This window comes from Mesorhizobium sp. M1163 (assembly GCF_040318415.1).
Classification (GTDB): domain Bacteria; phylum Pseudomonadota; class Alphaproteobacteria; order Rhizobiales; family Rhizobiaceae; genus Mesorhizobium.
On record NZ_JAMYMF010000003.1, the window covers coordinates 1 to 56,475 of the forward strand.

The following is a 56,475-nucleotide window of genomic DNA, read 5'->3' on the forward strand; positions in this document are numbered from 1 at the left end:
TTTTCGGCGCCCCGGGGGTGTGTAGCGGCGACGCCGCCGCGACACTCGGCTCCCCCCCTCGCGCGGCGCGGGGGGGGGCGGGGGTGCGCCGCCCCCCCCCGCCCCCCCCCCCCCTGCCATTCGCCCGTCTTTTGCGCTTCGGTTGAGGACAGATCGTAGCGGCCGATGCCGGCATGGGTGTCGATGACCCGAAACGCCTTGTCCTTCTGCTTCAGATATTCGATCAGCCGGCTGAGCACGGCATGCTTGACGACGTCGGCGAAGTTCCCGGCATGGTAGGCGTGGCGATAGTTCAATTGGAGCCCCTGCCCCAGCGCGGCGGTGGCGGCTGCGAGTTCGGATTTTCCGGCCGGCGGCCGCCGAAACGGAATGCCAGCGCCAGCCCGGCCAGGCCGGCCGCCATCAGGGAAAAACCGACCGGCCGCGCCCGGCGGTCGACCTCGCCGGCAGCCGAGCGCAGGACGAGGTCGACGGCCCGCATCGGAATGCCCTCGGCGTCGCCCGGACCGACGGTGAAGATGTAGGAACCGGGGGTAACGCTCGGGATCAGGCCGGCCTCGTCGCGAAAGATCCTGTCCGGCAGCTGTGGGCTGACCTGGCGCGGATTGTCGGAGTGATTGAACTGCAGCGTCGAGGCGAGCACCGTCCTGCCGCCGGTGGCGGCGGTCAGGGTCAGCACGGTGCGCTGCTGCGAGACGATGCGCTCGGCTCTTGCAGTGAGATCGACCAGCACGCGTAGCGGCCCGTCGCGTGCGCTCAGGGCCACCGTCACCGGCTTGAACCGGCCCTGGTCGTAAACCCGCCAGGTGCCGATCTCACGGCCGGAGAAATTGGTCATCGCCCAGGGATAGACGACGCCGATGCCGGTACCGATGAGCAGGATCAGAAGAAACAAAAAGCGCATGCGGACAATGCCCCGTTGATGCAACTACCTCGCATTGGCACCGTCGCGGATACGCTCCATCTCGTCCAGCAACATGTCGAGGCCTATATCGAAGGTCTTGTCAAAACCGGCTGTGCCGAAATATGCCCCGGCAGCCATGACGCCGGGGAAATCCCGCGCTAGCGCTTCATCGCTCACCGTGGTGACCGCCGAAGGCCCTTTGGCGTAGCCGGCCGTCTCGTCAAGGATCGCGCCCATCAGATAGTAGCTCGTGGCTCGGAACAACCGGGCGCTGAGTTCCAAACCGAAACCGCCGGCTTCGAACAGGCCGATCACGTCGTTCAGCTTGGCGAGACATGCCGGCGAATTCATGCGGTAGACCACAATGAACGGCGCAAAGGCCGGATGTTCGGTGGCGACCCGGCGGTATTCCTTCACGGCGACGTGGATCCGCTGGCGCCAACGCATGCCGTCGTCAGGAATCTTGATCGAGCTGATCTGTCGATCGACCAGTGCCTCGTAAAGATGCGCCTGGGAGGGGAAATGATGGTAGATGCTCATCGCTTCGCAGCCGAGTTCTGCCGCCAGCTTGCGCATCGAAAAGCCGGAAAGCCCCTCCCTCTCGATTACCTCGAAAGCCGCATCCTCGATCATCTCGCGAGACAGCCGGCCGCGCGTTCGCTTTTTTTTGACTGATATGTCCATGGTGCCGCTTGACAACTTACGCTGTAAGGTTAATTTTCGACATTACCTTACATCGTAAGGCCAACCAAAACCAGAGGAGAACGCCATGAACAGCTTCCATATCGTTTTCATTCCACGCCCTCTTCGCTTCATCATGCATCCTTGCTCGCCTCCACGGTCCACGCGCTGACCCTGACGCTGGCCTCCGCACCGGCCCGTGCCGACGACTATGACGCAACCATCAAGGACATCCAGTCGACCATGGGCGCTTGGAGCTCTATCTTCAACGGCATGCAGGTCGATTTCGATCTTCAACGGCATGCAGGTCGATTTCGATACGTTCAGGAGGGAGACGGGCGGTCAGTAATGCTTTCGTTTTTGGAGCGGGATGCGTTCAAACTGAATTCTCCATCCCGCTCTAACTGTTTGTGTGATCCGCCAGCACCTCATTGATAACCCGCCACGATTTTTCCGCCTCGCGCTGGTTGCCGTCATGTCCCGAAGCGACGATCAGCGCCTTCCAGAGCGCCCAGCCCCGAGCGCGCGCCCAGCTGTGCTCGTCAAGGGAAATGGCGTCGCGGAACGCCTGGCGGCTCTCGCCGTAAAATTCCGTCCATGCGATCACCAGGTCACAGGCAGGATCGCCGATAGCCGAACTGCCGAAATCGACGACCGCGCAGAGCTTGCCATCTTCGACGAGCAGATTGCCTGAGGCAACGTCGCCATGGACCCAGACCGGCGGCCCTTGCCATCGCGAGCCGAGCGCGGTCGCCCACACCGCCTCGGCGGTTGCCTTGTCGATGCGGCCGCCGAGCGCCGAAAGCGCGGCTCGGGTCTGGGCGTCGTAGACTGAAAGCTGGCCACCGCGGTGGAAATTATGCTGACCTGCCGGTGGTCCGCCAGCGGCGTCGATCCGGTAGAGCGCAACCAGAAAGCCGGCCAGCGAACGAGCGAATTCATTGAGATCGGCAATCAGCCCACCAGCCGCCGGCCGACCGCGAAGCCAGCGATAGACGGACCAAGGCCATGGATAGCCTTCACCGGGCGCGCCTCTGGCCAGTGGCACCGGTATCGGCAGAGGCAAGTGAGGCGCGAGGCGAGGCAGCCAGCGATGCTCCTTCTCGACCTGGGCAACATAGGCGGCAGCGCTGGGCAGCCGCACCGACATTCGATCGCCCAGCCGGAAGGTGCGGTTGTCCCAGCCGCCAGGCTCGACCGGCTCTACCGGCAGGTCCGCCCATTCAGGGAACTGCGCGGCAATCAAGCGGCGAACAAGTGCGGCATCTATCGATATGCTTGGTGTTTGATCATCAGGCGGCATCGGGCTTGCTCAGGTCTTCTAAGCCTTGCGTTCCCAGCGCCGGTCCGGTGTTTGCTGCCAGTAGGTCACGGTGTGGCCGGCCTCCTTCATTGTCTTCCAGTGCGTGCGTGCCGCCTCTAGCTGGGCTGCATCGTGGCCGTCGAACAGGAACACGGCGCGCTGGTAGCCGCCAAGCTCCGGCGGCACCGCGCCATCGACCAGGAAGCGTATCTGCGCCTGGTTCGGATTGTCAGGTCCGACGGTCAGAAGCACCGGCTGCTCGGCGGGATGGGCTTCGCGGTCCGTTGCATGGGCCAGGAACGAATCGTCCCGGAAAGTCCACAGATGCTGGTCCAGCGCGTCGCGCCGTTCCTCGGTGCCGGTCTGCACCACGGCGCGCCAGCCGCGATCGATGCTGCGCTCCAGGAGGCCGGGCAGCGCGTCCTCCAGGGTCGATTCGGTCAGGTGATAGAACAGGATTTCGGCCATGACTTCAGTCTAAATCATTTGGCGCGCCGCTCATTGCTCGTAATGATCGCGCACCAATCGGTCGAGCAATCTGACGCCGAATCCGGAAGCCCATGACTGGTTGATCTCGTTGGAGGGCGAGCCCATCGCGGTGCCGGCAATGTCGAGATGCGCCCAGGGCGTGTCCTTGACGAAGCGCTGCAGGAACTGCGCGGCGATGATGGCGCCGCCATAACGGCCGCCAATATTCTTCATGTCGGCATTCTTGGACTCGATCAGCTTGTCGTATTCGGCGCCGAGCGGCATGCGCCACAACCGCTCCTGCGTCGCCTGACCGGCCGCCGTCAGCCGGTCCGCCAGCTCGTCATTATTAGAGAACAGGCCGGCATAATGCTGGCCGAGCGCGACCATGATGGCGCCGGTCAGCGTCGCCAGATTGATCATGAATTTCGGCTGGAAGCGGTCGTTGCAGTACCACAGCGCATCGGCCAGCACGAGGCGGCCCTCGGCGTCGGTGTTGAGCACTTCGATGGTCTGGCCAGACATCGAGGTGACGATGTCGCCCGGTCGTTGAGCGTGGCCGTCGACGGCGTTTTCGACCAGCCCGACAATGCCCACGACATTGACCTTCGCCTTGCGCGCGGCCAGCGCGTGCATCAGCCCGGTGACGGCAGCAGCGCCGCCCATGTCGCCCTTCATGTCCTCCATACCGGAGGCCGGTTTGATCGAATTGCCGCCGGTGTCGAAGGTGACTCCCTTGCCGACGAAGGCGACCGGGCTTTCCTTGGCCTTGCCGCCGTCCCACCGCATGACGGCGATGCGGGCGCCACGCGGCGAGCCCTGCGCTACGCCCAGCAGCGAACCCATGCCGAGCTTCTTCATCTCCTTCTCGGCCAGGATCTCGACCGTGACGCCGAGCGCCTCCAGTTGGGCGATGCGGGCGGCGAATTCCACCGGTCCCAACACATTGGCCGGTTCATTGACCAAATCGCGCGCCAGCAAGACGCCGTCGATCACCGCCGCTTCATCGGCAAAGGCCTTCTTTGCGGCCGCCGGATCGGCCGTGTGAATGGTCACCTTTACCGGCTTTTTTGGCTCACGCTTGCCGTCACCATTGTCCTTTTTGGTCTTGTACTTGTCGAAGGAATAGCTGCGCAGCAGGATGCCCGCGGCAAGCTGAACGGCTTGCCTGCCGCTGACGGCGGCGCCGGGAAGATCGAGCACGACGGCCACTTCGGTTGCCTTGCGAAAGGATGCGGCAATCGTGCCGCCGAGCTTCAGCCAGGCGTAGTCATCGAGATTGGAGCCCTTGCCGGCGCCGACCGCCACCAGCCGCTCGAGCGACGTCCCTTCCGGTGCCAGCACTTCGACCTGGCTGGCGAATTTGCCGGTGAAGTCGGCGACGGGAAAGGCCCGCTCGAGGGTCTTTGCCGGATCGCAGGCCCTGACGGCATCACCGAGGCCGCCCTCGTCGGCCGCCAGAACGAAAACGCTGCCCTTTTTGGGCGCGGCGAATTTGGCGAAGGCGATCGAGGGTCTCGAATTCATCATGTCCTGCTTTCGGGGAAATGCGTTGGATTGTCGGGAGAGGCGTTCGATTGGGCAGATCGGACCTAAGATGCCGTGTTGTTGCGTCAGTGAGCGGCGGGTTGAAACAGCTCGATGACATTGCCGGATGGGTCTTCGAGCAGGGTCTGGGAACCGCCGACGCCCGTTATGATATCGTTGCGAAAGACAAGTCCAGCACTCTTGAGACGCGCAACCTCTTCTTTCAGGTCCGGCACCACCAGCAGGATGCGGTTCCAGCCTCCCGGCACCGGCTGCCGGCCGTCGGGCATCGCCCGTGCACCCGAACTGCCGGGTCCGCTTAGAAGGAGCCGTAACGCGCCGCGCGTGACGGAGGCAAAAGCCGGTCGCGCGTCCTGTTGGACGGTGAAGCCCAGATGTCCGCAATAAAAGTCGATCGAGGCGGCGACATCATCGACCATGTAGCGAATGCTGACTGGCGTCATGATCATTGACCTTTCGGTTCGAGAACGTTCCAACAAGGCGTATCTATTGCGGGGCGGACAGTCGGCATAGTCCTGCTCATTATCGCTGCTTGACAATCCGCGCCGCTATCGCCCTAGCCTGAATGCGGGCATTGGCGAAACAACCGCGAATGCTCGGCCGCATGCCGGTAAACCACAGACCGGGCAATCGCGGGTCGGCTTCGCCGCCGTTGAAAAGCGGAACGCCCTTGCCGTCGAGAACGCCGAGCTTGCCGACCATCTGCTCCAGCCCGGTCCGGTAGCCGGTCGCTGAGATGACGATATCGGGCGTGATAAACCTGCCGTCGTTCAATATGATGCCGTCGCGAGTAAATTCTCGCAATGGCGGCACCACCACGATCATGCCTGCCTTGATGGCGCGAACCGCGCCGTCATCGGCTGCGATCGCGGTGTAGTCGGCGCTCAGACGGCTCGCACCTCCTATGGAGGCCGGCGGAAGCCCGAATTTCGTCAGGTCGCCGAAAACCAGGCGCTGGGTTGTCGTCATCACCGCATCGGCAATCCGTACCGGCAAGCGCGCCATGAAAGGCGAAAGCCTGTGGACGGCGATCTTGCAGATGCGTTTCGGCAGCAATGACGGACCATTGCGGGCCGACAGCCAGATGCTTTCGGCGTCTGCATCCGCAAGATGATTGAGGACGTCGAAACCCGAATTGCCGGCACCGACCACCAGCACCTTTTTGCCGGCATAGTCTTTCGCCTCGCCAAAATCTGCCGAATGGACGATCCGGCCGGCAAAATCCTTCATGCCTTTCCATGCGGGAATAAACGGCTGCCGGTCGCGCCCGGTGGCGACGACGACATGGCGCGCCGGACGGGATCCGGAATTGGTCTGTACGGTCCAGTGATCGCCATCGAACGTGATCTCTTCGACGGCAACGCCGAATGTGACAGGCAGCCGGTGCACTTGGCTGAAATCGTTCAGATGGCGAATGACGGCGGTTCTGTGCGGGAAGGCCGGGGTGCCTGCGGGATAGCCGATGCCGGGCAGCGTCGAGAGATCGCGATGCGTGTTGAGGTGCAGACGTTGGTGCCGCCGATGCCAGGGCTCGGCAAGCCGGCTCTCCTTTTCCAGGACGAGCGTCGGTACGCCGGCCTTCATCAGGGCGTGGGCGGCGGCAAGGCCGGCCGCGCCGGCGCCGATCACAATCGCGCCATCAAAGACCGCTTCCCAACCGGTTTGACTGCGCAATTTTTCCGCTTCCATGCTGGGGCTCAACAGATCCTGACCCGTCTTATCACGCCGCCGCGGCGGCGATCGGCGCGACATTTGGTCGTTTTGCCGCATTTGACAAGACTTTGGCCGAAAATCGCTCCCATATGCGACATTGAACCATCCACGATTCGTCGCGGCACGGCCCCGCTTCCCGCCGCAACCTGTTGTTAACCAACAATGTTCGCCCTTTCTTATCCATTGCCGCCGACACTCCGGCCCAGCGGAATTTGCGATACGGGACAGAACCCAGATCGAACCGCCAAACTGAGCCAGTTGTGCAGCCGGCGCCGGACGACTACCTTATTCCAAGGCATGATGCCGTTCGAAACCGCCGAGAAAAGCCTTCATGAAGGTCGTTGAACGTTACATCATGCGCCGTGCTTTCGCGGTATTCGCGCTGGCGCTCGTTTGGACGCTGGCGATCGTCTGGACGACTCAGGTGCTCGCCCGCATCGACCTCGTCACCGATAGCGGTCAGTCGGCCCTCACCTTCTTCGAAGTCGCAGCGCTGATCGTCCCGTCGATCGTTCCGATCGTCGTGCCGTTCGCCCTAGTCGTCGCGGTCGCGCAGATCCTCAGCGTGATGAATTCGGATTCGGAGCTGGCCGTCATCAATGCCGCCGGCGCTTCACGCTGGACCATCGTCAGGCCGATCATGCTTCTGGCACTCGCAGCCAGCGTTTTTTCGTTTGCTGTCGACAATGGCGTCGACCCTTACGCACGCCAGAAGAACCGCGAGTTGATTGCTTCGTCGCGTGCCGATCTGTTGTCGTTGATCATCCAGGAAGGCACCTTCCGCAAGATCGATGATGGCCTGTTCCTGCAGGTTGGCGAACGGCTTCCCGACAATCGCCTCGGCGGCATCTTCGTCGCCGACTCGCGCGAAGAAGGCGTCAATCTCATCTATTATGCCAAGACCGGCAGCATCATCGAACGCGGCGACGAGAAGGTGCTGATGATGAATGACGGCGTCATCCATCGCAAAACCATGACCGGCGACCTCTCGGTAATCCGGTTCACCTCCTACGCCTTCGACTTGTCCGCTTTCTTGTCGGCGTCATCTGACATTCTGCTTTTGCCGAAGGACCGGACGACCCAGTACCTGCTCAATCCCAGTCCGAACGACAAGATGTACCAGCAAAAGCCGAACAGGTACCTGGCCGAGCTCAACCAGCGTTTTTCCGAGTGGTCCTATTCGCTCGTCTTTGCGCTGATCGCGCTTGCGGTCGCCGGAGATGCGCGCTCGCATCGCGAGGCGCGCGTGCACCCGCTGATCACGGCAATCGCGATCGCGCTGTTCGTGCGCTGGCTCGGGTTCTTTGCCGCCGGCAAGGCCGACAAGGTGCCGCAATATGCCTATATGGTCTACGGCGTCCCGATCGTGGCATCGGCGATCGCTATCTGGTTCATCGTTTCCCACCGGACGATGGAACTGCCGGTTGCTTGGGCCGATTGGATAACCAATCTTGCCGGCCGCTTCAATGACGGCTGGAGCGCCGTCAAGCTCCGCTTTGCCCGGCGTGGCGCATCCGGACAGGGAGCCGGCTGATGGGCTGGACTCTGGGTCGGTACTTCTTCTTTCGCTATGTGACGATCACCATCTGGTTCTTCATCGGCCTTTTGGCGCTGGTGTTCCTGATCGATTTCACCGAGCTTTCCGGCCGCACGACCGGCGTGCCGGGCTTCACCTACGCAACTGCGTTCGCCATTTCGGGGCTCCGGATGCCGATGATCATGCTGCAGACGGTGCCGTTCGTCGGCCTGTTCTCGGCGATGGCGACCCTGGTGTCGCTCAACCGCAAATATGAATTGGTCATCGCCCGTTCCGCCGGGGTTTCCGCATGGCAGTTCCTGCTGCCGTGCTGCATCGGGGCGCTGCTGTTTGGGGCCTTGTCGGTTGGCGTCATCAATCCGATAGCCGCGCACGCCTATTCCTGGTCCGAGCAGATCGAGACCCAGCTCCGTTCGGGCAAGTCGAACACCGTCTCGGCCGACGCCGCGCCCTGGATCAGGCAGAAAACCAGCTCCGGCGATACCATCATCGGCGCGCGCGCCATTCTCAATCAAGGCCTGGAGATGGCCGACGCGGTCTTCTTCAGTTTCAGCCCGCAAGGCGACATCATCGAGCGCAAGGATGCCGCGCACGCCTTTTTGCGGGACGGCTACTGGGAATTGCGGGACGTCAAGGTGTTCCGGGACGGCACCATCCAGTCGTTACCCAGCGATCGGCTGCCGACCGATCTCAAGCCGGAATTCGTGCAAGAGCGGTTGGCGCGCCCTGAGACCATCCCCTTCTACGATCTGCCCGGCAAGATCGAGGTGGCCCGCTCCTTCGGCCTCAAGGCAAATGCCTTCGCCATGCAGTTCGATTCCCTGATTGCGCTGCCCTTCCTGCTCGTCGCGATGACGCTGATTGCGGCAACGGTATCAATGCGATTTGCGAGGATGGGGCAGTCGGCGACGATGATTCTGGGTGGCATCGTGGCCGGCTTTCTGCTTTATGTCGTTTCGGTGCTGGTCAAGGCATTCGGCGTAGCGGGATTCGTACCCACTGCCGTAGCGGCTTGGGTCCCGGTTGTCGTGGCTATGTTCTTCGGGGTGACATTCCTGCTATACAAGGAAGACGGCTAGTGAGGGAGGCGGTTTTGCGCAGCCATAGGCACGCCGGTTTGGCACGCCTCTCTGCGGCGAGCGCCTTGGCATGCCTGCTTGCCGGCGCTGCCCCGGTTGCTCCGGTTTTCGCCCAGGACGTCAGTGAGCTGGCAACGAAGGTTCCGAGCGGCACACAGATGCTGCTGGCAGCCGATACGCTGGTCTACGACAACGACAAGCAGACTGTGACGGCCGTCGGCGGCGTCCAGATCGACTATGGCGGCAACCGTCTCGTCGCCCAGCGGGTCGAATACAACCGCAACACCAAACGCCTCGTCGCCAGCGGCAATGTCGAGCTCGTCAACAGCGACGGCACCAAAATCTATTCGCAGCATGCCGACATCACCGACGATTTCGCCGACGGCTTCGTCAACGCGCTGCGTGTCGAGACCGTCGACAAGGCGTATTTCGCCGCCGAAAGCGCGGAGCGCATGGGCGGCGTGCTGACGACGTTCCACAATGGCGTCTACACCGCCTGCGAGCCGTGCGAGGACAAGCCCGACAAAGCGCCGACCTGGCGTATCAAGGCCAGGAAGATCATCTGGAACGGCGAGAAGAAGACGGTTCGCTTCGAGAATTCGAATTTCGAGTTCTTCGGCTTTCCACTGGCCTATCTGCCGGCTTTCGAGATCGCCGACCCGACGGTCAAGCGCAAGAGCGGCTTCCTGATCCCCGGCGTCGCCTACAAGAGCGATCTCGGCGTCGGTGTTAGAGTTCCCTATTATTTCGCGCTCTCGCCGACCTACGATCTAACTGTCACCGGCAGCGGCTATACCAGACAGGGTTTCCTCGGTGAGGCCGAGTGGAGGCAGCGCTTCAACAACGGTCAGTACAGCCTGAAGATTGCGGGCATCCGTCAAGAGAATCCCGACGCCTTCATCGACGACAATGGCCACAACGTCAGTTCGGGTACCGAGGGCGATCCGAACAGGTTCCGCGGCATGATGGGCACCCAAGGCCAGTTCGCCATCAACCCGCGCTGGGACTTCGGCTGGGACATCCTGCTGCAGAGCGACAAGAGTTTCTCGCGCACCTACGATATCGACGGCTTCAACGATAGCGTACACCGCTCCGAGGTGTACCTGACGGGGCTCAACGATCGCAATTATTTCGATGTGCGCGCCATGCACTTCGACGTTCAAGAAGACACCCTCGCTAGCGATCCGACCGCCCGCGCCGCCAAGCAGCCCTGGGTGCTGCCCTCGCTCGACTACGCCTATATCCCCGACATGCCGGTGGCCGGCGGGCAGCTGTCGTTCGACGTCAACGCGCGGATCATAGACCGCGACAGGCTCGATACGGCTCTTGCAGATTCGGGCATCCCTTCGTCCGTCAACAACGTCCGCGGCATCGACGGTCAATCCGGCCGCGTTACCGCTGAGGCCGAATGGAAGCGCACCTTCACCACCGATGGCGGGCTGCTGCTGACGCCGCTGCTGGCGCTGCGCGGCGACGCCGGCTATGTCAACGCCTCCTCGGCCTCGCTCGACGCCGTCAACCAGATGGCGACCAATCTCGGCGTTGACGACGACATGCGTTCGTCGCTTGCCCGCTACATGGCGACCGCCGGCCTTGAGATGCGCTGGCCGGTACTGTTCTCGATGACCAGTTCCAGCCATGTCTTCGAACCGATGGCACAAGTGTTCATGCGTCCGAACGAGCAATATGTCGGCGGGCTGGCGGTCCCCAACGAGGACGCCCAGAGCTTCGTCTTCGACGCCACGACGCTGTTCGAGCGCGACAAATTCTCCGGCTATGACCGCATGGAAGGCGGCACGCGCGCCAATGTCGGGCTGCGCTATTCCGGCGCGTACGACAATGGCTGGAGCACCAATGCGGTGTTCGGCCAATCCTACCAACTCGGCGGCCAGAACTCGTTCGGCACGCCGGATCTGGTCAATGTCGGCGCCTATTCGGGTCTTGAAACCGCAACCTCCGACTATGTCGGCCTTGTCGGCTTCAATAGCCCCAGCGGATTTTCCGGCTCGGTCAGCGGCCGTTTCGACGAGCAAAGCTTCGAGGTCCGCCGCGCTGAGGTAAAGGCCGCCTTTTCAGGCCTGCCCGTATCGCTGAGCGCCAAATACGCCTTCATCCAGGCGCAGCCGCTCTATGGCTTCTCCACGGATCGCCATGAGATTACGCTCGGCGCCTCGACGCATCTTGCTGAGAATTGGCGCGTCTTTGGCACCGGCACGTATGATCTGGAGCAGAGCATCCTGGTCAAGGACGGGGTCGGCTTTGCCTATAGCGATTCGTGCTTTACCTATTTGATGACGTTTTCGGAAAGACGTGACCTGAACACCAAGGAAGTATCGCAGAACGTCGGCTTCAACCTGTCGTTCCGCACGCTCGGCGATTTCGGCTCGTCGCAACGCTCCATCGACACCATCCAATAACGGGAGCAGCAGTCGGCAACGGGGCGGCTGGCGGACGACATTGTTTCGCCGCATAGAGCAGGCACGAATTTCCGCGGCCTGAACTGGGACAGGTTGGGCCGAATCGAGATGGAATTGGGATGCTTTCGATGAGGAAATACCTCTTTTCGGCAGGCTTCGCGCTGCTGGTGGCGGTCTCGATCACCGCAGTGACGCGGCCGGTTTTCGCCAGCGAGATCAAATACGTCGTCAACAATATACCGATCACCACCGGCGACATCCAGCATCGCGCGGCTTTCCTGCGCCTGCAGCACAAAAAGGGCGATGCCGGCCAGGAAATGATCGACCAGACGCTGCGCATGGCCGAAGCCAGGCGGCTCGGCATCCGCATCAGCGACGCGCAGGTCGATGCCGCTTATCAGCGTTTCGCCACGAGCAACAAAATGCCGCTCAAGCAGCTTGACGGCGCCATGGCGCAATCCGGCGTCTCCAAGGAGCATTTCAAGGAGTTTATCCGGGCGCAGATGGCCTGGAACCAGGCGCTGACCGCGCGTCACCGTTCTAGCGACGGCGGCGGCGCCATAAGCGAGCAGGACCTCGTCAAGCGCATGCTCGAGAAAGGCGGTAGCAAACCGAGTGCCACCGAGTACATGCTGCAGCAGGTCATTTTCGTGGTGCCGGCCGCCGAGCGAAGCGCGACGCTGGCCAAGCGCAAACGCGAAGCCGACGCCATGCGCGCCCGCTTCAACGGCTGCAACACCACGCGCGAATTCGCCAAGGGCCTGATGGATGTCACCGTTCGCGATCTCGGCCGGGTGCTGGCGCCGCAATTGCCGCTGGACTGGGCCGAGCAGATAAAAGCTACAAAGGTTGGCGGCGCCACCACGACGCGCGAAACCGACCGCGGCGTCGAATTCATCGGCATCTGCTCGTCGCGCGAGGTGTCAGACGACAAAGTCGCGCAGATGGTGTTCCAGAATGAAGGTTCGAGCGACAAGAACGCCGACGAGCTCTCGAAGAAATATGTCGAGGAGTTGCGGAAGAAAGCCCGCATCATCGAGCGCTGAAGTCGCGATAGCCGTGCCTCACGCAGAGCTTCCGCTGGCGCTGAGCGTCGGCGATCCGTCCGGTGTGGGGCCGGACATCGCCATCGCCGCTTGGCAGGCCCGCGATACCGCCGGCGTTCCGTCTTTCTATCTTCTTGCCGATCCGGCACTGATTGCCGCGCGGGCGCACAGGCTCGGCGCCGATATTGCGATGGCCGAGACAACGCCGGCGCTAGCGCCGGAGATGTTTTCGCGCGCGCTGCCGGTGGTGGCGCTTGCCGCCCGTTTCATCGACAGTCCCGGCCGCCCTGATCCAGCCAACGCCGCCGGCATCGTCGAGGCGATCGACCGCGCCGTCGCCGACTGCCTGGCCGGCCGCGCTGCCGCGGTCGTCACCTGCCCCATTGCCAAGAAGCCGCTCTACGATGCCGGCTTTCGCTTTCCCGGCCACACCGAATATCTGGCGCATCTGGCATCGCTTCATACCGGTACCGAGGTGACGCCGGTGATGCTGCTTGCCGGACCGGACCTGCGCACCGTGCCGGTCACCATCCACATCGCGCTGGCCGAGGTGCCGAAGGCGCTGACGACCGACCTGATCGTCACCACCGGCCGCATCACCGCCGCCGACCTTGCAAACCGCTTCGGAATTGCCAAGCCGCGGCTCGCCATTACCGGCCTCAACCCGCACGCCGGCGAAGGCGGCGCGATGGGCACCGAAGATGAGCGCATCGTACGCCCGGCGGTCGACAGGCTGAGGCAGGAAGGGATCGACGCCTTCGGGCCATTGCCCGCCGACACGCTGTTTCATGCTCGCGCCCGCGCCGGCTACGACGTGGCGCTCTGCATGTATCACGACCAGGCGCTGATCCCGGCCAAGGCGCTGGCGTTTGACGAGGCTGTCAACGTCACGCTCGGCCTGCCCTTCATCCGCACCTCGCCCGACCATGGCACCGCCTTCGACATCGCCGGCAAGGGCATCGCCCGCGCCGACAGTCTGATTGGCGCACTGAAGCTCGCTCGCCTACTTGCCGATACCGGGGCAAAAACTGCAGGCCAATGAGCCCAATCCGATGATCCTAACCCAATGAGCCCAGCCCGATGAGCCCAGCCCGATGAGCATAGACGGGCTGCCGCCGCTGCGTGAGGTGATCGAGCGCCATGGGCTGCAGGCGAAAAAGGCGCTCGGCCAGAATTTTCTGCTCGACCTTAACCTGACAAGCAAGATTGCGCGGACCGCCGGCGACCTGAGCGATGTTACGGTTATCGAGGTCGGCCCCGGTCCGGGCGGGCTGACTAGGGCCCTGCTCCTCAACGGCGCCCAGCGGGTCGTCGCGATCGAGCGCGACGAGCGCTGCCTGGCGGCCTTGGCCGAGATCGCGAACCACTATCCGGGTCGGCTTGAGATCGTGGCCGGCGATGCGCTGAAAACTGATTTTGCAGCGCTTGCCAAAGGAGTGCCGGGAAGCAGCGGGTCGGCGAAAATCGTCGCCAACCTGCCTTACAATATCGGCACCGAATTGCTGATCCGTTGGCTGACCGTGACCGAGTGGCCGCCTTTCTACACATCGATGACGCTGATGTTCCAGCGCGAGGTCGCCGAACGCATTGCAGCCAGCCCCGGCAGCGAAGCCTATGGCCGGCTCGGCGTGCTGGCAGGCTGGCGGACGGAGGCGAGGATTGCCTTCGACGTGCCGCCGCAGGCGTTCACGCCGCCACCCAAGGTGACGTCCTCGGTTGTGCATCTGGTGCCACGCGCCAGCCCCTTGCCGGCAGAGGTGAAACGGCTCAGCCGCTTCACCGAAGCGGCGTTCGGCCAGCGCCGGAAAATGCTGCGGCAGAGCGTGAAAAGCCTTGGCGGCGAGGCGCTGCTCACCCGCGCCGGCATCGATCCGACCAGGCGTGCGGAGACGCTCAGCGTCGAGGAATTCGTGCGGCTGACGAATGCGGTGTGAGGCTGTAATGGAGGAACTTGGAGTGGTCGCTCGGTCTTTCCCACTTATCGAGGCAGGCGAGAAAATATCCACCATACGCTGGCGCAATATCGATTTTGCCGGGCTATATGCGCTATGTTTGTGACGGCGATGCCAGCAGGATCGCGATTGTGTGGGTCACGCGCTGCACCGATCTGCGCCTGTCCGAGGCGGCAGCGTTCCTTGGAGAGAATCGGAATGGCCCCAAGAGGTCACGGGGATGCGAGAGCACTATCCGCAGATCGGACGGACCGACATTGTACAGATCATTGAACACTTGACACCCGCCCAGACAAAGCGTCGCCCCGACTACCCGCCTGAAGTCCGATAAAAGTGTGCTATCTGGTAAACTTCGATCGCACAGAGGAATGCCAGTCGTGACGCTGCAGGAGCCGACCAACACCCGCACGCTAGGTGGATCATGCCAGTGCGGTGCAGTCACCTATAAGGTGACGGACGAGTTCATATTTGCCGTGAATTGCCATTGCTCGATCTGCCGTCGCGCAACCGGCGCAGCGTTCAAGCCACTCGCAGGCATAGAGCGTGTCAAATTGCGCATCACGAGTGGGGAGGACAAAATCCAGATCGTCGACGGCAATAGCTGGCATGACGAGCGATGCAAGCTATGCGGGTCGTTCCTTTTTGCGGTTGTTCGTGACGGCGCGTTCGCCCACATCGCTATGGGGACCCTCGTCGACGACCCAAACATTCGCCCAAGCGCGCACATTTTCGTCGGCTCCAAGGCACCTTGGTTCACCATTACAGACGACCTGCCGCAATATGACGAAAATATTGTCGAAGACAGGAGCGAATTCACGGAAGCGTCGAGCTTCATGTCGTTCCATCAGGAGAGCGATACCGCAAAGCCGCGTTGAACCCCCGGCCGTGCCATCATAGTCCCATACCAGCGCTCAACATTCGGAAATTCGGCAAGATCGACTTGATGCCGCTCGTGCCGCCATGCCCAGCCGAGAATAGCAAAATCGGCGATCGACAGCTCGCCCGAGAAATACTCGACCTCCGCCAGCCTCCGATCGGCGACTCCGTACAGGCGTCGGGTCTCTGCGCTATAGCGTGCCAGTCCGTAGCGGCGGTCCTGGTCGTCGGTCACGCCAAGAAAGTGGTGCACCTAGCCCGGCATCGGACCGAAACCACCCACCTGCCACATCAGCCATTCCAACACAGGGACTTGCGCGCTGAGTCTGGACGGCCAAAAGTGGCCGGTCTTCTGGCCTAGGTAAATTAGGATGGCACCCGACTCGAACACGCTGATCGGTCTACCGTCCGGTCCGGCGGGATCGACGATGGCGGGGATGCGATTGTTGGGGCTAATACGCAGAAACCCAGAGGCATGCTGTTCGCCCTTCGTGATGTCGACCACCTTCACCGTGTAGGGCAGCCCCATCTCCTCGAGCGCGACGCTGATCTTTCGGCCATTCGGTGTGTCAAAAGCCCCATAATTCAATCGGCATGCCAACTCTCTATCGCGTTTTATGCCGACGTTGATCGCTGGTACGAGGGCGTCTCTCTCGTCAACCAACATCGGCAAATGTCAATTATCCCGACAAGTGGACACTATCTTCGTGTGATCGCCACCGTCTCGAAAGACGCCGCAGGCCGGACGCTTACGATAAAGGTGCTCAATCCGTCTTCTCATCGAGCAGCCCCGAGACGAAATCGAACAAGCCCGGCCGGCGATCGCGTCTGAGCCGTTCGGCCGTGACGATGCCGCGCACCTCGGCGAAAGCGCGGTCAAGATCGTCGTTGACGATGACGAAATCATATTCCTTCCAGTGCTCGATCTCATTACGGGCGTTCTTGAGCCGCGTCTCGATTACCGCTTCCTGGTCCTCGGCGCGACGCTTCAGCCGCGCCTTCAATTCCTTCATCGACGGCGGCAGGATGAAGATCGAGACGATGTCGGCGCGCATCTTCTCCTTGAGCTGCTGAGCGCCTTGCCAATCGATGTCGAACAGCATGTCGCGGCCTTCTGCCAGCGCCTGTTCGGCCGGCTCGCGCGGCGTCGCGTAGCAATTGCCGTGCACCTCCGCCCATTCGAGCAGCGCATCGGAATCGCGCAGCCGCTCGAACTCGCGCATCGTGCGGAAGTGGTAATGGACACCCTCGATCTCGCTGCCGCGGCGTGGCCGCGTGGTGACCGAGACCGACAATTCCAGGCTGGAATCGCTCTCCAGCAGGTTGCGCGCGATCGTCGACTTGCCGGCGCCTGAGGGCGACGACAACACCAGCATCAGCCCGCGGCGCCGAATGCGGGAACCCACATCCCTAGTGGTCATGGGGCTTGGCAGTCATGTGGCTTGGCATCGGGATCATTCCAGATTCTGGACCTGTTCGCGAAACTGGTCGACGACCGCCTTCAGTTCCAGTCCGATGGCGGTGACCGCGGCAGCATTCGACTTGGAACACAGCGTATTCGATTCGCGGTTGAATTCCTGCGCCAGGAAATCGAGCTTGCGGCCGACGGCGCCACCGCCGGCGAGCAGCGCCCGGCCCGACGCCACGTGCGTCTTCAGCCGGTCGATCTCCTCGCGTATGTCGGCCTTGGTGGCCAGGAACGCCGCTTCCATATGCAGCCGGCTGGCATCCAGATTGGCTGATGCGTCCATCAGCAGCCGGATCTGCTCTGCAAGCCTTTCGCGGATCGTGGCCGGCTCGCGTGATGGATCGGCCTCGGCCCGCAGTGTCAGCGCCTCGATGGCATCGATATGGCCGGACAGCAGGGAACGAAGCGCCGCACCTTCGCCTTGGCGCGCCTGCTGCAGCCCGTCCAGTGCTGCTTCCAGCGCCGACAATATCGCGGTATCGAGCGCACTGCGCGCCTCTTCGGTTTCGATGGCTTCGGGAATGTCGAGCACGCCGCGCAGCGCAAGCAGTCCGTCGGCCGCCGCAGGCGCTACTCCGAACTGCTCCTGCAGCCGCTTGGCCAACCCCGCCAGATCCTTCAGGAAAGCCTCGTTGACCACGGGTTGCGCTTGCGCGCCGGCGGCGCGGCCAATGGTCAGCGTCATCTGGAAATTACCGCGCCCAAAACGCTTTTGCACCGTCTGCCTGACTGCCGGCTCCAGCCGGTCGAAACCTTGCGGCAGCCGCAGCCTGACCTCGACGCTCTTGCCGTTGACGGACTTGGCTTCCCAGGCAATCGAAGTGCCTTCGTGTTCGGCGACACTGCGCGCAAAACCGGTCATACTCTGCAAGTTCATGTTGCCGTGCGTCCCCTTGCCGAATGCCCCTCAAGCCGGAACGATTGCTCCGGACAGGATCATGTGAATTTCAATGCCATAGCAGCCCTTGCACATCCACCCGGACATGCACAGGGCCGACCTGATGGCGTCTGGCCCTACTGGGCGGCGGTAGCCCCCGCATCGTCAACGGTGGCTCCCGCCGGCGTGTCGGCTCCGGTATTGGTTGCCCCGGCCTTGGCGGCGTCCTGCGCCTGCTTTTTCAGCAGTGCCCGGTAGCGAGCGACATTCTCGTTATGCTCATCGAGCGTCGCGGCAAAGACGTGGCCGCCGCTGCCGTCGGCGACGAAGTAAAGATCGCTGGTCTTCGACGGATTGGCGACTGCCTCCAGCGCCGCACGGCCGGGATTGGCGATCGGCGTCGGCGGCAAGCCGTTGATCAGATAGGTGTTGTAGGGCGTCGGCTTCTGGATGTCCGACTGATAGATCGGGCGGTCGATGGGTTTGCCCTTGCCGCCGAACAGGCCGTAGATGATGGTCGGGTCCGACTGCAGCCGCATACCCTTGGCCAGCCGGTTGAGGAAGACGGCCGCTACCCGCGAGCGTTCATCGCCCTTACCTGTCTCCTTCTCGACGATCGAGGCCAGGGTGACAAAATCCTCAATGTTGGCGATCGGCAGATCCGGCGCTCGGCGCTGCCAGACTTCGTCGACCAGTCTTTTCTGGTCGGCCAGAAGCTTGTCGACCATCTGCTGGCGTGTTGCGCCGCGGGTGAAGCGCAGCGTGTCGGTGGCGAGGCTGCCCTCGGGTGGAGTGGTCGACGGCATATCGCCGGCCAGTGCGTCCTGCTCAGCGATCCGTTGCAGTGCCTGCTCGACCGTCAGCCCCTCGGGGATGGTCAGCGAATACATCACCGACTTGCCGCTCTTCAGCAGTTCCATGATATCGTGCATCGAAGCCTGCGGCTTGATCTCGTATTCGCCAGCCTTCAGGGCGGAATCATTGCCGAAGGCGCGTACGCCAAGGCGGAAGATGCGGGCGTCGCTGATCAGCCCTCGCCGCTCAAGCTGGTCGGCGATCTCCTGGACGCCGCTATTCGGCTTGACCAGGAAAGTGTCGCCATTGGCCGACGGGCCCGGCTCGTTGAATTCCTGCTTGCCGAAATACAGCGCAACGCCTGCCGCCAGAACCATCAGCATCACCGAAGAGATGACGAAGTTCATGAACACGACGAACTGGCTGCGCGAGGCACGCGAGCGCTTCGGCGGCGGCGTGCCGGCCTCGGGCCGCAACGCCTCGCTGGCCGTCTTCGGCACGATCGGGCCGGGGGTTGCTGCCCGTTGCCCGAATTCCCCGTTATCGGCCGGATTTGTGTTCATAGCGCCCTACCAATTGATCTTGCGACGAATCCCCTCGGGCAGAGTAGGGGCGAATATGGCAAAATTGACGGCAGACGCAAACCGGCGGAGCGGTCAGCCATTGTAGCGCTGGAAGACGAGCGAGGCGTTGGTGCCACCGAAGCCGAAGGAGTTGGACAGCGCCACGTCGATCTGCCGGGCTCGCGGCTTGTGCGGCACAAGGTCAATCGCCGTTTCGCGCTCCGGATTGTCGAGATTGATGGTCGGCGGCGCGATGTTGTCGCGAATGGCGAGGATCGAAAAGATCGCCTCGGCAGCACCAGCCGCGCCCAGCAGGTGGCCAATCGACGATTTCGTCGACGACATCGATATCTTCGAGGCGGCGTTGCCGACCAGCCGCTCGACGGCGCCGAGTTCGATGGTATCGGCCATGGTCGAGGTGCCGTGGGCGTTGATGTAGTCGACATCGGCGGGCGTCAGCTTCGCCCGGTTCAGCGCCGCCGTCATGCAACGGAAAGCGCCGTCGCCGTCCTCGGCTGGCGCGGTGATGTGATAGGCGTCACCGGTCAGGCCGTAGCCGGTGACCTCGGCATAGATCTTGGCGCCGCGGGCCTTGGCGTGTTCGAGCTCCTCGAGCACGACAACACCGGCGCCCTCGCCCATGACGAAACCGTCGCGATCGCGATCATAGGGGCGCGAGGCCGTTTGCGGCGCGTCGTTGCGGTCGGTGGAGAGCGCGCGGCAAGCCGCGAACCCAGCGATCGAAAGCCTCGTCACCGGCGCTTCGGCGCCGCCTGCGACCATAACGTCGGCATCGCCCCATATGATCAGCCGGGCGGCATCGCCGATGGCGTGCGCACCGGTCGAGCAAGCGGTGACGACGGCATGGTTGGGGCCTTTCAGCCCATGCCGGATCGAGACCTGGCCGGACACGAGGTTGATGATTTGGCCGGGGATGAAGAACGGGCTGATGCGGCGCGGACCGCGTTCCTTGAGGATCATCGCATTCTCGGCGATGCCTTCGATGCCGCCGATGCCGGAACCGATCAGCACGCCGGTGGCGCACTGTTCCTCATGCGTCTTCGGCTGCCAGCCGGAATCCTTGAGCGCCTCGTCGGCGGCCGCGATCCCGTACAGGATGAAGTCGCCGATCTTGCGCAGTTCCTTCGGCTCGAGAACGGCTTCAGGATTGAAAGTGGCATTGGAGCCGTCACCGCGCGGAATGACGTGGGCGACCTTGCAGGCAAGGTCTTCCACCTCGAATTCGGTGATGCGCTTGGCTGCACTGCGGCCGGTCAGAAGCTCATTCCAGCTGTGCTCGAAGCCCATGCCGAACGGCGAAAGCAGCCCAAGGCCCGTGACGACGACACGCCTCATCGCAGGTCCTCCCCGGTGATGACTGCAAATAGCGTCAGGCCGAGGCCTTGTCGATGTATTTCACCGCATCGCCAACAGTCAGGATGGTCTCGGCCGCATCGTCGGGGATTTCGACGCCGAACTCTTCTTCGAACGCCATGACAAGTTCGACCGTGTCGAGGCTGTCCGCGCCCAGATCATCGATGAAGCTCGCCTGCTCCGTCACCTTGTCGGCATCGACGCCAAGGTGCTCGATGACAATCTTCTTGACGCGCTCTGCGGTGTCACTCATTTGGGCATCCTCGTCTTTTGGTTGTCTGTCTTCGTTAGCGGGCAGAATGCCGCTAATCAAGCTGAAAGATGGTCCTGCCGGAAACGCAGCGGAACAGGACCGGTTTTTGCCCGAACCGCCGGGTTGCGGGCGGCATTACACGAAAAATTCCGTGCATCCAAGACGGAATGAAGCGTTTTCCCAAGTGTTAGATCATTGCCATGCCGCCATTGACATGAACGGTCTGGCCGGTGACGTAGGCCGCCTCATTGGAAGCGAGGTAGGCGACGGCAGAGGCGACTTCGGCGCCCGTGCCCATGCGCCGCGTCGGGATCGCCGCCATGATCGCCTCTTTCTGCTTGTCGTTGAGCTTGTCGGTCATCGCCGATTCGATGAAGCCCGGGGCGACGCAGTTGACGGTTATATTGCGGGTGGCGATCTCCTGCGCCAGCGATTTGGAAAAGCCGATCATACCGGCTTTGGAGGCGCAATAATTGGCCTGGCCGGGATTGCCGGTGACGCCGACCACTGAAGTGATGTTGATGATGCGGCCATGGCGGCGCCGCATCATCGGATGGGTAAGCTCGCGGGTCAGCCGGAACACGGCGGTCAAGTTGACCTCGATCACGCTATCCCAGTCGGCATCAGCCATGCGTACGAACAACCCGTCCTTCGTGATGCCGGCATTGTTGACGAGGATGTCGACGCCTTCGAGATCGGCCTCCGCCTTCTGGCCAAGCGCCTTGACCTCGTCGCGATTGGAAAGATTGGCCGGAAACAGCTTGACCCGGTCGCCCAGTTCGGCGGCCAGCGCCTCCAGTTTCTCGATACGCGTGCCGTGCAGGCCGACGATGGCGCCCTGGCCATGCAGCACGCGGGCGATCGCCTCGCCGATGCCCCCCGATGCGCCGGTGACGAGCGCCTTGCGGCCGGTCAATTCGAACATTTTTGTCTCCTGATCTGAGCGAACACCCTTCGCACGGAGCGGGGTCAAATCGCCAGTTGATTATGCAAGCGCCGCCAGCGCCGCCTCGACATCCGCCGCGGATCCGATTGCACTGGTGGCAATATCGCGGTTAATGCGCCGCGCCAGCCCCGACAGAACCTTGCCGGCGCCTACTTCATATAGCGTCGCAACGCCATTCGCGCCGAACCACTCCACCGTTTCGCGCCAGCGCACGCGCCCGATCACCTGTTCGACGAGGCGGCGGGCGATCTCGTCGGGATCGCTCGTCGGGGTCACCGTAACATTGGAGACCAGCGGCACGGCCGGTGCACTCTTCGTCACGGCGGCCAGTGCCTCCCGCATGATCTCGGCCGCCGGCTTCATCAATGCCGAATGGAAGGGCGCCGAAACCTGCAGCATCAGCGCCCGCTTGGCGCCCTTCTCCGTGCATAGCTTCGCCGCCAGTTCGACCGCCGACCTGGCGCCGGAGATTACCAGCTGGCCGCCCCCATTATCATTGGCGATCTGGCAAACCATGGCTTGCGCGGGATCTTTGGCCGCGCCTTGGGCAGCCTCTGCGCAGGCGGCTTCGACGTCGGCTTGTTCCAGCCCGATGATCGCCGCCATGGCGCCCTCGCCGGCCGGTACCGCCGCCTGCATGGCGTTACCCCGGATGCGCAACAGTCGGGCGGCGTCGGCGACCGAAACGAAACCGGCGGCCGCAAGTGCCGAATATTCGCCAAGCGAGTGGCCGGCGACATAGGTGACCTTGCCTTTCAGGGAGAAGCCGCGCGCCTCCAACGCCCGGATTGCGGCAAGCGACACCGCCATCAGCGCCGGCTGGGCATTGGCGGTCAGCGTCAGCGTCTCTTCCGGGCCTTCCCAGATAAGCTTCGATAGATTTTCGCCGAGCGCATCATCGACTTCCTTGAAGATCCGCCGCGATTCAACAAAGGTATCGGCAAGGTCCTTGCCCATGCCGACAGCCTGGCTGCCCTGCCCCGGAAAGGTGAATGCGATGGCCATCGGCGGCTCCCAGCTGCTGGTTCTCGTTGCCTGTGACGCAAGGCGTGCGGCCAAGTCAAGTCCAACCTTGACCGCGCAACGTCGGCCGAGTGCCTGTTTCGGCAGGCTTTTTGGCGATCACTCATGATGAAAACCGCTCACGATTTGTTTGCTGGCTCTTCTTATTTCCGCCACAGGCGCTAGCTTTGCGTGACAGTTCGATGACAGTCGAGTGACGCTTTTGTTGCGGGCCGGGGAACTATCGCAGTGGCAAAGACCAAGAAGAGCGCAGCCGAGGCCGCGCCACAGTTTCTCGAAGGCGATCCGGCCACCGGCTATCTGCCAGGGCGCAAATGGCCTGTCATCCGCTATGGCTTCATCAGCCTGTTGGCCGCGGCCATCCTGGTGTTCGCTATCGAATTGATCGTGCGCGGCAACTTTGCCGGCACCATCGACTTCTTTCTGCAGCCCTTCAAACCCGGCTGGACCACAATCATCATTTTTGCGTTGATCCTCATAGGGCTCGACGCCGTGCTCGGCCGCAGCCATCAGAGCCTGATGATCCTCGCGCCGCTGACGTTGTCGCTGGCGTTCGTCGGCCACCAGAAGTCGCTCTATCTCGGCGATCCGCTCTATCCGACCGATTTCCTCTATTCCCGGCAGATCGTGGCGCTGATGCCGCTCCTGGTACGCGATCGCCCGGGAACCGCCATTGCCCTGGCGATCGGCATCGTCGGCGGGCTGTCGCTTCTCGTCTATGGCTGGCGGCTATGGCGCCGCCGCGTTCCGGCGCTCAGCCACAAGGGCCGCCTTGCCCGGCTGACGCTGACAGTGCCGCTGATCGCCTTCTTCGTCTCCATCATGGACTATGCCACTTTCTCATGGACGCGCGACCGGCTGCAGATCATCCCGATCATGTGGGACCAGAAGGAAAACTATGCCTCGAACGGTTTTGCGCTCGCATTCGCGCTGAACGTCCCGATGGCCCATGTCTCGGCGCCGCCCGGCTATTCCGGCAAGGCGATCGAAGCGATCGGCAAACCGCAGGTGACGGTCTCGGTACCCGCCGAGAAGCCCGACATCATCGTCGTCATGAGCGAATCCTTCTGGGATCCGACCAAGCTGCCCGGCGTCACCATCACGCCCGACCCTATCCCCAATGTGCGGGCACTGCGCACGGGCTACATGTTCTCGCCCGAATTCGGCGGCATGACGGCCAACATCGAGTTCGAGGCCCTGACCGGCTTTTCCAACGCCTTCCTGCCGGCGGGCAGTATTCCTTACCAGCAATATGTGCGGACACCGACCCCGTCACTGGCGACCTTCCTGAAAAGTCAGGGCTATCGGGCACGCGCCATCCACCCCGGCACCAACTGGTTCTGGAACCGGGGAGCCGTCTATGCCGATTTCGGCTTCAACGACTTCAAGTCCGAGGAGACGTTGCCGCCCATGCAAAAACGCGGACCGCTCGCGTCGGACGCGGCGATGACCGACGAGATCATCCACGAGGCCGATACCAGCGCCGAGCCGGTGTTCTTTTTCGCCGTCAGCCTGCAGAACCACGGGCCGTATGAGCCGTATCGCTATAACAATCCGACCCATAAGGTGCAGGCGCCGATCAGCCAATGGGCGCGTGAATCGCTGTTGAGCTACGCCGAAGGCTCTTCCGACGCGGACCGCGGCCTCGAGCGGCTGATCGAATGGGCGAAGAAACGCCAGCGGCCGACGGTCATCGCCTTCTTCGGCGACCATCTGCCGCCGCTTGGGCCGGTCTACGTCGAGACCGGTTTCATGAAGGACAATGTCGCGCCGCGCAAGGAGGCGGCCGACCAGATGCTGCTGCATCACCAGACGCCGCTGATCGTCTGGTCGAACCGCAGCGGCCCGGCCGAGGATCTCGGCGCCGTCAGCCCAGCCTTCCTGCCCTACCATATCCTGAAGACTGCCGGCATCAGTCATCCCTATTATACCGGCTTCCTCGGCCAGTTGCGGGAGCACTACCGCGTCATCGACCGCAATTTGCTGTTGGCACCGGCGGGCGACGCCACCCCCGATTGGTCGCGTCAGAAAGAGATCGACCCGGCAATCCGCGACTTCCGTCTGCTGCAGTACGACATGATGTTCGGCAAGCGCCATGCGGCGCCCGACTTCTTCCCCGAAACCACAGGGAAAGTGGCTGCGCACACGAGTTGAGCAGCGGCGGCGGAACGGCCGTTGGGCGACTGACGTCGTTCAGTTCGTCAAGTGCAGTTGCGAAATCGAGCTTCCGATTTTCAGGAAGACGCTTTCGAGCTGACTGACGTCGTTGGTCGGGTAATAATCCGACGGCGACGACGCGCAGGCCTCGTAGAGCTTGCGGTTGGCTGCGGTGTCGGCCTGCAGCAGTACTGTGAAGATCTGCACGTCCTGTTTCTTCAACGTGTTGCAGACATTGGTTGTCCAGTCGTCGACATTGCGCGCGGCCGCGGTCTGGTCGCTGGATCCGAACCGACCCGAAGCCAGGAACCCGTAAGAACCATAGTCCGACTTCTGTGGCGTATCCTTCGCGCCATAGACAACATTTTCGCCGTCGGTGAGCAGCAGCACCGTTTTGGTCGTGCCTGACGCCCTGAACGGCGCGCCGTCACTGTAGGGCGGTTCCGGCGAGAGTACCCGCATCCCCCATGACAACCCTTCCGAAACATTGGTCCCCGAGCCGTTCCATTCGATCATCTCACTGACGGCCTTACGCAATTTGTCGAAATCGTCGGTCAGCGGCACTATCGGCGTCGGACAGGCCCGGTTTGGGCCGATGGTCAGGGGGCCTTTCTTGTCGTTGATCAGCTTCATCGTCGAAACACTGTACTTCGCGATGTCGCCGGTGAGGCCGGGAAGCAGGGTGATAACCGTATCGTCGAGATAGGAATTATTGTAGCCGGTCGCCGAATTGCCATAGGAGCTGTTCGGATTTTTGGCGTTACCTGGATCGTCCGGCGCGAAATAAGGTACGAACAGGGTGTCCGGTTTGTTTTGGTCGGGCGAAATGTCGGAAACATTGTTGGTTCCGGGCCGCGCCTCGACGCAGCCTCTCCATTCGACGCCCAATTGCTTGAACAGGTCCATATGGGTGATGCGCTTGCCGCCGACCAAGGGGAAATTGGCGCCATTGTTCGGCGATTTGCCGGCCATGTCGATCCAGGACGGATCGTAGTCCTCGCCCTTGACGTTGACCGCGGTGACGAACGGCACCACTGCGACACGTACGCTGCGCGTCGGCGACTTCGCGGCTTGGAGCATATCGATCAAGCCCGTCGCCGCCGTCCGCAATGCGCCGATGCGGTCGTTGCTGGCCATCGACCCGGTATTGTCGAGCACCAGCACGACTTCGAGCTGATTGGTCGATTCGATGGCGCCAGCATCGACGGTGATGCGCTTGTCGTTGCCGAACAGGAAAGCGAAGTTCAAGTTGACGTCCGCCGCGGCGACAGCCTTTGTCTGGATGTAATTGAGGCCCCTTTCGACGGTAAGCGTCGCTTCGGCGTTCCTCAACTCGCTGTGGCCGGCGACATTGGTCTGGAAATAGCGGTCGAAGACGTCCTTGCGCGTGGCCTCGATGTCGCCGAGATGCGAAGATGCAAGGTTCGCGGCATCGAGCGCGTTCTGCAAGCTGACCTTGGCCCTCATCAAGGTGGACACGTCCACGGCAAACGCGACGGCCGTCAGAACCGCAGGCAGCCCGAACGCCAGCATCAGGGCAAAGTTGCCGCTCTTCGAACGGCAGAACTTGTCGAACAGCATTTTACCCCCAAAACCGCCGTGCTGCAGGTGTCGCGCGAAGTGTTTCGTTTTGCATTCGCATGATGAACGACGGGTTGCCACCATGCCCGCCGGCACGGGAACTTCGCATGATGGTTAAGGTCAGGTTTCAGGAAATCCGTAAAACCTTGCCATCGAGGCCCGTTGTGCTCTGGAAGGTAGGGCGCTAATCGAGCCGTTTGGCCTGTCGTTTGGCCTTGCTTTGCGGTCAAATTCCTGTATAGACGCCCGCAATCTGCCGGTCCTTGCTGGGGGCTGAACGGAGGGCCGGAGGTTTTCGAACCTTCGCGTGGAGCCAGAAGCGCTTCCGCCTCCCGTGTCTCCGCTCTCGACCGTCTCGTCATGCTCCTTTCTTCCCCGTCTTCGCAAGGATCGCGGGTCAGAGAAGTTGCAGAGGCTTTTGCCGCCGGGAACCGGGAGAGAAACGAAGAAAGGCACGAACACTATGGCTCTATACGAACATGTGTTTCTTGCCCGGCAGGACCTCTCGCAGCAGCAGGTCGATGCACTTGTCGAACAGTACAAGGGCGTCCTCACCGCGAATGGCGGGTCCGTCGGCCGGGTCGAGAACTGGGGACTGAAGTCCCTCACCTACCGGGTCAACAAGAACCGGAAGGCATATTATACACTCATGGACATCACCTGCCCGCCGGCCGCGCTCAATGAGATGGAGCGCCAGATGGGCCTGTCCGAGGACGTGCTGCGTTTCCTGACCATCAAGGTCGATGCGCATGAGGAAGGCCCGTCGGCAATGATGCAGAAGCGCGAAGAGCGCTCGGAACGCGGCGGCTTCGGCGACCGCGACCGTGGCGATCGTGGCCCGCGCTCATTCGGCGACCGCGATCGCGGTGACCGTGGTGATCGTCCGCCGCGCAGCTTCGGCGATGGGGGTGCCGATCGTGGCCCGCGCCGTCCGCGCGAAGGCTTTGAAGGAGCCGCAGAATAATGGTCGACATCAACCAGATCCCAACCCGGCGCCCCTTCCACCGTCGCCGCAAGACTTGCCCGTTCTCCGGCGCCAACGCGCCGAAGATCGACTACAAGGACGTGCGGCTTCTGCAGCGCTACATTTCCGAGCGCGGCAAGATCGTGCCGTCGCGCATTACCGCCGTCAGCCAGAAGAAGCAGCGCGAACTCGCCAAGGCGATCAAGCGCGCCCGCTTCCTCGGCCTGCTGCCCTACGTGGTCCGCTAAGACTGATTAGTTGACCATGATCTTATCCGAAAACCGGTTTTCACTTTTCGGGATCATGGTCTAGCCAGCGGGCGGTTCGCCGCCTGCTTTTTTCACCGGCCACGACGGGCGTAGCTGGATCGAACACCAAATCCCGGGTTGGATTTCGACAAGAGATCCTAACTGCCGCGACAGGCAGGACAGCGACACAGGCGGCGACGCCCCAGCTTCCTGACCTGTTCCAGACAATTCGGCGCCGATCCTGAGGATAGGCGCCCAACCGAAGGAACAAAACCATGGAAGTCATTCTTCTCGAACGCGTTTCCCGGCTCGGCCAGATGGGCGACACCGTCAGGGTCAAGGACGGGTTCGCCCGAAATTTCCTGCTGCCGCAGGGCAAGGCGCTGCGCGCCAACGAAGGTAACAAGAAGAAGTTCGAGGGACAGCGCGCCCAGCTCGAAGCTCGGAACCTGGAGCGCAAGTCCGAGGCCGCGCAGATTGCTGAAAAGCTCGACGGCAAGAGCTTCATCGCCGTGCGCTCGGCCGGCGAGACCGGTCAGCTCTATGGTTCGGTGTCGACGCGCGACATCGCCGAGCTGTTGACGGCGGAAGGTTTTTCGGTGAACCGCAACCAGATCCTTCTCAATCAGCCGATCAAGACCATCGGCGTCACCAACGTGGCGATCGCGCTGCACCCGGAAGTCGAGGTCACCATCACGCTCAACATTGCCCGCACGGCCGACGAAGCCGAGCGCCAGGCCAAGGGCGAAACGCTGACCACCGCCGAAGCCATCTACGGCGAAGACATCAACGACAATGCGCGGCCGGAAAATTTCTTCGATCCGAACGCGGAGTTCGAGGGCGGCGAAGACAACGGCTGATCGTTGTTCGCCGGCATTCGTCGGCTAATACCTATCTGGACCAATGCCCGGGCCTCGCACCCGGGCATTTTTATGCCAAATGGAACTTTTCGAACCCCTATATCTTGATGCAGAATAGGACAGCATGTCTGGCCGAGAGGGGACAATTGGTCATGAATATTCTGCTTAAGCGCGTTCTCGACCGCCTGGTCCGCACAGGCAATCTCAAGGTGACAGGGCCGCAAGGCTCGATGGTGACTTTTGGTGACGGCAGCGGCGAGCCGGTGCACATGCACATCAAGACAAGGCATGCCGAGCGCGCCATCACTTTTGATCCGATGCTGGCGGTGCCGGAAGCCTACATGGACGGTGAACTCGACATTATCGAGGGCGGCGTGCTGGGGGTGATGCGCATTGCGTTCCAGAACATGGGCAGCGGCGGCATCGATGCCACCTGGTCGAAGGCGATCGAGGGTCTGCGCCACGCCTTCCGGCGCCTGCAGCAGATCAACACGGCGTCGCGGGCGCGCCGCAACGTGCAGCGCCACTACGATCTGTCGGGCGACCTCTATCGCCTCTTCCTCGATGAAGACATGCAGTATTCCTGCGCCTATTTCGAGCAGCCGGACATGACGCTCGATGAGGCCCAGGCAGCCAAGAAGCGCCACATCGCCGCCAAGCTCAGGTTGAAAGCGGGCCAGACGGTACTCGACATCGGCTCCGGCTGGGGCGGGCTTGGCCTTTATCTCGCCAAGGCGTTCGACGTCGACGTGCAAGGCGTGACGCTGTCGACCGAGCAGCACGGCGTCGCCACCGACCGCGCGCACGCGCAAGGCCTGCAAAACCGGGTGCATTTCGACCTCAAGGACTATCGCGAGCTCAATGAGCGTTTCGACCGCATCGTCTCGGTCGGCATGTTCGAGCATGTCGGCGTCAATCATTTCCGTACCTTCTTCGACAAGTCGGCGACGCTGCTGAAGCCGGACGGTGTCATGCTGCTGCACACGATCGGCCGTTCCGGTGTGCCGTGGGCGACCAGCGCCTTCATTCGCAAATACATCTTCCCGGGCGGCTATATCCCGTCGCTCTCCGAAGTGATGCCGGCTATCGAAAAGTCGGGGCTCGTCGTCACCGACATCGAGGTTCTGCGGCTGCATTATGCCGAGACGCTGAAGCATTGGGGCGAGCGCTTTGCCGCCAACCGCGACAAGGCCAAGGCGATCTATGACGAGCGCTTCTGCCGCATGTGGGAGTTCTATCTTGCCGCCTCGGAAGCTGCCTTCCGATGGCAGGATCTGGTGATCTTCCAGATCCAGATCGCCAAGAAGAACGACACGCTGCCGGTGACGCGCGACTACATGGCCAGTTGCGAGAAGGCGCTGGAGATGCGCGATCTTGGACGTCGTGAAAAGGCTCCTGCGGCCAAGCCCACTCGCCGCCGCAAGGTGGCGGATCCGGAGTAGACTGCCGGCGATCGCGCCATTGCCGCTTGCCATTGCCGGCTGGCACGCTGAAAAAGGTCTCGTCAACGCGGGACCTTTTTTCATGACCTACCTCCTCTACGTCGCCGCCGCACTTGCCGAGATCGCCGGCTGCTTCTCGTTCTGGGCGTGGTGGCGGCTGGATAAGTCGCCGCTGTGGTTGGCGCCCGGTCTCGTCTCACTGGTGCTATTCGCGTGGCTGCTGGCGCTTGTCGACGCCAGTGCGGCGGGCCGGGCCTATGCCGCCTATGGCGGCATCTACATTGCCGCCTCGCTGGTCTGGCTATGGTTGGCGGAAGGCGTGCACCCCGACAGTTGGGATCTTGCCGGTGCCACGATGTGCATCATTGGCGCCTCGGTCATCGTGCTCGCACCTCGGGCTGCGTAGACCATGGAACTGCCCGCCCCGCTTAGACAAGGCGTCGACCGCCTTCTCGAACAGGTGCCGTTGCCGATGATCAAGCAAGCGGCCAAGACGCTGTCGGACCGCTACCGCGCCGAGTTGCGCGATGGCCGCCTGCACATGGCCGAAGAAATGGCGGTTAAGGCCTATCTGGCAACGCGGCTTCCGGCGACCTATGCGGCCGTCCGTGCCAGCCTCGATGCGGTGGGCGAGTCTCGGCCCGACTATGCTCCGAAGACCTTGCTCGATGTCGGCGCCGGCCCTGGCACGGTGCTTTGGGCCACAATCGATCTCTGGCCCGATCTCGAACAGGCAGTGCTGCTCGAGGCCGGTGCCGCGGTGCGGCGGGTCGGCGAGGCGCTTGCCGCCGAGGCAATCCATGCCAAGACCGCCTGGCTGACCGGCGACGTCACCATCGACCTGGTCGATCTGGAGCCGGCCGAGCTGGTGACTTCGGCTTATGTGCTGGATGAGATCGCGCCGGCATCGCTGGCAAAACTAATCGACCGGCTCTGGCAGCTGACCGCCGACACGCTGCTGGTCGTCGAGCCAGGCACGCCGGCCGGCTGGCAGCGCATCCTTGCCGTGCGGCGGCAGCTGATCGAGGCGGGGGCGCACGTGCTCGCGCCCTGCCCGCATGAGGCGCCCTGCCCACTTGTCGCTCCCGACTGGTGCCATTTCGCCCGCCGCGTCGCCCGCTCGCGCCTGCACCGTCTGGCCAAGGATGCCGAGGTGCCGTGGGAGGACGAAAAGTTCATCTTTGTCGCCGCTTCCCGTCATCCGGCCGCTCCGCCCCGCGCGCGGGTGATCGCACCGCCGAAATCGGGCTCCGGCAAGGTCTTGCTGAAGCTTTGCCAACAGGATGGTCATGCCGCCGAGCGACTGTTCACGAAGCGCGACGGCGAGACGTTCAAGGCCGCGCGGCGACTGGACTGGGGTGACGCCTTGCCGGAATGATCGGCAGCTATTTTCCTGTTTTGTTCTCGCCCAAGAACGGTTAGGCTCGCCATCTTGATTCGAGTCAATCGAGATTCTTTCCACCGAAGTATCTTGGCTGTGAATCGCGGGCATCAAAGTTGGTTGGTTGGGGACTGATGCAGATAAGTCATCACCGACTTGTCTCGTTCTGATATCGAGAGACCGGGATCAGGACCGGGGACATCATGGCAGAGGCAGCACGAAAATTCGGCGTGGCGGAAACACCGCTCTATCGCGAGGCGCCGAACAACATCGAGGCCGAGCAGGCGCTGCTCGGCGCCATACTGGTCAACAACGATGCGTTCTACCGCGTCTCCGACTTTCTGAAGCCTGGCCATTTCTACGAGCCGCTGCACAGGAAGATCTTCGAGGTCGCGGCCGAGCTCATCCGCATGGGCAAGATCGCGACGCCGATCACGCTGAAGACCTTCCTGCCGGCCGACGAGAAGGTCGGCGACATGACGGTGGCGCAATATGTCGTGCGGCTGGCGGTCGAGGCCGTCACCGTCGTCAACGCCACCGACTATGGCCGCGCCATCTACGATCTGGCCACGCGCCGCGCGCTGATCACCGTCGGCGAGGACATGGTCAACATCGCCTATGACGCGCCGGTCGACATGTCGCCCTCCGACCAGATCGAGGACGCCGAGCGGCGGCTGTTCGAGCTGGCCGAGACCGGCCGCTACGACGGCGGCTTCGAGAGCTTCACCGACGCTGTCAAGACGGCGGTCGACATGGCCAATGCCGCCTATATGCGCGACGGGCATTTGTCGGGCGTCGCCACCGGCTTGCGCGACCTCGACCGTCGCATGGGCGGCCTGCAGTCGTCCGACTTGATCATCATTGCCGGCCGCCCCGGCATGGGTAAAACCTCGCTCGCCACCAACATCGCCTTCAATATCGCGGAGGCGTATGTCCCGGCGCAGCAGGCCGACGGCTCGTTCAAGGCGGCCAATGGCGGCGTCGTCGGCTTCTTTTCGCTCGAAATGTCATCCGAACAGCTCGCCACCCGCATTATTTCCGAACAGACCGAAATCCCGTCGTCGAAAATCCGCCGCGGCGAGATCAGCGAGATGGATTTCGAAAAGCTCGTCGCCTGTTCGCAGACCATGCAGAAAATCCCGCTGTTCATCGACCAGACCGGCGGTATTTCCATCGCTCAGCTGTCCGCCCGCGCGCGTCGCCTGAAGCGCCAGCGCGGTCTCGACGTCATCGTCATCGACTATATCCAGCTGATGCAGGGATCGAGCGCGAAATCATCGCAAAACCGCGTCCAGGAAATCACCGAGATCACCACCGGGCTCAAGGCACTGGCCAAGGAGTTGGCGGTGCCGATCATCGCGCTGTCGCAGCTGTCGCGCCAGGTCGAGAGCCGCGACGACAAGCGCCCGCAGCTTTCGGATCTGCGCGAATCGGGCTCCATCGAGCAGGACGCCGATGTGGTGCTGTTCGTCTACCGCGAGGAATATTATCTGAAGAACCGCGAGCCGAAGCCGGGCACCGACGAATACATCAAGTGGGAACACGAGATGAACGAGATGCGCGGCAAGGCCGAGGTAATCGTCGCCAAGCAGCGCCACGGCCCAACGGGATCGGTCAGCCTCGCCTTCCAGGGCGAGTTCACCCGCTTCTCGGACCTCGCGGAAGAGCATCATTTGCCGGATCGGTTCGAGTAGCTTGTTGGCCAACCGTCGCGTTCCGTTACACCCCCCTCTGGCCTGCCGGCCATCTCCCCCGCAAGGGGGGAGATCGGCAGTTTTGTCGCCGGCTCTCTTCTTGCGGCATCGGCGATTGGCGAAAGCATCAATGACAGCCAATCTCCCCCCTTGCGGGGGAGATGTCCGGCAGGACAGAGGGGGGTGGGCAGGATCGACGAGCCTCGGCAATTGGCAAGCGACGCGACGCTGATGGCCAAATCCCGTATCCAGTTCATCTGTCAGAATTGCGGTTCGGTGCATCAGCGTTGGGCCGGCAAATGTGATGCCTGCGGCGAGTGGAACACGCTGGTCGAGGAAGGCACGTCGGGCGGCATCGGCTCCGGCCCGGCCAACACCCGCAACGCCCGCAAGGGCCGCGCGGTGGTGCTGACCAGCCTCTCCGGCGACATCGAGGACGCGCCGCGCATCGTCTCCGGCATCGGCGAACTCGACCGCGCCACCGGCGGCGGCTTCGTGCGCGGCTCGGCGCTTTTGGTCGGCGGCGATCCCGGCATCGGCAAGTCGACGCTGCTCACCCAGGCTGCAGCCGCACTGGCGGCAAAGGGCCACCGCATCGTCTACGTCTCCGGTGAAGAAGCGGTCGCCCAGATCAGGCTGCGCGCCCAGCGGCTCGGCGTCGCCGACACCCCGGTCGAACTCGCCGCCGAGACCAACGTCGAGGACATCCTCGCCACCATTGCCGATGGCAAGCGGCCGGACCTGGTCATTCTCGATTCGATCCAGACGCTATGGACCGACATGGCCGATTCAGCGCCCGGCACGGTGACCCAGGTGCGTGCCGCCGCCCAAGCGATGATCCGCTATGCAAAATCCACAGGGGCGGCGATCGTTCTGGTCGGCCATGTCACCAAGGAGGGCCAGATCGCCGGCCCACGCGTCGTCGAGCACATGGTCGACGCGGTGCTCTATTTCGAGGGCGAAGGCGGCCACCACTACCGCATCCTGCGAACGGTCAAGAACCGCTTCGGGCCAACCGACGAGATCGGCGTCTTCGAAATGTCGGACAAGGGCTTGCGGGAAGTCGCCAACCCGTCCGAGCTTTTCCTCGGTGAACGTCACGCGAAATCGCCGGGTGCCGCGGTTTTCGCCGGCATGGAAGGCACACGGCCGGTGCTGGTCGAGATCCAGGCGCTGGTAGCACCTTCGACGCTCGGCACGCCACGCCGCGCCGTCGTCGGCTGGGACGGCGCCCGGCTGTCGATGATCCTGGCGGTTCTGGAAGCCCATTGCGGCGTTCGCTTCGGCACGCATGACGTCTATCTCAACGTTGCCGGCGGTTACCGCATTTCGGAGCCGGCGGCCGACCTGGCTGTGGCGGCGGCACTGGTTTCCTCGCTCACCGGTCTTGCCCTTCCCGCCGATTGCGTCTATTTCGGCGAAATCAGCCTTTCGGGGGCGGTGAGGCCGGTTGCGCATGCGCAGCAGCGCCTTAAGGAAGCCGAAAAGCTGGGTTTCGGAAGCGCGGTTCTGCCCTTGGGCAGCGAGGAACTTGTTGGTGGTAATGGGGCCGGGGGGATCGGAGCCGGCGCTTTCCAGCCCACCGAGCTTGCCGATCTCGTGGCGCGCATAGCCGGCTCTCGGCGCAGCCGCGCCGACGAGCAAGACTGATGCGGCTCGTCGAGTCGTGAAAAAGAGATCGGAGCGGGGCGAAAAACATGCCGATTACGCTGCTTGACGGAATTCTCGTCGGCTTCACCCTGGTCTCGGCGATGCTCGCCATGGTTCGCGGCTTTTCGCGCGAGATCCTGTCGATCATCTCCTGGGCAGTTGCCGCTGCGGCGGCCTTCTTCTTCTACAAGCCGGTGCTGCCTTACATTCAGCCCTATATCGACAACGAAAAGGCAGCCATGGCGGCGGCCGCCGGTATCGTCTTCATTGTCGCGCTGATCGTCGTTTCGGTCATCACCATGAAGCTCGCCGACTGGATCATCGATTCCAGGATCGGCGCGCTCGATCGCACACTTGGCTTCCTCTATGGCGCGGCGCGCGGCATCCTGGTGGTCGCGGTCGCACTGCTGTTTTTCAATTGGCTGGCCGGCGCCAAAGCTCCAGGCTGGATTGCCAACGCCAAGTCAAAGCCGCTGCTCGAATCGATCGGTGCCAAGCTGGAAAGCCTGCTGCCCGAGGATCCGGAAAACGCCATCCTCAACAAGCTCAATCCGAATCAGCCGGCCACCGAGACGCCTCTGGCCCCCGACGCGCCTGCAGCGGAAGCACCTGCCGCCGGCGACGACGCCACTGCTCCGGCACCCGATGACAGCGACGCTCCGCCGGCCGACAATGCGCCCGCGACGCCGGCACCTGCAAACCCGGCGCCGGCAAACTGATTTCGGCAGACTTGCTCGCCTCGAGACTGTCGATCATGTGAACGTCGCACGACGTGCGTTGCTTTCGATGCGCTATGACCTTATATGGCGACTTTAGCGGAGCTTGAGCCCCCAATGGCAGTCTCAGTGGCAGACGCAGACGACGTGCTTTCCGCCGAAGCCGACGACCATTTCCACGACGAATGCGGCGTGTTCGGTATTTTCGGCCGGCAGGACGCCGCAGCCATCGTAACACTCGGCCTGCATGCGTTGCAGCATCGCGGCCAGGAAGCGGCCGGCATCGTTTCCTACGACGGCACTCAATTCCATGTCGAACGCCATGTCGGCCTGATCGGCGACACCTTCACCAAGCAGCGTGTCATCGACAGCCTGCAAGGCAACCGTGCCATCGGCCACACACGCTATGCCACCACCGGTGGCGCTGGCTTGCGCAACATCCAGCCTTTCTTCGCCGAACTTGCCGATGGCGGCTTTGCCGTCGCCCATAACGGCAATCTCACCAACGCCATGACCGTTCAGCGCGCCCTGCAGAAGCAGGGCGCCATCTTCTCTTCCACCTCCGACACCGAGACGCTCTTGCATCTGGTCGCCACCAGCAAGGAGCGCGACCTCAATTCGCGCTTCATCGATGCGGTGCGCCAGGTCGAAGGCGCCTTCTCGTTAGTGGCAATGACGTCCAAGAAGATGATCGGTTGCCGCGACCCGCTCGGTATCCGGCCGCTGGTGCTAGGCGATCTCGACGGCGCCTGGATTCTCGCCTCCGAAACCTGCGCGCTCGACATTATCGGGGCGCGTTTCGTGCGCGACCTGAAGCCCGGCGAAATGGTCGTCGTCACCAGCAAGGGCATCGAAAGCCTGTTCCCGTTCGAGCCGCAGAAGACCCGCTTCTGCATTTTCGAATATGTCTACTTCGCCCGGCCGGATTCTTCGGTCGAAGGCCGCAATGTCTACGAGGTACGCAAGCGCATCGGCGCCGAGCTGGCACTGGAGAGCCCGGTCGAGGCCGACATTGTCGTGCCGGTGCCGGATTCGGGCACACCGGCGGCGATCGGCTTTTCGCAGGCCGCGGGCATTCCGTTCGAGCTCGGCATCATCCGCAATCACTATGTCGGCCGCACCTTCATCCAGCCCGGCGATTCGATCCGCCACATGGGCGTCAAGCTCAAGCACAACGCCAATCGCCGCATGATCGAAGGCAAGCGTGTGGTGCTGGTCGACGATTCGATCGTACGCGGCACCACCAGCCAGAAGATCGTGCAGATGGTGCGCGATGCCGGCGCCAAGGAGGTGCATATGCGCATCGCCTCGCCGCCGACGCGCGCCTCGTGCTTTTACGGCGTCGACACACCGGAAAAGTCGAAGTTGCTGGCCTCGCGCATGTCGGTGGAGGAGATGGCCGAGTTCATCCGCGTCGATTCGCTCGGCTTCCTCTCGATCGACGGGCTCTACCGGGCCGTCGGCGAAGCCGGCCGCGACAACGAGCAGCCGCAATTCTGCGACGCCTGCTTCACCGGCCAGTATCCGACCCGGCTTGCCGATTTCGAAGGCTCCGACAATGTCCGCACGCTTTCGCTCTTGGCGGCGGGCGGGTCGTAAGGTTGCCGGATCGCCATTTGTCTTCGCCAGGTTACCCCCCTCTGCCCTGCCGGGCATCTCCCCCTCAAGGGGGGAGATCGGCTGAACTGTCGACTTTCGCCAATCGCGACGGTCGCAGAACAGGCGCTGAGCCTGATGAGGGCCAATCTCCCCCCTTGAGGGGGAGATGCCCGGCAAGGCAGAGGGGGGTGCTTCACGCCGACCTCATGGAAGTTCAAGCATGACCCTCGATCTCTCCGGCCGCGTTGCGGTCGTCACCGGCGCCTCGCGCGGTATCGGCTATTTCATCGCCAGGGAGCTTGCCGCAGCCGGTGCGCATGTGATTGCGGTTGCCCGCACCGTCGGCGGGCTGGAAGAGCTCGACGACCAGATCAAAGCAGGCGGCGGACAAGCGACGCTCGTCCCGCTCGATCTTGCCGACATGGCGGGGATCGACCGGCTGGGCGGCGCCATCCACGAGCGCTGGGGCAAGCTCGACATACTGGTCGCCAACGCCGCTGTGCTCGGCGTCATCGCCCCGATCGGCCATGTCGAGGCAAAGACCTTCGAGAAGGTGATGACCATCAACGTCACCGCAACATGGCGGCTGATCCGCTCGGTCGACCCGCTGCTGAGGCTTTCCGATGCCGGCCGCGCTATCGTGCTGAGCTCCAGCCTGGCCCACTCCGCACGCGCCTTCTGGGCGCCTTATGCGGCGTCGAAGGCGGCGGTCGAGGCCATGACGCGTTCGTGGGCCCATGAGACCGAAAACCTGCCGCTCAGGGTCAACGCCGCCGATCCCGGGGCAACGCGCACCGCGATGCGGGCGCAGGCCGTACCCGGCGAGTATCCGGAAACGCTGCCGCACCCTTCGGAGATCGCCAAGCGTATCGTGCCGTTGGCCAGCCCTGCGCTCAAGGAGACGGGGCTGATCTTCCAGGCCAAGCACAACCGCTTTGTCGCCTACCGGCAGCCGGAGTAAGCGGCCTTGCATCACGCGGCTGTGATGCCGTGGCTTAACGCCGCGCTTCGGCCCAGCTTTCGCCGCTTGGCCGGAGTTGCTAGGATCGCACCGACTCCCAAAACAAGCAGAGCGAGGAAACACCCATGGCGGCACCGAGCGTAGCGTTGGTCTGGTATCTGGTGATCGCCGGCCCGCAAGGCGGCATGGTCGTGCTGCCCAGCACCTTCGACACCCGCGAACAGTGCACCTCCGCCGTCACCGAATACCAGAAGCAGCCGACGCCGGCCGGCTGGTCGGTGCAGTGCGTGCCGAGTGCCTCGCCGTTCGCGGACGAGGGCGACGCCGAGGAGCCGTCGGCGCAGTAGGAGCGTCATCTCCTCCCTTGAGGGGGAGAGATTGGCACATCAGCGTCGCGCGCTTACCGTCAATTCGGGCTTCTGGCTGATGGTCTGGAGCACCACGCAGTAGCGCTCGGTCAACTTGATCAGCGCATCGATGCGCTCCTGCGGCTCGTCGGTGTCGAGGCCGAATGTCAGCCGGATGGCGCGGAAGCCAACAGGCGCATCCCTCGCCACGCCAAGCGTGCCGCGAAAGTCGAGATCGCCTTCGGCTTCCACTGTGGCGGCCCCAAGCTTGAATTCCAGCGCCGTGGCCACCGCCTTCAGCGTGACGCCGGCGCAAGCCACCAGCGCCTCCAGCAGCATGTCGCCGGAGCAGAGTTCGAGCCCGGTGCCGCCGGTCGCCGGATGCAGCCCGGCAATGGCGATCGCCCTGCCCGTCTCGACCTTGCAGGCGATCGATTGGTCGTCGATCGAGCCTTTGGCGCGGAGAGTAATCAGCGCGCGCGAGGCGTCGTCGCGATAGGCCTCCTTCAGCGGCGCCTGCATGGCCTTCAATGCAATCGCGTCCATTTCATTTCTCTCCCATAGTTGCCTGGCTTCGCTGCTTAACGGCGGTGTCGCCTGCCCCAAACGCAAGTCCCCGCTGGCGTAGCGCTTGGCAGGGTTTCGCCCGTATAGCCTGACGATACGGGGAGCATCCAACGCCTTCACACCCTCTCTCGCAACACATTCGTAAGGCCGCCGGACATATGGCCGATAACGCCATCCTGGAAACCCGCGAAAGGGCTTCGCCGGCAGCCTGTTCACCGGGGCTGCCGGTCTGCTGTTTCGATGCGACGCCTCGATCAAGCTGACACTATGGTGTCAGGACGGGGCAGCGTAGGCTGGTGAAATGACGGAATCGCTGGACATGTCAGGCACAGTGGAAAGCGCCCGCGAACGTACCCTTGGCATCATCCTGGTCTCGGCGTCGGCGGCCGTCTTCGGCCTCACCGGCGTGCTGACCAAATCGATCCATTCCGACCCGCTGACCATCACCTGCTGGCGCGGCTTCGTCGGCTCGATCCTGATCAGCCTCTATGTGCTATGGCGCCGCCAGCGCTCCGGCGGTCGCGACAGCCTGCGGCTCGGCTGGCGCGGCTGGCTGCTGGCGATCGAGGGCGCGCTCGCCAGCATCGCCTTCATCTCGGCGTTCAAGTTCACCTTTGTCGCCAATGTCGCCATCATCTATGCCACCGCCCCCTTCGTCACCGCGCTGCTGGCCCTCCTGTTGGTCCGCGAACCGTTCCGGCTGCAGACGCTTGCTGCCGCTGCCGTGTCACTATGCGGGGTGGCGATCATGGTCTGGTCGGGCTTCGGCACCGGCCATCTGTTCGGCGACGGGCTGGCGCTGCTGATGACGATCGGCAGCGCCCTCTACATGATCATGGTGCGCACCTTCCGCGATACGCCGGTGGTGTGGGCGGGTGCGGTGTCGGCATTCCTTTTGTTCGTGCTCGGCTGGTTCGTCACCGATCCGCTGGCCGTCTCGGCCAGGGACGCATTGCTTCTAGCCACCTTCGGCTCCTCGTTCGCGCTTGCCTCGATCCTGTGGACGGAGGGCGCCCGGCTCATTCCGGCGGCCGAGTCTGGACTGCTGGGTTCGGCCGAAGTGCCATTCGCGATCCTGTTCGCCTTCCTGTTCCTGGCGGAGATCCCGCCGGCGGCCAGCATGGTCGGCGGCGCAATCGTGCTTTGCGCGGTGTTCGCTCACGCCGGCCGTGACTGGCTGATGGCCAGGCAGCGCGCAGCGGATGCATGACCAAAATCCTCGCCACGCCCGAGGGCGAGTTGGAGGTCCGATCACGCGAAATCCGTGCCTGAAAATAAATTTTGAAAAGTCATGGAACCATCATCGGGCTCAGGCATTATGGCTGCGACGGGCCACCCCCAAGTCCCCCCAAACCCCTCGGCCCGTCCTACTCAGAAGCCGACCGCAAGGTCGGCTTTTTCTTTGCTGACTCAACTGGCCAAGCCCAGGTTGCCGCTGAACAACGCGGCCAGATCCTGCGCCGGCCGGTCGGCATCCTCACGCAAGCGGATGGCGAATTCGGCGATCGGCACCGGCGGCAGATCAAGATCGCGCGGCGCCTCGACGATGCCGGAATGAGCGAAGCGCGCCGTCCTCAACGTCAAAGCGATGCCAGCGTGTACCGCCGTACGCAGGCCGGCAAGGCTGGCACTGCCGGCAGCAATGCGATAGCGGCGGCCGGCCGCATCCAGTGCACTGGTCGCCGCTTCGCGAAACCCGCAATGGGGATCGAGCAGCGCCAAGGGCAATTCCTCTTGGCGGGTGGCCAAGCCGTTTTGTGAGCAAAGCCAGATCATTGGTTCCTTGAGCACGCCGACTTCGTCGCGTGTCGGCACCTGCCGCATGGCAATGGCCAGATCAAGGATGCCGGCCTGCAAAGCCTGCGCCAGTTCGGCGGAACGGCCGACGCGCAATTCGATCCTGACGCGCGGATGGCTGACGGCGAAGGCCCTGAGAAGCTGCGGCAAGCCGCTGTCGGCGAAATCCTGCGTCGTGCCGATGGCGACGCGCCCATCAGCATGCGCCCCTTTGAGGGCCAGCCACGCCTCGCGGTGCGCAGCAAGAATGCGCCGCGCGTGGCCGACCAGATCCTCGCCCGCCGGCGTCAGGCCACGCCCGCGCCCCTGCGGCGCCAGCAGCGGTTCGCCGACTACATCCTCCAGCCGCTGCATCTGCGCGGTCACCGCCGACGGCGAGCGGCCGACGATCGACGCAGCCTGCGCCAGCGAGCCGCTATCGACGAAAGCGAGGAAAGTTTTGAGAAGGTCGGGATCGAGCGCCTGCATAATTCGATAATATCTAAGTGTTTATCAAAAACAATTCGATTTTTCTGACGCAAGAACGATGGCATGATTTTCTCGACGGCGAAGAGACGCCGCTTGAAACCGAGGAGAAGAAACATGCCGATCATCAATGTCAGCGTTGCCGGCAAGCCCGATGCCGCTTTGTCCGCCGCTATTGCCAAGGAGGTAACCGAACTGACGGCCACGCATCTGCGCAAGGACGCGACGATCACAGCTGTCGCGATTTCCTATCTCGACCCCGAGCACTGGTTCGCCGGCGGCAAGTCGCTGGCCGAGCACGGCGCCAACACGGCTTGGCTCGACATCAAGGTCGTCGACGGCACCAACACCAAGCTCGAACTGGAGGCCTATCTCCAGGCAATCTTTGCAGCATTCGGCCGGCTGCTAGGCAAGGTCCATGAGGAAAGCTATGCCCTCGTGCACGAAGTGCCGGCGGCCGCGTATGGCTTTGGCGGCAAGACGCAGGAATTCCGCTTCATCAGCGGGAGGATGAAGGCGGCGTAGCTGCGATTTGTGGAGAAGGCAGCCGAGCCCACTGATAGCAGGAGAGACGGAAAAATGAAGCCGCATTGACGTTGATCCAACTTCGGCTAGGTTCTCACCCGAAGCGGCCACTGAAGAGCCGCGACGTGAGATTGTTGGGAGATGCGGCGATGATCCTGACACTGGCGCTGCTTGCGGGTCTTGTCACGGCCTGGCTGCTGATCGGCGTGGTGGAGAAGTTCCGCCTCGGCCTGCGCTTGAGCCAGGCGCTGCTCTACGTGCCGTTCAAGCTCGCCTACCGCATCAACGACGAGCGCATCAAGATTGCCCGCAAGTCGGCGGCCCCGATCATCTACGTCGTCTGGCATCAGTCGCGCCTCGAGCCGGCGCTGATGCTGTCGCTGCTGCCGGAGGACACGCTGCACATCCTCGACCCGGCTTCGGCCAGATCGCCTTGGCTGGAACCATGGCGCGAGCTTGGCCGCACCATCGCCTTCAACGCCGAGCATGTCTTCGTCAGCCGCAGACTGGTGCGGGTGCTGAAGGGCAAGGGCCGGCTCGCCGTTTACCTGCCGAATGCGGTCGAGCCCGACGTCAAGTCGTTTCGGTTGTTCCGCGCCATCACCCGTATCGCCATGCAGGCCGACGCTCGCATCGTGCCGATCTTCGTTGCCGGCGCGCGCAGCCTGCCGGCGTCGCTGACGCCGGCAGACAAGGCGCCGCGCCACTGGTTCCCGCAGCTGTCGATCAGCGCGCTGGAGCCGATGACCATCGCCGAGCTGGTGGCGCGGAATCCCAATCAGGCCTCCAATACCAATGCGCTGTTCGATCGCTTCGCCGAGGCCAGGCTTTTTGGCAGTGATCTCGACCGAGGGCTGTTCCTTGCCATGCGTGACGCCGCCGACCGTGTCGGCGCTTCGCACCCAATTATCGAAGACATCATCGGCGGTGCGCTGAGCTACCGGAAAATGTTTATCGGTGCCAGGGTTTTGGGCCGCCGCTTCGAGGCAATGACAGCGCCGAGCGAAGCGGTTGGGCTGCTCCTGCCCAACGCCAATGGCCTCGTGCTGGCGTTCGTCGGTGTTTTGTCGGCTGGGCGAGTGGCAGCAATGATCAACTATACCGCCGGCCCAGCGAGCGTCACCGCCGCCATCCGCACGGCGGTGATCCGCACCGTGGTCTCCTCACGCGCCTTTGTCGAAAAGGCCAACCTCGCCGACATAGTCGAGGCGGTGGAAAAGGGCGGAGCGAAACTGCTGTGGCTGGAGGATGTTCGCGCAAGCGTGACCGTGCTGGACAAGCTCGCTGCCGCCTTGCTGTGGCGATGGCCGTTGCAGCGCCAGGATGCAGCCAAGCCGGCGGTGATCCTGTTCACCTCCGGCTCGGAAGGCACACCCAAGGCAGTTGTGCTGTCGCACCGGAACCTTCTTGCCAATGCCATGCAGGCCGAAGCCCGCATCACCATCTCGCCGGTCGACATCCTGCTCAACGTGCTGCCGGTGTTCCACTCGTTCGGCCTGACCGGTGGCACCATCTTGCCGCTGGTCACCGGCGTAAAACTGTTCCTCTACCCCTCACCGCTCCACTACAAGCTTATTCCGGAGGTGGCGCGCAAGGTCCGGCCAACGGTGATGTTCGGCACCGACACGTTCCTCGCCAACTATGCCCGCACCGCCAAGGACGGCGATTTTTCCAGCCTGCGCTTTGTCGTCGCCGGTGCCGAGGCGGTGAAGCCGGAGACGCGCCGGGTTTATCGCGAACGCTTCCAGGCCGAGATCATCGAAGGTTTTGGCTTGACCGAGGCCGCACCGGTGGTTGCCGTCAACACCGCCATCCACGGTCGCGACGGCACGGTCGGGCGGCTGCTGCCGGCCATGCGCATGAAACTCGAACCGGTCGAAGGCATTAGCGACGCCGGCCGGCTGTGGCTCGACGGGCCGAACCTGATGATGGGCTACATGACCGCCGATCGGCCGGGCGAGCTACAGCCGCTCGAAGGCTGGCACGACACCGGCGATATCGTCTCGGTCGATCGCGAAGGCTTCATCACCATTCGCGGCCGCGCCAAGCGCTTCGCCAAGATCGCCGGCGAGATGGTATCGCTTGGTGCGGTCGAGATGCTGGTGCAGTCGCTGTGGCCGGAAGAGCATCACGCCGTGGTGGCGGTGCCGGACAGACGGCGCGGCGAGCGCCTCGTCCTGGTCACCACCGCCGACAGTGCCAATCCCGACGAATTGCGCGAATTCGGCAAGAAGGCCGGGGCGGCCGAACTGATGGTACCGAACGACATCGTCAAGGTCGAGGAAATCCCGGTGCTGGGCTCGGGCAAGACCGACTATGTCTCGACAAGAAAGCTGGCGCTCGAGAGGCTGGGACTGAGCGCTGCCGCCTGAGGTTTTCCAGACCTTTCCAAAACTCTAGAGGACCACTACCGATAACAGCAGAATGACGCCGACGGCCATCATCAGCAGGCCCGGCCAATTCTGTGACAAGCCGAGAAAACGGAGCCCGCGCCGCCGCGGCTCCAGAGTCGGACCTGGTGTTGCGAGATTGGGCCTCGGGCTATCCGGCGCGGTGGAGACAGCGGCCGGCTCACTGAGCCGCCCGCGCATGATGGCTGCAACCGCCATATATACGAGGCCGGCGACAGTCAGTAATGCGCCAATGAGGATGACAGCCATTTCTCGTATTCCGATGATTCTGGGCCCGATGCGGCAGCTTGCGCGACGTTGACGATCACGAGCAGTCGCTCAAACGGACCTACCGACACAAACGGTCAGGCGCCCAGCAAGTTCCGAAAACGTGGTTTTGAAGGGTGTTCCACAGCGCCGCGTGCGAAATTGGCACCAAATCTGTCAGCCGATGTCCGAGGACGGTACCTTCTCGCCTTCGCGCTTGGCGCGTCTGGAATAGGCGCGCACGCTGAATGGCAAAAACAGCAAATAGCCGGCAACCGAAGCCGTCAGCGTATACCAGGGATAGGTCATCAAAAGCAGGACGTAGAGGACGACTGCGAGGATGATCGGCAGCACTCTGTCGCCCGGTATCCTGACGCTCTTGCCGGAATAGACGGGCAGTCGGCTGACCAGCAGGAACGCCACCAATATTGTAAAGCCGGTGGCAATGAAGGCCGCCAGGCGGCTGGGTTCAAGGCCAAGCCTGAGGAAGAACAGATAGAGCGGCAGCATCACCAGCACCGCACCCGCCGGCGCCGGCACGCCAACGAAATATTCGGTTTGCCACTGCGGACGGTCGAGCTCTTCGTCGAGCACGTTGAAGCGGGCAAGCCTCATCCCACAGGCGATGGTAAACAGCAGCGCCGCGATCCAACCCGGCGAACCTGCCCTGTCGAGCAGAAAGGCATAAAGCACTAGCGCCGGTGCCACGCCGAAATTGACGATATCGGCCAGCGAATCCATCTGGGCGCCGAATTTGGAGGTCGCCTTCAGCATTCGCGCCAGGCGGCCGTCGATACCATCGAGGAAGGCGGCGAGCAGTACCATCACCACCGCCGGCTCGAAGCGGCCTTCGAAGCCGAAGCGGATGCCGGACAGGCCGGCGCAGATGGCAAGCACGGTGACCAGATTGGGCAGCACCATGCGCATCGGGATTTCACGGATGCGCGGGCCGCCGCCGCCATGCGCCTCGAATTTCTTGAACGGCGGGGCCACCGGTCAGGAGATCCGCACGAGCGGCGTTGCGGCAACGCCGCCGAATTCCGCCAGCACCGTCTCACCGCCTACCGCCGTCTGGCCGACGGCAACGCGCGGCGTCGCCGTCGAGGGCAGGAATACGTCCACGCGCGAGCCAAAGCGGATCAGCCCGAAGCGCTCGCCGGTGCCGATGGCGCCGCCGGTCTCGGCCCAGCAGACGATCCGCCGCGCCACCAGGCCGGCGATCTGCACCGCAGCCACCGTGCCGTTGGGGCTCTCTATGACCAGCCCGTTGCGTTCGTTCTCGGTGCTTGCCTTGTCGAGTTCGGCGTTGAGGAATTTTCCTGGCCGATGCTCGATCCTGGAAATGCGGCCACGCACCGGGGCGCGGTTCACGTGGCAGGAAAAGACATTCATGAATACCGAGATGCGGGTCATTTCGCCGCCGCCGAGGCCAAGCTCGCGCGGCGGCACGGCCGGGCCGACGGCCGAGACGATGCCGTCCGCCGGGCTGACAACCAGCCGGTCGTCGATCGGCGTGACACGCTCGGGATCGCGGAAGAAATAAGCGCACCACGCGGTCAGAATGAGACCGATCCAGAACAGGGTCGAGGAGAAATAGCCAAGAAAAAGCGTCGCCGCGCCGAACGCAGCGATAAAGGGATAACCCTCGCGATGGATCGGAACGAACGCATTTTTGATCGTGTCAACGAGGCTCATGGGATGAGGGCAACCTTGGTTCCAAGTCCGGCCTCAATAGCGGAAACACCCCTTCGCCGCAACGCGACAATCAGGCGGTCGGGTGTTGGCGGTCGTGCCGCCTCAGGGGCGTCCTTGGCAGCATCCGGACTGCCGAAGTGGTCAACCGGAAATATGTTGATTGCGATTGTCGGCACGAAGCCCCCACGCCCGTCCTTGGCAAGACAGCGCCTCTCATCGGCCTTTCGGCCGTGACGATTTGCGCAAACCCGGAGGTTCTCGGCCCATGCAGAAATCAGCAGCCAGGCAAGCGCAAGTGGTGATGAACGGTCTGGCCTTTGGCGAGTCGCCTCGCTGGCACGATGGCCGGCTGTGGTTCTGCAACTGGGGCACAGGCCAGATCATCGCCATTGACGCCCTAGGCAACAGCGAGATCGCGCTCATCGTGCCGGCCACCCTGCCCTACTCCATCGACTGGCTGCCGGACGGGCGGCTGCTTGTCGTGTCCGGCCGCGAAGGGCTGATCCTCAGGCAGGAGGCTGACGGGACATTGGTCACCCATGCCGATCTGAGACATCTGTCGAAGTGTCCATGGAACGAGATCGTCGTCGACGGGCGCGGCAACATCTACGTCAATGGTGGTGGGCCGGCTCCGGCTTCCGGCCAGCATTTCGGCCCCGGCACCATCGTGCTGGTTACACCGGACGGCTCGGCTCGGCAGGTGGCTGAGAATCTCGCCTTCGCCAATGGCATGGCAGTGACGCCCGACAACAAGACGCTTGTCGTTGCCGAATCCCACGCCAACCGGCTGACCGCCTTCGACATCGCTGCCGATGGCCACCTTTCCAATCGGAGAGTCTGGGCCAATCTTGGCAACGGTTTTCCCGACGGCATCTGCCTCGATGCCGAAGGTGCCGCCTGGTACGCCGACGTTCCGAACAGGCATTGCGTGCGGGTGCGCGAGGGCGGCACAATGCTCGAAAGCGTCGACGTCGATCGCGGCTGTTTTGCCTGCATGCTCGGCGGCAGCGAGGGAAAAACGCTGTTCATCGTGGCCGCCGAATGGCGCGGCTTCGAACATATGATCAGCGATGCCCGTACCGGCCAGGTGCTCAGCATCGAGGCTACCGCGCCGGGAGCAGGCTGGCCATAGAGAGCTTACACCGCGGGAATCCGCTGGTAATTAGCGATATCGGCCCTGACGCCAAGTCGCGCAATGGTCTCCTGAGGATTGAAGCCGATGCGCTCATGCGCGGCCTTGATGATCGGCACGACCTTATCGACAGCGGCCTGCCCTTCCCATTCGACAATGGTCACGAGGTTGAACTCCCCCGGCCCCGAGAATTGCTCGAGCAGGAAATCCTGGACGAACCCTTGCTGCTGGCGCAGCAATTCATGCGTCATCCGGACCTTGGCAAGAATCTCCTCGCGAGCGTTGGCCGGAACGACAAACTTGTCCACCCGGAATACGCTGCCGCCACTAACTGCCTGATTTATCCCATTCATATCGATTGTCTCCGTTTTTGAACGACGCATCTTGCTGCGATCCAAAACGGCCTACGATCTCAACTTAAGTTGAGGTCAAGCACGAATTTCAGCTCACCTCCGAGGTGCGGCGGCGGACGACGACGCCGAACTCGTCGCTTTCGCGGGCAATGCGCAGCCGCTCCTCGGCCTCGCTTGCCTCGCGCTGCCGGTCCCACATCGATGCATAAAGGCCGCGCTTGGCCATCAAGGCGGCATGGGTGCCGCGCTCGGCGATCTGGCCGTCCTGCAGGACGATGATCTCGTCGGCCGAAATCACTGTAGACAGTCGATGGGCGATGACGAGGGTGGTGCGGCCCTGGCTGACCAGGTCCAGTGCCGCCTGGATCTCCTGCTCGGTGTGGCTGTCCAGCGCCGAGGTCGCCTCGTCGAGCATCAGGATCGGCGGTGCCTTCAAGATGGTGCGGGCAATCGCCACCCGCTGCTTCTCGCCGCCGGACAGTTTCAGCCCGCGCTCGCCCACCATTGAGCGATAGCCGTCGGGCAGCCGCTCGATGAACGGTCCGATCTGGGCCAGTTCTGCCGCCTTGCGCACATCCTCCTCGCTGGCGCCGATGCGGCCGTAGCGGATGTTGTAGGCGATGGTGTCGTTAAACAGCACCGTGTCCTGCGGCACCATGCCGATGGCGGCGCGCAAGCTCTCCTGCTTGACGTCGCGAATGTCCTGGCCGTCGATCAGAATCTTGCCGCGCTGAATGTCGTAGAAACGAAACAAAAGCCGCGAAATGGTCGACTTTCCGGCTCCGGAGGGGCCGACGATGGCCACCGTCTTGCCGGCCGGCACCTCGAAGCTGATGCCCTTCAGGATCTTGCGGTTGGGGTCGTAGGAAAAATGCACGTCACGGAACTCGACCTTGCCGGCATCGACGACCAGTGGCTTGGCGCCCGCCCGATCGACGATCTCGCGCTTGACGTCGAGCAGATCGAACATGTTTTCGATGTCGGTCAGGCCCTGGCGAATTTCGCGGTAGATCATGCCGATGAAATTCAGCGGCACCGAAAGCTGCATGAGCATGGCGTTGACGAAGACGAAATCGCCGACGCTCTGCGTGCCTGCCTTCACCTCGAGCGCCGACAGCACCATGACGACGGTCATGCCGATGCCGAAGATCACGCCTTGGCCGAAGTTCAGCCAGCCAAGCGAGGTCCAGGTCCTGGTCGCCGCCACCTCATAGCGCGCCGTGGAACGGTCGAAGCGCTCGGCCTCCATGGCTTCGTTGTTGAAATATTTGACTGTTTCGTAGTTAAGCAGCGAATCGATCGCCTTCGTGCTGGCTTCATTATCGCTGTCGTTCATCTCTCGGCGGATCGAAATACGCCAATCGCTCGCCCTGACGGTGAACCACACATAGAGCCAGACCGTGACCGCGATCACCAGCACGTAAAGCCAGCCATAGGTGACGGCGAAGATGCCGGCGGTGAGCGCGAATTCGACGATCGTCGGCGCCGTCGCCAGCATGGTGAAGCGGACGATCGTCTCGATGCCCTTGGTGCCGCGCTCGATGACACGCGACAGGCCGCCGGTGCGCCGTTCGAGGTGGAAGCGCAGTGACAATTCATGCATGTGTACGAAGGTGCGGAAGGCGAGCCGGCGCACGGCATGCTGGCCGACCCGTGCAAACAGGGCGTCGCGCAACTGGTTGAAGCCGAGTTGCACCAGCCGCACGGCATTGTAGGCGACGACCAGCATGACCGGCGCCAGCAGGAAGGCCGGCAGCGGCGGCGGAGATTTGGCGTCGCCGGCCAGTGCGTCGGTCGCCCATTTGAAGAAATAGGGTCCGGCCACCAGGGTCAGCTTGGCGGCAACCAGCAGCACGGTTGCCCACACAACCCGCGCCCTCAGGTCGGCGCGGTCGGCCGGCCACATATAGGGCCAGAGATTGCGCAACGTTCTGAAGGTCGAGCCGGAATCGGCGGAAACGGTTTTCTCGGCCATTCTTGTTTACCTTTTTATATCTTAGCGGCCGGAGCAGCAGGAATCGACCAGCGCGGCCAGCGACGCGGAAACATCGGCGAGCGCAGCACGGTCGAGCTCATAGCGCGAGCGCTGGCGGTCAGGCTCGAAGCGGATAAGCCCGGCTTCGACCAGAATCTTCAAATGCTGGGAAACGGTGGACTGCGCCAGGTCGAGATGCTCGACGACCTCGCGACAGCAGCAGGAACGGCTTGCGGAAAGGTGTTTGAGAATTTCGATCCGCGCCGGATGCGAAAGGGCCGCGAGCCGGACAGCGACGGAGCGGCTATCCGGCGTACAGTTGGCCGGCGTGCAGTTGGCCGGCGCGTGTTCATCTGCCGCGCGGCGTCGGTCCGTTACGAGGGAGGATTCGGTCATCGTCCATCGGCGATAAACGATGACTGGCCCTGCCGCAAGCTATCCTGATGGGCAGAACGGCTACTCAGTCTTGACTGGCGCCGTCGTCATCTGGTCGCCCATTGCCTTGAGATCGGCGGGCTCGCCTTCTTTCGATTTCTCCGGCACCTTGAACACCTGCCCCGGCCAGATGCGGTTCGGATTGCTGATCTGGTCCTGGTTGGCGAGATAGATGGTCGAGTAGCGCATGCCCTGGCCATAGACCCGCCGCGAAATCCGCCACAGCGTGTCATGGCGGCGGATGATGACTGCGCCATCGGCATGTTCGAGCTTGGGGCCTACGGTCTCGGGAGCTTCGCCCGGAGGCGTCGCGACGGCCATTTCGGCCGGGGCCTCGGTGGCAGGAATGGGGGCAGTTGCGGGCGTTTCGGCGGCTGTCGCCGGTGCGGCTTCGGTGGCCGGAGCGTTCGGCTCGGCTGGTTTTACCTCGGCAGGCTTTGGCTCGGCGGGTGCGACGGCGGCAACCGCCTCGCCCGGCTCGCGTTCGAACGGCACGGCGGCACGAGCCACCACCGTCACCCCGTCGGCGTCGAGCGCGTCGACATGGATGGTGTAGGTGCCGACCGGGACGTCGCGTGTCGCTTCGACCAGGAAGTGGCGGTCGGGCGAGGTCTTCGCGTCGCCGAGCAGGATATCATTGGCATAGGCGCGCACCTTGCGGCCGGGATCGGCGACCCCGGCAACGAAAATCTTGTTGCCGTCGATTTCGACGGCTTCGACGACGACCTTGGGCTCCGCCGTGGAAGTAGCAGGCGCTGCCGGCGTGGCGGGCGCTGCCGGAGCCGGTGCGGCTTCAACAGCGGCCGGCGCGGCAGAAGCAGGCGCTGCTGGAACATCAGCCGCCGGGGCGGCCGGCGCTGCGGCAGCCGGCAATTCGGTGCCGGTGGCGGGTGGCTGAACGGCCGCCTGTTCGCCGGTTGGCGGCGAGGCGTCAGATTTTGCCTCAGGGGCAGGAACAGTGAGCAGTTCGGACGGCTTTCCCGGCTCCTCGACCATTGCCAGCACTTGACCGGTGGAATTCTGGGGAATCGAAACGACGGCGGTCTGCGCCGAGGCGGTCACGACATTGTCGGCCGTAGAGCGAAGCGTGATCGTATAGTCGCCGGGCTTCAGCGGATCGTCGAGAATAATGGCAAAGGCGCCGTCGGGACCGGCGACCGTCGAGCCGAGCACAGTCGAACCGTTGAGAATCTCGACCTTGGCGTTGGGCGCTGCATTGCCGGCGACGACGATCGAGCCGTTGCTTTCGACGCGCACGATGTCGAAGGTCGGCACGATCGCACCTGCAGCGGCCGGCGCGGCGGGCGTCGCCGCATCGGTGGACGCGGCGGGCGCAGACGGCAGCCGCCCCTCGGTTGCCGGAGCGACCGGTTTCGAAACCGGCGGCGTCAGCGCCGCGACTTCCGCAGGCGGGGTAGAATTGAGATACGGGTCGAGTGCGCCCGATACATAGGCGGTTCCCGCCGCAGCGACGGAGCCGCCAGCCGCGAACAAAAACGCCTTCAACGGATTAATTGCCATGTTTCCCTGCCCCTTAGCCACCTAATTTCGGTCTAGCCTGTTTTGCCAAAGCCGACAAGAAAAAGCCCGCTCCGGGGCTTGACCATGCCAATAGTCCCTATCACCAATCATAACATGAACACGATTCGATCTGTCTGCGTCTATTGCGGCTCGTCCCCGGGCCGAGATGAAACCTATATCAAGGCCGGACACCTGCTTGGCCGCTCGATCGCCAAGTCCGGCCTGCGTCTGATTTATGGCGGCGGCACTAAAGGTATCATGGGTGCCGTCGCTGAAGGGGCATTAAAGGCCGGCGGCAAGGTAACGGGCATAATTCCACGTTTTCTGATCAACCGGGAGGCGACCGAAACCGCGCTTGACCGGCTCGACGAGCTCGTCATCACCGACAACATGCACGAGCGCAAACACAGGATGTTCGAGAAATCCGACGCCTTTGTGGCGTTGCCCGGCGGCATCGGCACCGTCGAGGAGATCGTCGAGATCATGACTTGGGCGCAGCTCGGACATCATCGTAAGCCGATCGTCTTCGGCAACGTCGGAGGGTTCTGGGATCCGATGCTGGCGCTGCTCGACCACATGGCAACGGAAGGCTTCATCCACACCGCGCAGCGGGTCAAGCCGCTGGTGGTCGAGGACCCGGAAGCGATCGTAGCCGCCATCATGGTGGCGGGATCCTCCGTCGATGCACCGACGGAGGGCGTGCAGTCGGTGATTGATAAAATGTAGAGTGAGTAGGGAGTAGGGAGTAGGGAGTAGGGATAGACACGCGCGCCGGTTCGGAAGGTGTTGTACTTTACTATTCACTATTCACTATTAACTCCTTCATTAACTCCTTCCCTACTGCCTTCCTTAAGTCCGCGATGACCGCCCGCTTGTCCTGACGTCGCCAGGCGAGATGGATCGAGACGGTGCGTTCGAACCACGGCAGATCGCGAAACACGATCTGAGGCGGCGCGGCACTCCGCAGGCTGGCCTGCACCGTCGCCAGCCCAAGCCCGGCGCTGACCAAGCCCAACGACGTCAACGGATCGGTCGTCTCATAGGCTATGTCGGGCAGGAAACCGGCCTTCGCACAGGCGGCGAGAAATTGGCTGCGGTTGGTGTCGTCAGGCTGGCGCACCACCGTGATCCAGGTGCGTCCGTCCAGTTGCTGCGGCAGTATCTCCGCGATTTCGGCCAATGGATCGCTTTCCGGCATCGCCAGAACCAGAGGCTCGCGCATGATGAGCAAGGCGGCGATGTCGGGATCGTCGGCAGAAGGAGGCGTGTAGACGAGGCCCAGATCGAGCGATCGTTCGCGCAGCGCTTCGATCTGCGCGGCGGAACGCTGGCCCTTCAGTTGAAGATGAAATTCGGGCCGGTCGCGGCGAAACTGGCGCAGCATCCGAGCGACAAGCCCGGCATGGACCGCACCTTCGACATAGCCGATGGCGAGACGGCCGACCGTACCGCTGGCGAGATTGCGGCCGAGCTCCTCCAGCCGTCTTGCATGGGCCAGCAGCGCACGCGCCTCGGTAAGAAAGGCGCGGCCTTCGGGATTGAGATGAACACGCTGCCTCGCCCTCTCGAATAATGTGATGCCCAGTTGCTGCTCCAGCTGCATGATCTGGCGGCTGAGCGGCGACTGCGAGATGTGGAGCAATTCGGCGGCACGCCCGACATTGCCGGTTTCGGCCACCGTGATGAAATAGCGGAGCTGGCGCAGGTCGAACATTGTTGCTCCGATGCTCAAGTCCCGTGAGGTCTCAACTTTAGCCTAATCAGTCTTGGACTGTCTGGCCAGCCGAAGCGAATATTTTCGCCATTCCAACGGCCAACATCAGGAGATTCCGATGCAGTTCTTTGCCCTTCTTGTGCGCAACACCGAAAAGTTCACCGACGCCGATTTCGCGCCTCTGCTGCCCGGCGAGGCCGAGCAGCGCCGCACGCTCTATGCCGAAGGCGCCGTGCGTCAGGTGTGGAATCGAGGCGACATTCCCGGCAGCGGCATGATGTTCGAGGCCGGCAGCGATGCCGACGTGCGCAGCCATCTCGCAACCTTGCCGCTGGTCAAGGCCGGCATGATGGACATTGCCGCCGTCGTGCCGCTGCAGCCCTATCCAGGCTTCGGGCCGAAGCGCTGAGCGACCGTGAAAGAGGCGGCTGCCGGCATTAGGCTCGCCAGCCGCCTTTCTTCGTTACGCGGATCGAGCGGATGCGGCGACGGTCTTGCGCGCCGAAGAAAACATCGACCAGGAGTACATCGCCAGCGCCGCCCAGATCAGGCCGAAGGCGATGGCCTGAACGCTGCCGAAGGGTTCGCCGAAAATCAGCACCGCGATCAAAAAGACGATTGTCGGCGCGATATATTGCATGATGCCGATGGTGGAGAGGCGCAGCAGCCTGGCGCCGAACGCAAACAACAGCAGCGGCACGGCGGTGACCGGTCCGCAGCCGACCAGCAAGGCGGTGTCGTTCAAGGAGCTGGAGACGAAATGATCCTGTCCTGTGGCGATCAGGAAGACGATGTAGCCGAGCGCCGGCACCGACAGTAGCAGCACTTCGAGCAGGAAGCCCTGGCTTGGACCAATTGGCAGCGTCTTGCGGAAGAAGCCATAGGCGGCAAAGGAAAAGGCCAGCACCAGCGACACCCAGGGCAGCTTGCCAGCGTCGATGGTTAGCACCGCGACGGCGATTGCCGCGAGCACCACCGCCGCGATCTGCAGGCGGTCGAGCCGTTCGCCGAGCAGCAGCGCGCCGACAACGACGCTGACCAGCGGGTTGATGTAATAGCCAAGCGCGGTCTCGATCGTGCGGTCGACCGCGATCGCCCAGACATAGATGCCCCAGTTGACCGAGATCAGCGCCGCCGTCAGCAGCGCCATCGAAATGATGCGCGGCGAACGAACGGCCGCTTTGAAATCGGCAGTGCGGCCCGCCCAGACCAGGACGGCGGCCGCGATCGGCACCGACCAGACGATGCGGTGGGCGATGACTTCGGCCAGCGGCAGATGCGCGACAGCCTTCATGTAGAAGGGCAGCAGCCCCCAAAGCAGGTAGGCGCCGAGCGCCAGCAAGAAGCCGCGACGAGCTTTGGTATCGGCCTCGATTTGAAGTACTTGGGTAGCCATGGCCCAAGGCTATGCGCCAGCGGCCCCGGCAAGACCATCGCAAAGTTCTGATGGATCAATGGAGTCTCGCTGATGGTTCAAGAACCCGGAGTTTTCACCAGTTCATTGAAATGCGCGAAGCCCGCAGTCATTTGGTCTCGCCGGGCGCAGGCACCAATTCCATGAATTCCGCTCCAACGGTGTCGTGACGAAAGCCCGTCACGCATCCTGCCACCTCGATCGGAATATCTGCGATAAAGTCTATGGCGGCAGCACCTGCGTCCTCGCGATCCTGATCTGCGAAGCGCTCGCGGCGGATCTCCTCGAAACAGGATGGAAGGTTTCCTGTCGCTTCCAGGTTGCGCGCACCGTCTGCGCTGGTGTGTCGTATGCTCCAGACTTCGTGCCCGTCGCGCCACTGTTCGGCCCATTGCAGCATGACCGTATCGATATTGTGAACGACGACAATGTCCCTGCCCGTCGAAAGGTTAGCCAGGCGCTTCTCGTCCACCAGGTCCATGTTCACGTCGTTAAAAATGACGACAGACCAATTTTGACCAACCGTCACGCCATTGTAGTCAAAATCAAAAACCTCGTCCGATTGTCCGCTCTGAGCCAGACCGAAAGCCAGCGCTGCCTTCGCGAGTGGCAGACCATTGAATGCGACCCAGCTTATCGTGAAGCCCATTTCCTCACTCCGCCGCGATCAGCCCGGCCATGTCGCGGTTCTTCATCAGCTTGTAGACGATCGAATCCATCAGCGCCTGGAACGAAGCATCGATGATGTTTTCGGAGACGCCGACCGTCCACCAGCGCGCACCGGTGCCGTCATGCGATTCGATCAGCACGCGGGTGATCGCCTCGGTGCCGCCATTGAGGATACGCACCTTGAAGTCGGCCAGCTCGAGATCGGCGATCTCGCTCTGGAATTTGCCGAGATCCTTGCGCAGCGCAATGTCGAGCGCGTTGACCGGGCCATGGCCTTCGGCGACCGACATCTTCTCCTCGCCCTCGACCAGCACTTTCACAATCGCCTCCGAGACCGTCTTCAGCTGGCCGTTGGCGTCGAAGCGGCGCTCGACCATGCAGCGGAATGAAGTGACGCGGAAGAATTCCGGCACGCCATGCAGCATCTTGCGCGCCAGAAGCTCGAAGCTGGCGTCGGCGCCTTCGTAAGCGTAGCCCTCCGCCTCACGCTCCTTGACCACGGCGATCAGCGCGTCGAGGCGATGGTCGTCCCGGGGCATGTCGATGCCGCGCCGTTTCAGCTCGGCCATGAAATTCGCCTTGCCGCCTTGGTCCGAAACCATGACGCGGCGGCGGTTGCCGACAGTCTCTGGCGGCACATGCTCGTAGGTCGCCGGCTCCTTGGCCAGCGCCGAGGCATGGATGCCGGCCTTGGTAGCGAATGCGGAGGCGCCGACATAGGGGGCCTGCGCTTCCGGCGCACGGTTCAGCAACTCGTCGAAGGCGCGGGACAAGCGCGATATACCGGTCAACGCCTCCGCTGAAATGCCTGTTGCAAAGCGGCCGGCAAAGGAAGGCTTCAACGACAATGTCGGCACGATCGAGATCAGATTGGCGTTGCCGCAGCGCTCGCCTATGCCATTCAGCGTGCCCTGGATATGGCGCACGCCGGCCTCCACGGCGGCAAGCGAATTCGCCACCGCCTGGCCGGTGTCGTCATGGGCGTGGATGCCGAGATGGTCGCCCGGTATGCCGGCCGCGATCACCTTTTCGACGATGGCGCGCACCTCGGAGGGCTGCGTGCCGCCATTGGTGTCGCATAGAACCACCCAGCGCGCGCCGGCATCGTAGGCCGTCCTGGCGCAGGCCAGCGC

The 56,475-nt window shown here is 63.0% G+C and carries 55 protein-coding genes and 1 pseudogene (1 of these 56 only partly in view); 26 read left to right on the forward strand and 30 right to left on the reverse strand.

Annotation, left to right across the window (positions count from 1 at the left end; translation table 11 throughout):
• From rlmJ to NKH43_RS03600, 8 genes are all read right to left on the reverse strand, one after another.
• On the reverse strand, positions 1 to 296 hold a 296-nt coding region (rlmJ, locus tag NKH43_RS03565; RefSeq protein WP_352856649.1), incomplete at its 3' end, for a 23S rRNA (adenine(2030)-N(6))-methyltransferase RlmJ.
• Positions 293 to 904, reverse strand: coding sequence for a hypothetical protein (locus NKH43_RS03570; protein ID WP_023719807.1), 612 nt, complete (start codon positions 902 to 904; stop codon positions 293 to 295). The genes NKH43_RS03570 and rlmJ, both read right to left, overlap by 4 nt.
• Positions 905 to 928: 24 nt before the next feature.
• A complete protein-coding gene (locus NKH43_RS03575; RefSeq protein ID WP_352548988.1) occupies positions 929 to 1,588 on the reverse strand; it encodes a TetR/AcrR family transcriptional regulator in 660 nt (219 codons plus the stop codon).
• 397 nt (positions 1,589 to 1,985) lie between these two features.
• Complete coding sequence (locus NKH43_RS03580; protein WP_352515674.1) at positions 1,986 to 2,888, reverse strand: aminoglycoside phosphotransferase family protein; 903 nt, start codon at positions 2,886 to 2,888, stop codon at positions 1,986 to 1,988.
• 18 nt (positions 2,889 to 2,906) lie between these two features.
• Positions 2,907 to 3,356: a DNA polymerase III subunit chi gene (locus tag NKH43_RS03585; protein WP_023719810.1), complete on the reverse strand. Its 450-nt coding sequence runs from the start codon at positions 3,354 to 3,356 to the stop codon at positions 2,907 to 2,909.
• Between the two features lie 30 nt (positions 3,357 to 3,386).
• On the reverse strand, positions 3,387 to 4,883 hold the full coding sequence (locus NKH43_RS03590) for a leucyl aminopeptidase (protein ID WP_023719811.1): 1,497 nt from the start codon (positions 4,881 to 4,883) through the stop codon (positions 3,387 to 3,389).
• An 86-nt stretch (positions 4,884 to 4,969) separates the two neighbouring features.
• On the reverse strand, positions 4,970 to 5,353 hold the full coding sequence (locus NKH43_RS03595) for a VOC family protein (RefSeq protein WP_031194238.1): 384 nt from the start codon (positions 5,351 to 5,353) through the stop codon (positions 4,970 to 4,972).
• Positions 5,354 to 5,426: 73 nt separating this feature from the next.
• Complete coding sequence (locus tag NKH43_RS03600) at positions 5,427 to 6,593, reverse strand: flavin-containing monooxygenase (RefSeq protein ID WP_352856651.1); 1,167 nt, start codon at positions 6,591 to 6,593, stop codon at positions 5,427 to 5,429.
• Positions 6,594 to 6,948: 355 nt separating this feature from the next.
• On the opposite strand from NKH43_RS03600, the gene lptF reads away from it, so the two are divergent.
• From lptF to NKH43_RS03635, 7 genes are all read left to right on the forward strand, one after another.
• On the forward strand, positions 6,949 to 8,151 hold the full coding sequence (gene lptF, locus NKH43_RS03605; RefSeq protein ID WP_352856653.1) for an LPS export ABC transporter permease LptF: 1,203 nt from the start codon (positions 6,949 to 6,951) through the stop codon (positions 8,149 to 8,151).
• Positions 8,148 to 9,233, forward strand: coding sequence for an LPS export ABC transporter permease LptG (lptG, locus tag NKH43_RS03610; RefSeq protein WP_023719815.1), 1,086 nt, complete (start codon positions 8,148 to 8,150; stop codon positions 9,231 to 9,233). Before lptF ends, lptG begins: the two co-directional genes overlap by 4 nt.
• Entirely contained in the window at positions 9,233 to 11,650 is a 2,418-nt protein-coding gene (locus tag NKH43_RS03615) for an LPS-assembly protein LptD (RefSeq protein ID WP_352494876.1), read from the forward strand. Before lptG ends, NKH43_RS03615 begins: the two co-directional genes overlap by 1 nt.
• 119 nt (positions 11,651 to 11,769) lie before the next feature.
• Positions 11,770 to 12,696 (forward strand): peptidylprolyl isomerase, encoded by a 927-nt coding sequence (locus NKH43_RS03620; RefSeq protein WP_023719817.1) that lies wholly within the window; start codon positions 11,770 to 11,772, stop codon positions 12,694 to 12,696.
• Between the two features lie 13 nt (positions 12,697 to 12,709).
• Positions 12,710 to 13,738, forward strand: a complete 1,029-nt coding sequence (gene pdxA, locus NKH43_RS03625) for a 4-hydroxythreonine-4-phosphate dehydrogenase PdxA (protein WP_352588626.1) — start codon at positions 12,710 to 12,712, stop codon at positions 13,736 to 13,738.
• A gap of 52 nt (positions 13,739 to 13,790) precedes the next feature.
• Complete coding sequence (gene rsmA / locus NKH43_RS03630; RefSeq protein WP_352588629.1) at positions 13,791 to 14,630, forward strand: 16S rRNA (adenine(1518)-N(6)/adenine(1519)-N(6))-dimethyltransferase RsmA; 840 nt, start codon at positions 13,791 to 13,793, stop codon at positions 14,628 to 14,630.
• 395 nt (positions 14,631 to 15,025) lie between these two features.
• Positions 15,026 to 15,523 (forward strand): GFA family protein, encoded by a 498-nt coding sequence (locus tag NKH43_RS03635; protein WP_352588632.1) that lies wholly within the window; start codon positions 15,026 to 15,028, stop codon positions 15,521 to 15,523.
• Here NKH43_RS03635 and NKH43_RS03640 read toward each other — a convergent pair.
• The 8 genes and pseudogenes from NKH43_RS03640 to fabD all read right to left on the reverse strand — a co-directional run bounded on the left by NKH43_RS03640 (position 15,493) and on the right by fabD (position 22,805).
• Positions 15,493 to 16,113: pseudogene (locus tag NKH43_RS03640) on the reverse strand (glutathione S-transferase family protein). The gene NKH43_RS03635 and the pseudogene NKH43_RS03640 sit on opposite strands and share 31 nt — an antisense overlap.
• 175 nt (positions 16,114 to 16,288) lie before the next feature.
• Positions 16,289 to 16,945 (reverse strand): guanylate kinase, encoded by a 657-nt coding sequence (gmk, locus tag NKH43_RS03645; RefSeq protein ID WP_023719822.1) that lies wholly within the window; start codon positions 16,943 to 16,945, stop codon positions 16,289 to 16,291.
• 33 nt (positions 16,946 to 16,978) lie between these two features.
• Positions 16,979 to 17,869: a YicC/YloC family endoribonuclease gene (locus NKH43_RS03650; protein WP_023719823.1), complete on the reverse strand. Its 891-nt coding sequence runs from the start codon at positions 17,867 to 17,869 to the stop codon at positions 16,979 to 16,981.
• A 137-nt stretch (positions 17,870 to 18,006) separates the two neighbouring features.
• On the reverse strand, positions 18,007 to 19,227 hold the full coding sequence (mltG, locus tag NKH43_RS03655) for an endolytic transglycosylase MltG (RefSeq protein WP_352856656.1): 1,221 nt from the start codon (positions 19,225 to 19,227) through the stop codon (positions 18,007 to 18,009).
• Positions 19,228 to 19,320: 93 nt separating this feature from the next.
• Entirely contained in the window at positions 19,321 to 20,583 is a 1,263-nt protein-coding gene (fabF, locus tag NKH43_RS03660; protein WP_023719825.1) for a beta-ketoacyl-ACP synthase II, read from the reverse strand.
• Positions 20,584 to 20,617: 34 nt separating this feature from the next.
• The gene (locus NKH43_RS03665; protein ID WP_006203723.1) at positions 20,618 to 20,854 is read right to left on the reverse strand and encodes an acyl carrier protein; all 237 of its coding nucleotides are present in this window, start codon (positions 20,852 to 20,854) and stop codon (positions 20,618 to 20,620) included.
• A gap of 187 nt (positions 20,855 to 21,041) precedes the next feature.
• Positions 21,042 to 21,779 (reverse strand): 3-oxoacyl-[acyl-carrier-protein] reductase, encoded by a 738-nt coding sequence (gene fabG, locus NKH43_RS03670; RefSeq protein WP_023719826.1) that lies wholly within the window; start codon positions 21,777 to 21,779, stop codon positions 21,042 to 21,044.
• 60 nt (positions 21,780 to 21,839) lie between these two features.
• Positions 21,840 to 22,805, reverse strand: coding sequence for an ACP S-malonyltransferase (gene fabD, locus NKH43_RS03675; protein WP_352856658.1), 966 nt, complete (start codon positions 22,803 to 22,805; stop codon positions 21,840 to 21,842).
• A gap of 246 nt (positions 22,806 to 23,051) precedes the next feature.
• Between fabD and NKH43_RS03680 the strand changes: the two genes are divergently transcribed.
• Positions 23,052 to 24,977 (forward strand): LTA synthase family protein, encoded by a 1,926-nt coding sequence (locus NKH43_RS03680; RefSeq protein WP_352494869.1) that lies wholly within the window; start codon positions 23,052 to 23,054, stop codon positions 24,975 to 24,977.
• Between the two features lie 39 nt (positions 24,978 to 25,016).
• On the opposite strand, the gene NKH43_RS03685 is transcribed toward NKH43_RS03680, so the two are convergent.
• Positions 25,017 to 26,561 (reverse strand): pilus assembly protein TadG-related protein, encoded by a 1,545-nt coding sequence (locus tag NKH43_RS03685; protein ID WP_352856661.1) that lies wholly within the window; start codon positions 26,559 to 26,561, stop codon positions 25,017 to 25,019.
• A gap of 463 nt (positions 26,562 to 27,024) precedes the next feature.
• On the opposite strand from NKH43_RS03685, the gene rpsF reads away from it, so the two are divergent.
• The 12 genes from rpsF to NKH43_RS03745 all read left to right on the forward strand — a co-directional run bounded on the left by rpsF (position 27,025) and on the right by NKH43_RS03745 (position 38,423).
• A complete protein-coding gene (gene rpsF / locus NKH43_RS03690) occupies positions 27,025 to 27,525 on the forward strand; it encodes a 30S ribosomal protein S6 (protein ID WP_352481813.1) in 501 nt (166 codons plus the stop codon).
• Positions 27,525 to 27,773, forward strand: a complete 249-nt coding sequence (gene rpsR, locus NKH43_RS03695) for a 30S ribosomal protein S18 (protein WP_006203718.1) — start codon at positions 27,525 to 27,527, stop codon at positions 27,771 to 27,773. Before rpsF ends, rpsR begins: the two co-directional genes overlap by 1 nt.
• 275 nt (positions 27,774 to 28,048) lie before the next feature.
• Positions 28,049 to 28,633, forward strand: a complete 585-nt coding sequence (gene rplI / locus NKH43_RS03700) for a 50S ribosomal protein L9 (protein ID WP_352481815.1) — start codon at positions 28,049 to 28,051, stop codon at positions 28,631 to 28,633.
• Positions 28,634 to 28,785: 152 nt separating this feature from the next.
• Positions 28,786 to 30,075 carry a cyclopropane fatty acid synthase gene (locus NKH43_RS03705; protein WP_023719832.1) on the forward strand — a complete coding sequence of 430 codons (1,290 nt, stop codon included), beginning with the start codon at positions 28,786 to 28,788 and terminating at the stop codon, positions 30,073 to 30,075.
• 82 nt (positions 30,076 to 30,157) lie between these two features.
• Positions 30,158 to 30,481, forward strand: a complete 324-nt coding sequence (locus NKH43_RS03710; protein ID WP_352856663.1) for a YnfA family protein — start codon at positions 30,158 to 30,160, stop codon at positions 30,479 to 30,481.
• A 3-nt stretch (positions 30,482 to 30,484) separates the two neighbouring features.
• Positions 30,485 to 31,453 (forward strand): small ribosomal subunit Rsm22 family protein, encoded by a 969-nt coding sequence (locus NKH43_RS03715; protein ID WP_352849220.1) that lies wholly within the window; start codon positions 30,485 to 30,487, stop codon positions 31,451 to 31,453.
• Between the two features lie 206 nt (positions 31,454 to 31,659).
• Positions 31,660 to 33,150, forward strand: a complete 1,491-nt coding sequence (locus tag NKH43_RS03720; RefSeq protein WP_023677714.1) for a replicative DNA helicase — start codon at positions 31,660 to 31,662, stop codon at positions 33,148 to 33,150.
• A gap of 231 nt (positions 33,151 to 33,381) precedes the next feature.
• Complete coding sequence (gene radA / locus NKH43_RS03725; protein WP_023719836.1) at positions 33,382 to 34,800, forward strand: DNA repair protein RadA; 1,419 nt, start codon at positions 33,382 to 33,384, stop codon at positions 34,798 to 34,800.
• A gap of 47 nt (positions 34,801 to 34,847) precedes the next feature.
• Positions 34,848 to 35,519, forward strand: a complete 672-nt coding sequence (locus NKH43_RS03730; RefSeq protein WP_023719837.1) for a CvpA family protein — start codon at positions 34,848 to 34,850, stop codon at positions 35,517 to 35,519.
• Positions 35,520 to 35,633: 114 nt separating this feature from the next.
• On the forward strand, positions 35,634 to 37,115 hold the full coding sequence (gene purF / locus NKH43_RS03735) for an amidophosphoribosyltransferase (RefSeq protein ID WP_502896949.1): 1,482 nt from the start codon (positions 35,634 to 35,636) through the stop codon (positions 37,113 to 37,115).
• Between the two features lie 220 nt (positions 37,116 to 37,335).
• On the forward strand, positions 37,336 to 38,076 hold the full coding sequence (locus NKH43_RS03740; protein WP_023719839.1) for an SDR family NAD(P)-dependent oxidoreductase: 741 nt from the start codon (positions 37,336 to 37,338) through the stop codon (positions 38,074 to 38,076).
• 125 nt (positions 38,077 to 38,201) lie between these two features.
• Positions 38,202 to 38,423: a hypothetical protein gene (locus NKH43_RS03745; protein WP_023719840.1), complete on the forward strand. Its 222-nt coding sequence runs from the start codon at positions 38,202 to 38,204 to the stop codon at positions 38,421 to 38,423.
• A 39-nt stretch (positions 38,424 to 38,462) separates the two neighbouring features.
• Here the strand turns inward: NKH43_RS03745 and NKH43_RS03750 are convergent, their stop codons facing one another.
• On the reverse strand, positions 38,463 to 38,969 hold the full coding sequence (locus tag NKH43_RS03750; protein WP_023719841.1) for an OsmC family protein: 507 nt from the start codon (positions 38,967 to 38,969) through the stop codon (positions 38,463 to 38,465).
• Positions 38,970 to 39,291: 322 nt separating this feature from the next.
• Between NKH43_RS03750 and NKH43_RS03755 the strand changes: the two genes are divergently transcribed.
• Positions 39,292 to 40,200, forward strand: coding sequence for a DMT family transporter (locus tag NKH43_RS03755; protein WP_023719842.1), 909 nt, complete (start codon positions 39,292 to 39,294; stop codon positions 40,198 to 40,200).
• 200 nt (positions 40,201 to 40,400) lie between these two features.
• On the opposite strand, the gene NKH43_RS03760 is transcribed toward NKH43_RS03755, so the two are convergent.
• Complete coding sequence (locus NKH43_RS03760) at positions 40,401 to 41,255, reverse strand: LysR substrate-binding domain-containing protein (RefSeq protein ID WP_352856666.1); 855 nt, start codon at positions 41,253 to 41,255, stop codon at positions 40,401 to 40,403.
• Positions 41,256 to 41,369: 114 nt separating this feature from the next.
• Between NKH43_RS03760 and NKH43_RS03765 the strand changes: the two genes are divergently transcribed.
• Together NKH43_RS03765 and NKH43_RS03770 are read left to right on the forward strand one after the other, a co-directional pair.
• Positions 41,370 to 41,777: a tautomerase family protein gene (locus NKH43_RS03765; protein ID WP_352856668.1), complete on the forward strand. Its 408-nt coding sequence runs from the start codon at positions 41,370 to 41,372 to the stop codon at positions 41,775 to 41,777.
• A gap of 149 nt (positions 41,778 to 41,926) precedes the next feature.
• A complete protein-coding gene (locus NKH43_RS03770) occupies positions 41,927 to 44,149 on the forward strand; it encodes an AMP-binding protein (protein ID WP_352856669.1) in 2,223 nt (740 codons plus the stop codon).
• Positions 44,150 to 44,173: 24 nt separating this feature from the next.
• Here NKH43_RS03770 and NKH43_RS03775 read toward each other — a convergent pair whose 3' ends face one another.
• The 3 genes from NKH43_RS03775 to NKH43_RS03785 form a co-directional block, all read right to left on the reverse strand.
• Positions 44,174 to 44,437, reverse strand: a complete 264-nt coding sequence (locus NKH43_RS03775; RefSeq protein ID WP_023719845.1) for a hypothetical protein — start codon at positions 44,435 to 44,437, stop codon at positions 44,174 to 44,176.
• A gap of 174 nt (positions 44,438 to 44,611) precedes the next feature.
• Positions 44,612 to 45,427: a CDP-alcohol phosphatidyltransferase family protein gene (locus NKH43_RS03780; protein ID WP_023719846.1), complete on the reverse strand. Its 816-nt coding sequence runs from the start codon at positions 45,425 to 45,427 to the stop codon at positions 44,612 to 44,614.
• A 3-nt stretch (positions 45,428 to 45,430) separates the two neighbouring features.
• On the reverse strand, positions 45,431 to 46,129 hold the full coding sequence (locus NKH43_RS03785) for a phosphatidylserine decarboxylase (protein WP_023719847.1): 699 nt from the start codon (positions 46,127 to 46,129) through the stop codon (positions 45,431 to 45,433).
• A gap of 265 nt (positions 46,130 to 46,394) precedes the next feature.
• On the opposite strand from NKH43_RS03785, the gene NKH43_RS03790 reads away from it, so the two are divergent.
• The gene (locus NKH43_RS03790) at positions 46,395 to 47,261 is read left to right on the forward strand and encodes an SMP-30/gluconolactonase/LRE family protein (RefSeq protein WP_352814831.1); all 867 of its coding nucleotides are present in this window, start codon (positions 46,395 to 46,397) and stop codon (positions 47,259 to 47,261) included.
• A gap of 5 nt (positions 47,262 to 47,266) precedes the next feature.
• Here NKH43_RS03790 and NKH43_RS03795 read toward each other — a convergent pair whose 3' ends face one another.
• The 4 genes from NKH43_RS03795 to NKH43_RS03810 form a co-directional block, all read right to left on the reverse strand.
• A complete protein-coding gene (locus tag NKH43_RS03795; RefSeq protein WP_023719849.1) occupies positions 47,267 to 47,614 on the reverse strand; it encodes a hypothetical protein in 348 nt (115 codons plus the stop codon).
• 88 nt (positions 47,615 to 47,702) lie between these two features.
• Positions 47,703 to 49,589, reverse strand: a complete 1,887-nt coding sequence (locus NKH43_RS03800) for an ABCB family ABC transporter ATP-binding protein/permease (protein WP_352814829.1) — start codon at positions 49,587 to 49,589, stop codon at positions 47,703 to 47,705.
• A 21-nt stretch (positions 49,590 to 49,610) separates the two neighbouring features.
• Positions 49,611 to 49,985 (reverse strand): ArsR/SmtB family transcription factor, encoded by a 375-nt coding sequence (locus NKH43_RS03805; RefSeq protein ID WP_352494862.1) that lies wholly within the window; start codon positions 49,983 to 49,985, stop codon positions 49,611 to 49,613.
• Positions 49,986 to 50,045: 60 nt separating this feature from the next.
• Positions 50,046 to 51,545: a LysM peptidoglycan-binding domain-containing protein gene (locus NKH43_RS03810; RefSeq protein ID WP_352814827.1), complete on the reverse strand. Its 1,500-nt coding sequence runs from the start codon at positions 51,543 to 51,545 to the stop codon at positions 50,046 to 50,048.
• A 114-nt stretch (positions 51,546 to 51,659) separates the two neighbouring features.
• Here NKH43_RS03810 and NKH43_RS03815 point away from each other — a divergent pair, with 114 nt between their 5' ends.
• The gene (locus tag NKH43_RS03815) at positions 51,660 to 52,271 is read left to right on the forward strand and encodes an LOG family protein (protein WP_023719853.1); all 612 of its coding nucleotides are present in this window, start codon (positions 51,660 to 51,662) and stop codon (positions 52,269 to 52,271) included.
• 70 nt (positions 52,272 to 52,341) lie between these two features.
• Here the strand turns inward: NKH43_RS03815 and NKH43_RS03820 are convergent, their stop codons facing one another.
• Positions 52,342 to 53,259: a LysR family transcriptional regulator gene (locus NKH43_RS03820; protein WP_352481839.1), complete on the reverse strand. Its 918-nt coding sequence runs from the start codon at positions 53,257 to 53,259 to the stop codon at positions 52,342 to 52,344.
• Positions 53,260 to 53,377: 118 nt separating this feature from the next.
• Between NKH43_RS03820 and NKH43_RS03825 the strand changes: the two genes are divergently transcribed.
• Positions 53,378 to 53,668 (forward strand): muconolactone Delta-isomerase family protein, encoded by a 291-nt coding sequence (locus NKH43_RS03825; RefSeq protein ID WP_023719855.1) that lies wholly within the window; start codon positions 53,378 to 53,380, stop codon positions 53,666 to 53,668.
• 54 nt (positions 53,669 to 53,722) lie between these two features.
• Here NKH43_RS03825 and rarD read toward each other — a convergent pair whose 3' ends face one another.
• The 3 genes from rarD to cimA form a co-directional block, all read right to left on the reverse strand.
• Entirely contained in the window at positions 53,723 to 54,655 is a 933-nt protein-coding gene (gene rarD / locus NKH43_RS03830; RefSeq protein WP_352481840.1) for an EamA family transporter RarD, read from the reverse strand.
• Between the two features lie 127 nt (positions 54,656 to 54,782).
• Positions 54,783 to 55,322 carry a hypothetical protein gene (locus NKH43_RS03835; RefSeq protein ID WP_352814825.1) on the reverse strand — a complete coding sequence of 180 codons (540 nt, stop codon included), beginning with the start codon at positions 55,320 to 55,322 and terminating at the stop codon, positions 54,783 to 54,785.
• 4 nt (positions 55,323 to 55,326) lie between these two features.
• Positions 55,327 to 56,475 carry the 3' portion of a citramalate synthase gene (gene cimA, locus NKH43_RS03840; RefSeq protein ID WP_352856673.1) on the reverse strand. 474 nt of this gene lie beyond the right edge of the window, so only the last 1,149 of its 1,623 coding nucleotides appear in the window; the start codon falls outside the window, past its right edge — the gene reads right to left on this strand; the stop codon is at positions 55,327 to 55,329.

Coding starts and splice junctions, on each gene's coding strand:
- NKH43_RS03570 (WP_023719807.1), bottom strand. CDS start 904: ATGCGCTTTTTGTTTCTTCTGATCCTGCTCATCGGTACCGGCATCGGC.
- NKH43_RS03575 (WP_352548988.1), bottom strand. CDS start 1,588: ATGGACATATCAGTCAAAAAAAAGCGAACGCGCGGCCGGCTGTCTCGC.
- NKH43_RS03580 (WP_352515674.1), bottom strand. CDS start 2,888: ATGCCGCCTGATGATCAAACACCAAGCATATCGATAGATGCCGCACTT.
- NKH43_RS03585 (WP_023719810.1), bottom strand. CDS start 3,356: ATGGCCGAAATCCTGTTCTATCACCTGACCGAATCGACCCTGGAGGAC.
- NKH43_RS03590 (WP_023719811.1), bottom strand. CDS start 4,883: ATGAATTCGAGACCCTCGATCGCCTTCGCCAAATTCGCCGCGCCCAAA.
- NKH43_RS03595 (WP_031194238.1), bottom strand. CDS start 5,353: ATGATCATGACGCCAGTCAGCATTCGCTACATGGTCGATGATGTCGCC.
- NKH43_RS03600 (WP_352856651.1), bottom strand. CDS start 6,593: ATGGAAGCGGAAAAATTGCGCAGTCAAACCGGTTGGGAAGCGGTCTTT.
- lptF (WP_352856653.1), top strand. CDS start 6,949: ATGAAGGTCGTTGAACGTTACATCATGCGCCGTGCTTTCGCGGTATTC.
- NKH43_RS03620 (WP_023719817.1), top strand. CDS start 11,770: ATGCTTTCGATGAGGAAATACCTCTTTTCGGCAGGCTTCGCGCTGCTG.
- rsmA (WP_352588629.1), top strand. CDS start 13,791: ATGAGCATAGACGGGCTGCCGCCGCTGCGTGAGGTGATCGAGCGCCAT.
- gmk (WP_023719822.1), bottom strand. CDS start 16,945: ATGACCACTAGGGATGTGGGTTCCCGCATTCGGCGCCGCGGGCTGATG.
- NKH43_RS03650 (WP_023719823.1), bottom strand. CDS start 17,869: ATGAACTTGCAGAGTATGACCGGTTTTGCGCGCAGTGTCGCCGAACAC.
- mltG (WP_352856656.1), bottom strand. CDS start 19,227: ATGAACACAAATCCGGCCGATAACGGGGAATTCGGGCAACGGGCAGCA.
- fabF (WP_023719825.1), bottom strand. CDS start 20,583: ATGAGGCGTGTCGTCGTCACGGGCCTTGGGCTGCTTTCGCCGTTCGGC.
- NKH43_RS03665 (WP_006203723.1), bottom strand. CDS start 20,854: ATGAGTGACACCGCAGAGCGCGTCAAGAAGATTGTCATCGAGCACCTT.
- fabG (WP_023719826.1), bottom strand. CDS start 21,779: ATGTTCGAATTGACCGGCCGCAAGGCGCTCGTCACCGGCGCATCGGGG.
- fabD (WP_352856658.1), bottom strand. CDS start 22,805: ATGGCCATCGCATTCACCTTTCCGGGGCAGGGCAGCCAGGCTGTCGGC.
- NKH43_RS03685 (WP_352856661.1), bottom strand. CDS start 26,561: ATGCTGTTCGACAAGTTCTGCCGTTCGAAGAGCGGCAACTTTGCCCTG.
- rpsF (WP_352481813.1), top strand. CDS start 27,025: ATGGCTCTATACGAACATGTGTTTCTTGCCCGGCAGGACCTCTCGCAG.
- rpsR (WP_006203718.1), top strand. CDS start 27,525: ATGGTCGACATCAACCAGATCCCAACCCGGCGCCCCTTCCACCGTCGC.
- rplI (WP_352481815.1), top strand. CDS start 28,049: ATGGAAGTCATTCTTCTCGAACGCGTTTCCCGGCTCGGCCAGATGGGC.
- NKH43_RS03705 (WP_023719832.1), top strand. CDS start 28,786: ATGAATATTCTGCTTAAGCGCGTTCTCGACCGCCTGGTCCGCACAGGC.
- NKH43_RS03710 (WP_352856663.1), top strand. CDS start 30,158: ATGACCTACCTCCTCTACGTCGCCGCCGCACTTGCCGAGATCGCCGGC.
- NKH43_RS03715 (WP_352849220.1), top strand. CDS start 30,485: ATGGAACTGCCCGCCCCGCTTAGACAAGGCGTCGACCGCCTTCTCGAA.
- NKH43_RS03720 (WP_023677714.1), top strand. CDS start 31,660: ATGGCAGAGGCAGCACGAAAATTCGGCGTGGCGGAAACACCGCTCTAT.
- radA (WP_023719836.1), top strand. CDS start 33,382: ATGGCCAAATCCCGTATCCAGTTCATCTGTCAGAATTGCGGTTCGGTG.
- NKH43_RS03730 (WP_023719837.1), top strand. CDS start 34,848: ATGCCGATTACGCTGCTTGACGGAATTCTCGTCGGCTTCACCCTGGTC.
- purF (WP_502896949.1), top strand. CDS start 35,634: ATGGCAGTCTCAGTGGCAGACGCAGACGACGTGCTTTCCGCCGAAGCC.
- NKH43_RS03740 (WP_023719839.1), top strand. CDS start 37,336: ATGACCCTCGATCTCTCCGGCCGCGTTGCGGTCGTCACCGGCGCCTCG.
- NKH43_RS03745 (WP_023719840.1), top strand. CDS start 38,202: ATGGCGGCACCGAGCGTAGCGTTGGTCTGGTATCTGGTGATCGCCGGC.
- NKH43_RS03750 (WP_023719841.1), bottom strand. CDS start 38,969: ATGGACGCGATTGCATTGAAGGCCATGCAGGCGCCGCTGAAGGAGGCC.
- NKH43_RS03755 (WP_023719842.1), top strand. CDS start 39,292: ATGACGGAATCGCTGGACATGTCAGGCACAGTGGAAAGCGCCCGCGAA.
- NKH43_RS03760 (WP_352856666.1), bottom strand. CDS start 41,255: ATGCAGGCGCTCGATCCCGACCTTCTCAAAACTTTCCTCGCTTTCGTC.
- NKH43_RS03765 (WP_352856668.1), top strand. CDS start 41,370: ATGCCGATCATCAATGTCAGCGTTGCCGGCAAGCCCGATGCCGCTTTG.
- NKH43_RS03770 (WP_352856669.1), top strand. CDS start 41,927: ATGATCCTGACACTGGCGCTGCTTGCGGGTCTTGTCACGGCCTGGCTG.
- NKH43_RS03775 (WP_023719845.1), bottom strand. CDS start 44,437: ATGGCTGTCATCCTCATTGGCGCATTACTGACTGTCGCCGGCCTCGTA.
- NKH43_RS03785 (WP_023719847.1), bottom strand. CDS start 46,129: ATGAGCCTCGTTGACACGATCAAAAATGCGTTCGTTCCGATCCATCGC.
- NKH43_RS03790 (WP_352814831.1), top strand. CDS start 46,395: ATGCAGAAATCAGCAGCCAGGCAAGCGCAAGTGGTGATGAACGGTCTG.
- NKH43_RS03795 (WP_023719849.1), bottom strand. CDS start 47,614: ATGAATGGGATAAATCAGGCAGTTAGTGGCGGCAGCGTATTCCGGGTG.
- NKH43_RS03800 (WP_352814829.1), bottom strand. CDS start 49,589: ATGGCCGAGAAAACCGTTTCCGCCGATTCCGGCTCGACCTTCAGAACG.
- NKH43_RS03805 (WP_352494862.1), bottom strand. CDS start 49,985: ATGACCGAATCCTCCCTCGTAACGGACCGACGCCGCGCGGCAGATGAA.
- NKH43_RS03810 (WP_352814827.1), bottom strand. CDS start 51,545: ATGGCAATTAATCCGTTGAAGGCGTTTTTGTTCGCGGCTGGCGGCTCC.
- NKH43_RS03815 (WP_023719853.1), top strand. CDS start 51,660: ATGAACACGATTCGATCTGTCTGCGTCTATTGCGGCTCGTCCCCGGGC.
- NKH43_RS03820 (WP_352481839.1), bottom strand. CDS start 53,259: ATGTTCGACCTGCGCCAGCTCCGCTATTTCATCACGGTGGCCGAAACC.
- NKH43_RS03825 (WP_023719855.1), top strand. CDS start 53,378: ATGCAGTTCTTTGCCCTTCTTGTGCGCAACACCGAAAAGTTCACCGAC.
- rarD (WP_352481840.1), bottom strand. CDS start 54,655: ATGGCTACCCAAGTACTTCAAATCGAGGCCGATACCAAAGCTCGTCGC.
- NKH43_RS03835 (WP_352814825.1), bottom strand. CDS start 55,322: ATGGGCTTCACGATAAGCTGGGTCGCATTCAATGGTCTGCCACTCGCG.